This window comes from Pedobacter quisquiliarum (assembly GCF_014642175.1).
GTDB classification, from domain to species: domain Bacteria; phylum Bacteroidota; class Bacteroidia; order Sphingobacteriales; family Sphingobacteriaceae; genus Pedobacter; species Pedobacter quisquiliarum.
Genome location: NZ_BMIL01000002.1, coordinates 115,343 through 173,013 on the forward strand (window position 1 = coordinate 115,343; position 57,671 = coordinate 173,013).

51 protein-coding genes and 1 tRNA gene (2 of these 52 running past the window's edge) are annotated in these 57,671 nt (G+C 44.8%); 18 read left to right on the forward strand and 34 right to left on the reverse strand.

All coding sequences use genetic code 11. The annotated features are described in order from the left end of the window. Positions 1-706, reverse strand: partial view of an MBOAT family O-acyltransferase gene (locus tag IEW69_RS02940; RefSeq protein ID WP_188625338.1) — the 5' portion only. Its footprint begins 725 nt before the window's first position; 706 of the gene's 1,431 nt are visible here — the first part of the coding sequence; its start codon is at positions 704-706; the stop codon falls past the left edge of the window. A 331-nt stretch (positions 707-1,037) separates the two neighbouring features. On the opposite strand from IEW69_RS02940, the gene IEW69_RS02945 reads away from it, so the two are divergent. Genes IEW69_RS02945 through IEW69_RS02960 form a run of 4 tightly spaced genes read left to right on the forward strand, consistent with a single transcriptional unit; the run spans position 1,038 to position 4,508 of the window. Then, positions 1,038-1,310 carry a YtxH domain-containing protein gene (locus IEW69_RS02945; RefSeq protein ID WP_188625339.1) on the forward strand — a complete coding sequence of 91 codons (273 nt, stop codon included), beginning with the start codon at positions 1,038-1,040 and terminating at the stop codon, positions 1,308-1,310. A gap of 7 nt (positions 1,311-1,317) precedes the next feature. Then, entirely contained in the window at positions 1,318-2,715 is a 1,398-nt protein-coding gene (locus IEW69_RS02950) for an MBL fold metallo-hydrolase RNA specificity domain-containing protein (RefSeq protein ID WP_188625340.1), read from the forward strand. A 5-nt stretch (positions 2,716-2,720) separates the two neighbouring features. Then, positions 2,721-3,788, forward strand: coding sequence for a mechanosensitive ion channel family protein (locus tag IEW69_RS02955; protein ID WP_188625341.1), 1,068 nt, complete (start codon positions 2,721-2,723; stop codon positions 3,786-3,788). Between the two features lie 18 nt (positions 3,789-3,806). After that, positions 3,807-4,508 carry a class I SAM-dependent methyltransferase gene (locus IEW69_RS02960; RefSeq protein ID WP_188625342.1) on the forward strand — a complete coding sequence of 234 codons (702 nt, stop codon included), beginning with the start codon at positions 3,807-3,809 and terminating at the stop codon, positions 4,506-4,508. On the opposite strand, the gene pepT is transcribed toward IEW69_RS02960, so the two are convergent. Continuing rightward, a complete protein-coding gene (gene pepT / locus IEW69_RS02965; RefSeq protein ID WP_188625343.1) occupies positions 4,474-5,727 on the reverse strand; it encodes a peptidase T in 1,254 nt (417 codons plus the stop codon). The genes IEW69_RS02960 and pepT overlap by 35 nt on opposite strands. A 58-nt stretch (positions 5,728-5,785) precedes the next feature. On the opposite strand from pepT, the gene IEW69_RS02970 reads away from it, so the two are divergent. The 3 genes from IEW69_RS02970 to IEW69_RS02980 are packed head-to-tail and all read left to right on the forward strand — an operon-like array spanning position 5,786 to position 8,836. After that, positions 5,786-6,478, forward strand: coding sequence for a hypothetical protein (locus tag IEW69_RS02970; RefSeq protein WP_188625344.1), 693 nt, complete (start codon positions 5,786-5,788; stop codon positions 6,476-6,478). Between the two features lie 6 nt (positions 6,479-6,484). Then, positions 6,485-8,224 (forward strand): M14 family metallopeptidase, encoded by a 1,740-nt coding sequence (locus IEW69_RS02975; RefSeq protein ID WP_188625345.1) that lies wholly within the window; start codon positions 6,485-6,487, stop codon positions 8,222-8,224. A gap of 3 nt (positions 8,225-8,227) precedes the next feature. Further along, a complete protein-coding gene (locus IEW69_RS02980) occupies positions 8,228-8,836 on the forward strand; it encodes a rhomboid family intramembrane serine protease (protein WP_188625346.1) in 609 nt (202 codons plus the stop codon). 5 nt (positions 8,837-8,841) lie between these two features. On the opposite strand, the gene IEW69_RS02985 is transcribed toward IEW69_RS02980, so the two are convergent. Next, positions 8,842-9,810 carry a hypothetical protein gene (locus IEW69_RS02985; RefSeq protein WP_188625347.1) on the reverse strand — a complete coding sequence of 323 codons (969 nt, stop codon included), beginning with the start codon at positions 9,808-9,810 and terminating at the stop codon, positions 8,842-8,844. A gap of 86 nt (positions 9,811-9,896) precedes the next feature. Between IEW69_RS02985 and IEW69_RS02990 the strand changes: the two genes are divergently transcribed. Continuing rightward, a complete protein-coding gene (locus IEW69_RS02990; RefSeq protein WP_188625348.1) occupies positions 9,897-10,931 on the forward strand; it encodes a dipeptide epimerase in 1,035 nt (344 codons plus the stop codon). On the opposite strand, the gene IEW69_RS02995 is transcribed toward IEW69_RS02990, so the two are convergent. Further along, positions 10,906-11,106 carry a DUF6358 family protein gene (locus IEW69_RS02995; protein WP_188625349.1) on the reverse strand — a complete coding sequence of 67 codons (201 nt, stop codon included), beginning with the start codon at positions 11,104-11,106 and terminating at the stop codon, positions 10,906-10,908. The genes IEW69_RS02990 and IEW69_RS02995 overlap by 26 nt on opposite strands. A gap of 1 nt (position 11,107) precedes the next feature. Next, entirely contained in the window at positions 11,108-11,422 is a 315-nt protein-coding gene (locus IEW69_RS03000) for a rhodanese-like domain-containing protein (RefSeq protein WP_188625350.1), read from the reverse strand. A gap of 167 nt (positions 11,423-11,589) precedes the next feature. Between IEW69_RS03000 and IEW69_RS03005 the strand changes: the two genes are divergently transcribed. Both IEW69_RS03005 and IEW69_RS03010 read left to right on the forward strand, forming a co-directional pair. Further along, positions 11,590-12,681 carry a DUF4407 domain-containing protein gene (locus IEW69_RS03005; protein ID WP_188625351.1) on the forward strand — a complete coding sequence of 364 codons (1,092 nt, stop codon included), beginning with the start codon at positions 11,590-11,592 and terminating at the stop codon, positions 12,679-12,681. Positions 12,682-12,701: 20 nt separating this feature from the next. Next, positions 12,702-14,018 (forward strand): M20/M25/M40 family metallo-hydrolase, encoded by a 1,317-nt coding sequence (locus IEW69_RS03010; protein ID WP_188625352.1) that lies wholly within the window; start codon positions 12,702-12,704, stop codon positions 14,016-14,018. Here IEW69_RS03010 and IEW69_RS03015 read toward each other — a convergent pair. Further along, positions 14,008-14,499: a GNAT family N-acetyltransferase gene (locus tag IEW69_RS03015; RefSeq protein WP_188625353.1), complete on the reverse strand. Its 492-nt coding sequence runs from the start codon at positions 14,497-14,499 to the stop codon at positions 14,008-14,010. The genes IEW69_RS03010 and IEW69_RS03015 overlap by 11 nt on opposite strands. Next, on the reverse strand, positions 14,486-15,058 hold the full coding sequence (locus tag IEW69_RS03020; RefSeq protein ID WP_188625354.1) for a thiamine pyrophosphokinase: 573 nt from the start codon (positions 15,056-15,058) through the stop codon (positions 14,486-14,488). Before IEW69_RS03020 ends, IEW69_RS03015 begins: the two co-directional genes overlap by 14 nt. A gap of 201 nt (positions 15,059-15,259) precedes the next feature. Between IEW69_RS03020 and IEW69_RS03025 the strand changes: the two genes are divergently transcribed. Beyond that, positions 15,260-15,793 (forward strand): OmpA family protein, encoded by a 534-nt coding sequence (locus IEW69_RS03025; protein WP_188625355.1) that lies wholly within the window; start codon positions 15,260-15,262, stop codon positions 15,791-15,793. Positions 15,794-15,883: 90 nt separating this feature from the next. Here IEW69_RS03025 and IEW69_RS03030 read toward each other — a convergent pair whose 3' ends face one another. Beyond that, a complete protein-coding gene (locus IEW69_RS03030) occupies positions 15,884-16,828 on the reverse strand; it encodes an SPFH domain-containing protein (RefSeq protein WP_188625356.1) in 945 nt (314 codons plus the stop codon). Beyond that, on the reverse strand, positions 16,825-17,274 hold the full coding sequence (locus IEW69_RS03035) for an NfeD family protein (RefSeq protein WP_188625357.1): 450 nt from the start codon (positions 17,272-17,274) through the stop codon (positions 16,825-16,827). The genes IEW69_RS03030 and IEW69_RS03035 overlap by 4 nt, the downstream gene beginning before the upstream one ends. A 149-nt stretch (positions 17,275-17,423) precedes the next feature. Here IEW69_RS03035 and IEW69_RS03040 point away from each other — a divergent pair, with 149 nt between their 5' ends. Then, positions 17,424-18,284 (forward strand): ion transporter, encoded by an 861-nt coding sequence (locus IEW69_RS03040; RefSeq protein WP_188625358.1) that lies wholly within the window; start codon positions 17,424-17,426, stop codon positions 18,282-18,284. Here IEW69_RS03040 and IEW69_RS03045 read toward each other — a convergent pair. Next, a complete protein-coding gene (locus tag IEW69_RS03045; RefSeq protein ID WP_188625359.1) occupies positions 18,281-19,024 on the reverse strand; it encodes an SDR family oxidoreductase in 744 nt (247 codons plus the stop codon). The genes IEW69_RS03040 and IEW69_RS03045 overlap by 4 nt on opposite strands. Before the next feature lie 112 nt (positions 19,025-19,136). Continuing rightward, positions 19,137-19,550, reverse strand: coding sequence for a VOC family protein (locus tag IEW69_RS03050; protein ID WP_188625360.1), 414 nt, complete (start codon positions 19,548-19,550; stop codon positions 19,137-19,139). Positions 19,551-19,715: 165 nt separating this feature from the next. On the opposite strand from IEW69_RS03050, the gene IEW69_RS03055 reads away from it, so the two are divergent. Next, complete coding sequence (locus IEW69_RS03055; protein ID WP_188625361.1) at positions 19,716-20,507, forward strand: NIPSNAP family protein; 792 nt, start codon at positions 19,716-19,718, stop codon at positions 20,505-20,507. A 103-nt stretch (positions 20,508-20,610) separates the two neighbouring features. On the opposite strand, the gene IEW69_RS03060 is transcribed toward IEW69_RS03055, so the two are convergent. Beyond that, a complete protein-coding gene (locus tag IEW69_RS03060) occupies positions 20,611-21,744 on the reverse strand; it encodes a glycoside hydrolase family 26 protein (protein WP_188625362.1) in 1,134 nt (377 codons plus the stop codon). A 39-nt stretch (positions 21,745-21,783) separates the two neighbouring features. After that, the gene (locus tag IEW69_RS03065; RefSeq protein ID WP_229663491.1) at positions 21,784-23,007 is read right to left on the reverse strand and encodes a chloride channel protein; all 1,224 of its coding nucleotides are present in this window, start codon (positions 23,005-23,007) and stop codon (positions 21,784-21,786) included. Between the two features lie 403 nt (positions 23,008-23,410). On the opposite strand from IEW69_RS03065, the gene IEW69_RS03070 reads away from it, so the two are divergent. Beyond that, the gene (locus IEW69_RS03070; RefSeq protein ID WP_188625363.1) at positions 23,411-24,247 is read left to right on the forward strand and encodes an ice-binding family protein; all 837 of its coding nucleotides are present in this window, start codon (positions 23,411-23,413) and stop codon (positions 24,245-24,247) included. Positions 24,248-24,381: 134 nt separating this feature from the next. After that, complete coding sequence (locus tag IEW69_RS03075) at positions 24,382-25,470, forward strand: DUF922 domain-containing protein (protein WP_188625364.1); 1,089 nt, start codon at positions 24,382-24,384, stop codon at positions 25,468-25,470. A gap of 35 nt (positions 25,471-25,505) precedes the next feature. Here IEW69_RS03075 and IEW69_RS03080 read toward each other — a convergent pair whose 3' ends face one another. The 5 genes from IEW69_RS03080 to IEW69_RS03100 are packed head-to-tail and all read right to left on the reverse strand — an operon-like array spanning position 25,506 to position 33,591. Continuing rightward, the gene (locus IEW69_RS03080) at positions 25,506-26,606 is read right to left on the reverse strand and encodes a family 16 glycosylhydrolase (RefSeq protein WP_188625365.1); all 1,101 of its coding nucleotides are present in this window, start codon (positions 26,604-26,606) and stop codon (positions 25,506-25,508) included. 27 nt (positions 26,607-26,633) lie between these two features. Beyond that, positions 26,634-27,917 (reverse strand): glycoside hydrolase family 2 TIM barrel-domain containing protein, encoded by a 1,284-nt coding sequence (locus IEW69_RS03085; RefSeq protein ID WP_188625366.1) that lies wholly within the window; start codon positions 27,915-27,917, stop codon positions 26,634-26,636. A 50-nt stretch (positions 27,918-27,967) separates the two neighbouring features. Continuing rightward, positions 27,968-29,632 (reverse strand): RagB/SusD family nutrient uptake outer membrane protein, encoded by a 1,665-nt coding sequence (locus tag IEW69_RS03090; RefSeq protein ID WP_188625367.1) that lies wholly within the window; start codon positions 29,630-29,632, stop codon positions 27,968-27,970. Between the two features lie 38 nt (positions 29,633-29,670). Continuing rightward, complete coding sequence (locus tag IEW69_RS03095; RefSeq protein WP_188625368.1) at positions 29,671-32,727, reverse strand: SusC/RagA family TonB-linked outer membrane protein; 3,057 nt, start codon at positions 32,725-32,727, stop codon at positions 29,671-29,673. A 27-nt stretch (positions 32,728-32,754) separates the two neighbouring features. Beyond that, the gene (locus IEW69_RS03100) at positions 32,755-33,591 is read right to left on the reverse strand and encodes a PKD domain-containing protein (RefSeq protein WP_188625369.1); all 837 of its coding nucleotides are present in this window, start codon (positions 33,589-33,591) and stop codon (positions 32,755-32,757) included. 170 nt (positions 33,592-33,761) lie between these two features. On the opposite strand from IEW69_RS03100, the gene IEW69_RS03105 reads away from it, so the two are divergent. Next, positions 33,762-36,659 (forward strand): triple tyrosine motif-containing protein, encoded by a 2,898-nt coding sequence (locus tag IEW69_RS03105; RefSeq protein ID WP_188625370.1) that lies wholly within the window; start codon positions 33,762-33,764, stop codon positions 36,657-36,659. A gap of 43 nt (positions 36,660-36,702) precedes the next feature. Here the strand turns inward: IEW69_RS03105 and IEW69_RS03110 are convergent, their stop codons facing one another. Beyond that, the gene (locus tag IEW69_RS03110; protein WP_188625371.1) at positions 36,703-37,470 is read right to left on the reverse strand and encodes an MBL fold metallo-hydrolase; all 768 of its coding nucleotides are present in this window, start codon (positions 37,468-37,470) and stop codon (positions 36,703-36,705) included. A gap of 91 nt (positions 37,471-37,561) precedes the next feature. Further along, complete coding sequence (locus IEW69_RS03115; RefSeq protein ID WP_229663492.1) at positions 37,562-38,377, reverse strand: endonuclease/exonuclease/phosphatase family protein; 816 nt, start codon at positions 38,375-38,377, stop codon at positions 37,562-37,564. 1,274 nt (positions 38,378-39,651) lie between these two features. Here IEW69_RS03115 and IEW69_RS03120 point away from each other — a divergent pair. Then, positions 39,652-40,665 (forward strand): FRG domain-containing protein, encoded by a 1,014-nt coding sequence (locus tag IEW69_RS03120; protein WP_188625372.1) that lies wholly within the window; start codon positions 39,652-39,654, stop codon positions 40,663-40,665. A gap of 419 nt (positions 40,666-41,084) precedes the next feature. On the opposite strand, the gene IEW69_RS03125 is transcribed toward IEW69_RS03120, so the two are convergent. The 7 genes from IEW69_RS03125 to metG all read right to left on the reverse strand — a co-directional run bounded on the left by IEW69_RS03125 (position 41,085) and on the right by metG (position 46,716). Beyond that, complete coding sequence (locus IEW69_RS03125; RefSeq protein ID WP_229663493.1) at positions 41,085-42,497, reverse strand: hypothetical protein; 1,413 nt, start codon at positions 42,495-42,497, stop codon at positions 41,085-41,087. A gap of 74 nt (positions 42,498-42,571) precedes the next feature. Further along, entirely contained in the window at positions 42,572-43,006 is a 435-nt protein-coding gene (locus IEW69_RS16880) for an AAA family ATPase (protein ID WP_229663494.1), read from the reverse strand. After that, a complete protein-coding gene (locus IEW69_RS03130) occupies positions 42,996-43,517 on the reverse strand; it encodes an ABC-three component system middle component 5 (protein ID WP_229663495.1) in 522 nt (173 codons plus the stop codon). Before IEW69_RS03130 ends, IEW69_RS16880 begins: the two co-directional genes overlap by 11 nt. Then, positions 43,514-44,092, reverse strand: coding sequence for an ABC-three component system protein (locus IEW69_RS03135; protein ID WP_188625374.1), 579 nt, complete (start codon positions 44,090-44,092; stop codon positions 43,514-43,516). Before IEW69_RS03135 ends, IEW69_RS03130 begins: the two co-directional genes overlap by 4 nt. Beyond that, positions 44,092-44,277, reverse strand: a complete 186-nt coding sequence (locus tag IEW69_RS03140; protein ID WP_188625375.1) for a hypothetical protein — start codon at positions 44,275-44,277, stop codon at positions 44,092-44,094. Before IEW69_RS03140 ends, IEW69_RS03135 begins: the two co-directional genes overlap by 1 nt. 254 nt (positions 44,278-44,531) lie before the next feature. Further along, positions 44,532-44,603 (reverse strand) — tRNA-Arg (locus IEW69_RS03145). 4 nt (positions 44,604-44,607) lie between these two features. Then, positions 44,608-46,716 carry a methionine--tRNA ligase gene (metG, locus tag IEW69_RS03150; RefSeq protein WP_229663496.1) on the reverse strand — a complete coding sequence of 703 codons (2,109 nt, stop codon included), beginning with the start codon at positions 46,714-46,716 and terminating at the stop codon, positions 44,608-44,610. Positions 46,717-46,756: 40 nt separating this feature from the next. Here metG and IEW69_RS03155 point away from each other — a divergent pair, with 40 nt between their 5' ends. Then, positions 46,757-47,656, forward strand: a complete 900-nt coding sequence (locus IEW69_RS03155) for a S66 peptidase family protein (protein ID WP_188625377.1) — start codon at positions 46,757-46,759, stop codon at positions 47,654-47,656. A 23-nt stretch (positions 47,657-47,679) separates the two neighbouring features. Here IEW69_RS03155 and IEW69_RS03160 read toward each other — a convergent pair whose 3' ends face one another. The 7 genes from IEW69_RS03160 to IEW69_RS03190 all read right to left on the reverse strand — a co-directional run. Further along, positions 47,680-48,345 (reverse strand): hypothetical protein, encoded by a 666-nt coding sequence (locus IEW69_RS03160; protein WP_188625378.1) that lies wholly within the window; start codon positions 48,343-48,345, stop codon positions 47,680-47,682. Positions 48,346-48,426: 81 nt separating this feature from the next. Next, positions 48,427-49,836 carry a RagB/SusD family nutrient uptake outer membrane protein gene (locus IEW69_RS03165; protein WP_188625379.1) on the reverse strand — a complete coding sequence of 470 codons (1,410 nt, stop codon included), beginning with the start codon at positions 49,834-49,836 and terminating at the stop codon, positions 48,427-48,429. Between the two features lie 11 nt (positions 49,837-49,847). Then, complete coding sequence (locus tag IEW69_RS03170) at positions 49,848-52,898, reverse strand: SusC/RagA family TonB-linked outer membrane protein (protein WP_188625380.1); 3,051 nt, start codon at positions 52,896-52,898, stop codon at positions 49,848-49,850. A 155-nt stretch (positions 52,899-53,053) separates the two neighbouring features. Beyond that, complete coding sequence (locus tag IEW69_RS03175) at positions 53,054-53,743, reverse strand: toxin-antitoxin system YwqK family antitoxin (RefSeq protein ID WP_188625381.1); 690 nt, start codon at positions 53,741-53,743, stop codon at positions 53,054-53,056. Positions 53,744-53,859: 116 nt separating this feature from the next. Beyond that, positions 53,860-54,732: a DUF1735 domain-containing protein gene (locus IEW69_RS03180; protein ID WP_188625382.1), complete on the reverse strand. Its 873-nt coding sequence runs from the start codon at positions 54,730-54,732 to the stop codon at positions 53,860-53,862. A gap of 19 nt (positions 54,733-54,751) precedes the next feature. Further along, complete coding sequence (locus IEW69_RS03185; RefSeq protein WP_188625383.1) at positions 54,752-56,428, reverse strand: SusD/RagB family nutrient-binding outer membrane lipoprotein; 1,677 nt, start codon at positions 56,426-56,428, stop codon at positions 54,752-54,754. Positions 56,429-56,439: 11 nt separating this feature from the next. Further along, positions 56,440-57,671: the end of a SusC/RagA family TonB-linked outer membrane protein gene (locus IEW69_RS03190; protein WP_188625384.1), read on the reverse strand. The gene runs 1,876 nt beyond the window's last position; only the last 1,232 of its 3,108 coding nucleotides appear in the window; its start codon lies beyond the right edge, outside the window; the stop codon is at positions 56,440-56,442.

Consider the following 57,671-nt stretch of genomic DNA (forward strand, 5'->3'; position numbering starts at 1 on the left):
AGAAGAAAAAGCTAGCCAGCAATAAGGAAGCGGCACTATGTTTATCGGAGTTGTTATAGACCGCATCCACATAAGTCGCCAAACGATCCGCAACCACCACCTTCTTAAAGAAGCCCCACAGCATCAGGTGCATACCTGCCCGCAGGTTTTCATAGCTGAAGTACTTCTTCTCGTGAAACTGCGGCAGGATGTTCTGCGGCCGCTCAATGGGGCCTGCAACCAGCTGCGGATAAAACATCACATATAAAGCATAGATCCCGAAATGACGCTCCGGCTTCTGATTGCCACGGTACACTTCTATGGTGTAACTCATGGCCTGAAAGGTGTGAAAGGACAGACCGATGGGCAGGAGAATCGTTAAATAAGGTATATGGTTGCTGTAATTGAAACTCCCGAGCAGCGCAGTGAGGTTATCATTCAGAAAGTTGTAATACTTGAAGAACACCAATACACCGAGGTTTGCGACGAGGCTGAGCACGAGATACAGCTTTCGGGTTTTCCCCTTCGCATTCTCAATTAAGATCCCCGCAAAGTAATCTACAATAATGGTAAAACCCAGGATGAGCAGGTATACCGGAACGAAGGTCATGTAGAAGTAACAGCTTGCCAGCAAGAGCAGCTTCCAACGATGTTTGTCGGCCAGCAAAAAGTACGCAGGCGTAACGATTGCAAAGAAGATTACAAAATGTATTGAATTAAATAACATACGCCGGTGATGTAATTGAGACGCTTTTTGGCGCTACTGAAGCCATAGGTAAATAGGGTAGAATGATAGGGCAAGATGCACAGATTGTTACACTCAAAAAACAACATTATACAAATTTGGCTACACAATTAACTGTGAATCTTTCTCACTCTAATATTTTATAACCTGCGATAATGTTGATTAGTAATAGTTAAATAATTGATAAGGGTTTGCTTAGGTTCAGACCTAACAAACCCCAAAAAACCCTAACAGAAGCATCCTTAAACCGCCTAACAGATTTAAATCGAAACTATTTAAAAGCAACGTTGTTAATTTTGAAAACCCTTATACTATGACAAAAGAAACGAAAATCATCGCGGGAGTACTGGCAGGAGCTGCCTTAGGTGCCGCCATAGCACTTATCTTATCTTCAGATAAAACAGACGATCTTAAAAACGACGTAACAGATTGGTTAACGGACTTACTGGATTCGTCTAAAGACAAGTTTGCAAGTGTATCTGATTCTGTAAAGGATACAGTAGCACATGCAAAAGATTCCATTTCTCATGCAAAAGAATCCGCAACGGATGCTGTTAAAGATTCCATCTCTAAAGTAAAGGGATAGGAATAGAATGAAGATCACATTTCATGGTGCTGCGCGCGCCGTAACCGGCAGCAAGCACCTTATTACGCTCACTAATGGCACACAGGTGTTGTTAGACTGCGGACTATTTCAGGGGATGGGCGAGGTAACGGACAAACTGAACGGCTACTTCGGCTTCAACCCTGAAAAAATAGACTACATGGTGCTCTCACACGCGCACATTGATCACGTTGGATTACTGCCACGACTGGCGAAGGAAGGCTTCGATGGCAATATCTATGCAACCGCAGCCACCATGGATCTGGCCAGAATCCTCTTGATGGATTCTTCCAAAATTCAGGCACAGGATGCTGAATACCTCTCCGCCTCGGGCAAAAGTGACGACGGCGATGATGCGCTCTACAATGAAGATGATGTGATCAAAGCCCTTGGCCAGTTCAAAGTTGTTGATTACAATGAAGAGGTGGAAATTGATCCGAGAATACGGATCATGCTTACCGACGCAGGCCACGTAATCGGTAGTGCCGCAGTACACCTGACCATCATAGACGATGGTAAAGAATACAAAATTACCTTCAGCGGTGATGTGGGCCGCTATTCTGACCTCCTACTGAAAAGCCCGCAAACTTTCCCCCAGGCCGACTACATCATTATGGAGTCTACTTACGGCGATTCGCTGCATAAAGACCTGGAACCAGTTGAGAACCGCCTTTTGGAGATCATCAACAATACCTGCGTCATCAGAGGTGGCAAGGTGGTGATCCCTGCATTCAGCGTGGGTAGAACACAAGAACTTTTATACGCCTTAAACAGCCTTGAACTGAAGCATAAACTGCCGGACGTCGCCTATTACGTAGATAGTCCGCTCTCCCTTCAGGCCACTACCGTAATCAAAAACCACCCTGAAGTTTATAACAATGGAGTGAAAGAGGTTATGAAGGTTGATGAAGATCCTTTCCATTTCAAAGGACTTAAGTTTATTGAAAGCGTGGAGGAATCCAGAGCTTTGGTGGATGATCCTCGGCCCTGCGTAATCATTTCCGCATCCGGTATGGCCGACAGCGGAAGGGTTCGGCACCACATCAGAAACATCATCACCAATCAGAAGAACACCATCCTGATGGTGGGTTATTGTGAACCGAAATCACTTGGCGGCCGACTTATTGCTGGTCAGCCTGTGGTGGAGATTTTCCGTGAAGAGTTTACCGTAGCTGCTGAAGTACTTGCAGTGAAATCCATGAGCGCCCATGGCGATTATGAAGATTTACTGCACTTCCTAAGTTGTCAGGATCCGGCCCAGGTAAAAAAGGTGTTCCTGGTACATGGCGAATACGAAGTACAGCAGGCTTTTGCAAAGAGAATCCAGGAGAAAGGCTTTGCATCGGTTGAAATTCCGGAATACCACCAGGAATTTGAACTTGAATAACCAGAATGGATGAAATAAAAGAAGCTTTAGCATACCAATTTCCAGAGTTTATACACAACCTCATTATTGCAGTGCTTGCATTATTGACGGGCTATATTATAAAAGTTATTTTATGGCAGGTCTTTTATGTAAGCACTAAAATATGGGATAGCTTTGTCGTAAAAGCCATCACAAAAAGGCTAAATAAGCCGTTTACCTTTTTCTTTCCACTGTTCATCCTGAACATTGCCACGGGCTTTATGAATCTGGACCCGGCGGTTAGGTTTGAATTCAAGCGAATTATCGGCATCTGCATTGCAGTGGTTTTTGCCTTCATTCTGATCAACATCATTAAGGTACTCGAGGATTATTTCTACCACCGCTTCGATCTAAGCAAAGAAAACAACCTCAAAGAACGGAAGCTGAAGACGCAGCTGCAGTTCATCCGAAAGTTTGTAATTTCGCTCATTGTTTTCTTTACAGTCGCCATTATCCTGCTGAGTTTTGAAAGCATGCGCCGCATCGGTGCAGGGCTGCTTACTGGCGTTGGTGTAGGTGGTATCATCATCGGTTTTGCTGCGCAGAAATCCCTGGGCAGCCTGCTTGCCGGTTTTCAGATTGCATTTACCCAGCCCATCCGGATAGACGATGTACTCATCGTTGAAGGCGAATGGGGCCGGGTAGAAGAAATTACGCTGACCTATGTTGTGGTCAGCATTTGGGATCAGCGAAGGCTGATCTTACCCATAACCTACTTCATTGAAAAACCTTTTCAGAACTGGACGCGGGTATCTTCGGATCTGTTGGGAACCGTCTTCCTGAACCTCGATTACAGCACCCCCATCCCACCACTGCGTGAAGAATTTACCCGCCTGCTGGAGGAAAACCCTTTATGGGATAAACGCGTCAATGTGGTACAGGTAACGGATAGTAAAGCATCCGTGGTGGAAGTGCGCTTCCTGATGAGCGCCAGGAATTCTTCAGAAGCATTCGATCTGCGCTGCTACATCCGTGAAAACATGATCGCCTTTGTGCGTGACAATTACCCTTCAGGCCTGCCGAAGGCACGTGTAGAGTTTCAGAACACACCGTAAAAGCGTAATTTTGGCAGCATGGACGTATTTGGACAAGCGCTAACCGATCAGTTTAAACATGGCAAAGCGGACACGCTGCATCTTTACACCTCTTTAGGTGACCTGGAAGAAATGCCTTTAGACCTGTTCTTCCGCTCAGAAGCGGACATGCCAGAACTGGAAACCTACGCACTGGAGCTGTGTAAAGGCAAAGTACTGGACATCGGCGCGGGCGTTGGCAGCCATGCCCTGGTACTCCAGGAAAGATCCTTTGACGTAACCGCTTTAGACATCTCCCCTGCAGCCTGCGAAATCATGCGGGAACGTGGCGTTAAGAACATCCTTTGCGGTGCCATCGGCGATTTACAACTGGAAAAATACGACACCCTGCTCCTGCTCATGAACGGCATCGGCGTGTTCGGGAAACTTCATGGCTTTGCCGCATTTCTGGAACGTGCAAAGGGATTGATCAATCCAGGTGGACAGCTTCTTTTTGATTCTTCAGACATTACCTATGCGTACGATGATACCGAGCTTCCCACCACGCATTACTTTGGCGAGGTCTCCTACCAGTACGAGTACAAGGGCGTAAAGGGCGAGTGGTTCAATTGGATGTTCATCGATCAGGCGACGCTGATTTCGACGGCATACCAGGCTGGCTGGACCTGTGAAATCTTGTATGTCGATGAAAATGATCAGTACCTGGCTAGGCTTTTTCTGCCCAGATCATTGCAATATTAATGATCGTCTGAACGGACTTTTCCATATCCTGCACAGAAACCCATTCCTGCTTACCATGAAAAGCATGTTCCCCCGCGAAGATGTTTGGACAAGGCAGCCCCATAAGAGATAACCTCGAACCATCGGTACCACCACGAATGCTCTGGCGCTTCGGCGTTAAACCGGCACGTTCAATAGCCAGAATGCCATATTCCATGACTTGCGGGTGCGCCTCCAGCACCTTCTTCATGTTTCTGTATTGCGCAGAAATGCAAAGTTTATAAGATGCTTCAGGGTAATTGCGCATCACAGCTTTAACTGTAGACTCCAGTGTTGCGCCATGTTCGGCAAGTTTAGCATCATCAAAATCGCGCAGAATAAACTCCACCATGGTTTCTTCCACGTTGCCGGCAATATCCACCGGGTGAATAAAACCTTCCTTATGCGCGGTAGACTCCGGTGAAAGCTGATCTTTCGGTAAAGCGCTGATGATTTCCGCGGCAATCTTCATTGCACTCTGCATCTTGCCCTTCGCAAAGCCGGGGTGTGCACTTACGCCGTAGATGGTCAGCATTGCTCCATCTGCAGAAAAAGTCTCATCTTCAATGGAGCCACAGGTCTCCCCGTCGACAGTATAGGCATATTGTGCCCCAAGTTTCTCCAGATTTACATTATCTACACCACGGCCGATTTCCTCATCAGGGGTAAAAAGGATCTTGATTTCGCCATGCTCAATTTCAGAATGCGCAACCAGGAATGCCGCGGCCTCCATGATCTCTGCTACACCGGCTTTATTATCCGCACCCAGCAAGGTTGTGCCACTGGCAGTAATGATGTCGTTGCCAATCTGGTTCTTCAGGTCCGGATGTTCCATCATCTTAAGCACGACGGTCGGATCATCAGGCAGCACAAGGTCCTGTCCCTGGTACTTTCGATGGATAATTGGCTTCACATCCAGGCCACTACAATCCGGCGAGGTATCCATGTGTGAGCAGAAACAAATCACCGGCACCTGCTTGTTGGTTGTTGCCGGGATGCATGCATAAACGTAGCCAAATTCATCAAGTTCTGCATCGTGAATCCCCATTTCCTGTAGTTCTTCCACGAGTACTTTGGCCAGGTTCTTTTGCTTAGCTGTACTTGGGCTGGTTGTGCTGCGTGGATCAGACTGTGTATCAATCTGTGCATACTTAATGAAGCGATTTGCTAAGGATTCGGATTGATTTTGATAATTTGGCATAATTATATAGAGGGTATAGGATTAAAGCCCTTTACGAACAAAACTAACAATAGATCTCTTGAAAAGAATATATATTTTGCTATTATGTGCCCTGGCAGGATTGCAGGCAAGCGCCCAGTCTAACTTCTATAAATTGTCTGTCGGTGCTGGTGCTGGTGCAACCATTGGCTTCGGTGATTTACGGAAACAGGTGCTTTCACCGGCAGTATATGGTTCTGGCGATTTCTACTTTACGCCATATGTTTCCCTTGGCGTAGAAGGCCAGCTCGGCCGCATTAAAGGTGGCGACACCACCTCCTCATACGCGAATTTCAACAATAAATATAAAGCGGGAATGTTACAGGCTAAGGTATCTGCGGGTGCATTCATGAACCACACTTACAGACACACCACTTTAAAAAAGCTGGTGCGCGGCATTTACGTCGGTACAGGCATCGGATTACTCCGCAACAACATCACAGAGCGTTATCCTGAAGTAAATAGAAATCCAAAGATCGACCAGGGCAAACGGGCATCATGGGATGCTTTCCTCCCGCTAAATGCCGGCATCAACTATGGCATCAGTGAGAAGAACGGATACGAACGCTTTGTCATCAATGCAAACTTCCAGGGCAACTTAACCTTCGGTGAAGGCATGGACGGTTTCGACCAGAATCCATTATTCGTGAAGAATACCCACAGAGACATTTATACTTTCACTTCTATCGGTATAAAGTATAAATTTGGTCCTGTTGGATATTTTAAACGATAAATCTTTATGAAGCCTTTGTATATATTCTTTCTGGTATGCCTGAGCATGCAGAGTTTCGGACAGCAGACACCTTTTGAAAAAAGTCAGAAACAAGCAACAGCCACTTACCCGGAAGTTATTGCATACTACAAGGCATTGGCGGCAGCACATCCTCAGGCCAAATTGATTACTTACGGGCTTACCGACTTCGGCGAACCCCTACACTTACTCGTCCTTTCTAAAGACAAAACCTTTGATCCAGCCTTGATCCGCAAGCAGGATAAACGTGTCCTGTTGATCAACAATGGTATTCACCCTGGGGAACCAGAAGGTATTGATGCCAGCATGATGCTCGCACGGGACCTGCTTAAAGGAAATAAGCTTCCTGCGAACGCCGTAATCTGTATCATTCCTTTGTATAATATCGACGGAAGCCACAACAGAACCAGCACATCCAGGGCTAACCAGAATGGGCCACTTGCTTACGGCTTTCGCGGCAACAGCCGTAACCTGGATCTGAACAGAGATTTCATTAAAACAGACTCTAAGAATTCCGCAAGCTTTCAGCAAATCTTCAATACCTGGAGCCCGGAAGTTTTTGTAGATACCCATACCAGCAATGGCTCAGATTACCAGTATACGATGACCCTGATCCCAACACAGAAAGACAAGCTAAACCAGGTGTTGTCCACTTACCTGACCGGGCAGATGGTGCCATCATTATACAAGGAAATGGCTGCGAAAGGCTATGAGCTCATTCCTTACATCAACAGCGTTGAAGAAACACCGGATGCAGGCATTACGGGCTTTCTGGAACCTGCGAGATTTTCCACCGGCTACGCGGCACTGCATAATTCCATCGGCTTTATGCCGGAAACACACATGCTAAAGGCATTTGACAAACGCGTGGACGCCACTTATAAGCTCCTGCAAACCTATATAGAAGTGGTTTCAAGAGATGCTAAGCAGATTGGATTGAACAAGCAAAAAGCAGATGCGCAGGTTGCTGCACAAACGACATTTCCGCTGGAGTGGAAACTGAAGAAAGATGTGTATGACAGCATTAAATTCAAGGGTTATACCGCGAAGCAGAAAGCAAGTGCGGTGAGTGGAAAGGATCGGCTGTATTATGATCGCAGTGCGCCATATGAGAAATACATTAAACAATGGAACAACTTCGAACCAAGCGTAAGTGTACAGAAGCCCGTAGCTTATGTGATACCAAAGGCCTGGAGCCGCGTGGTTGAACTGCTAAAGCTTAACGGCGTGAAAGTACAGCAGCTTTCGGCAGATTCGAAACTCGATCTGGAGATGTATTACATCAAGGATTATAAAACCGCTCCTGCGCCTTACGAAGGGCACTACATCCACTCGGCAGTGCAGGTAATTCCGGTAAAGCAAAGCATGCAGTTTTACAAGGGCGATTACCTGGTATACGTAAATCAGCCACAGAACCGTTATATTGTCGAAACTTTGGAGCCACAGGGTACCGATTCTTTTTTCAACTGGAACTTCTTTGATTCTATACTGGGACAGAAAGAACATTATTCAGCTTACGTATTCGAGGATACCGCAGCACAGCTGCTGAAAGATGATCCGGGGCTGAAAAAATTACTGGAACAGGAAAAAGCTAAAAATCCGGACCTGGCAAAAAGCGCAGCTGCACAACTTCAGTTTGTGTATAAGAACTCTGCATATTACGAGAAAACACACCTTCGGTACCCGGTAGGCCGACTATTGGAGCCATTGAAGGTAAGCAACAACTAAAGCATGGAATATTTAAATCAGACCCCTGTAGCAAGTCTTATACTACTTTTTACCGTTGTAACCAGCATTTACGCCTTTAACGATCCTACCCTGTATGGTAAGTTTATGCTGCATCCTTATAGTGTGTACCGGAAGAATAAGCTGTATACGCTTATTACAAGTGGCATGATTCACTCCGACTGGATGCACTTGATCTTCAACATGATGACGTTCTTCTTTTTTGCGTTCACGCTGGAAGCACAGATTGGCTCCTTCAAGTTTGGTTTAGTCTATTTTGCAAGCTTAATCCTGAGTGATATACCAACCATCTTCAGGCACAAAGATGATTTCTGGTACAACAGTCTTGGCGCCTCTGGCGCAATCAGCGGGGTGCTATTTAGTTTTATCCTGTTTTATCCACTAACGCCATTGTACATATTCTTTATTCCAATTGGAATTCCGGCAGTACTGTTCGGCGGATTATACCTGCTGTACTGTGTATATGCATCGAAGCAATCCAGAGACAACATCAATCATGATGCACACTTTTTTGGGGCACTTACCGGCATTATCATCACGATCCTGATTATTCCGGGCATTGTGCCACACTTCTTAAGTACTTTGTTCAGATAAAGCGTTTAGTATGCCTGAGGTAGCGCTGGTGGATCGAAATAGCTGATCGGTGCCAGTGGATCTTTGATGATCTCGAATAAGGTATGCCCCCAAGGTTTCCAGAAATTCTCCAGTACCTGCGCATAGGTTTTATGCTGCCAGTTATCGAAAAGCGGCTTACTTGAAGCGCCCTTCAGTGGCATTGGAGAGATGTAAATAGTCCCTTCTACAGGTAGAATCGTGTATTCCGGCAGGCGATTAAAAAGGTATGCAGAATAGAAAAAGCGCGCACATAGCTCTTCAAACTGCTGCTCCAGCAAAGCTTTGCCTGCAATCTGATCCAGAATCTCTTTATGGAAGCGCTTATTGGTGCCATTGTCCTGTAAACACACGATGATGCCAAAATCCTTAAGCTTCAAAGAGAAAGTCATCGTATTGATCTCATCGCGGAAGCTGAAATAATGGTCCTGATCTGCAAGGGGTACCACAACGATAGACCAAGGTTCGAAATCTTCAAAATCCACATTCAGGTAAATGCTCTGAATCATGGTGTGCAGGTTACCGAACTTGTGCATCAAACCCTGAGACATATTCACCCCATCAGAACTTAACTGCTGCAGCTTAATGGCAGCATTCATCTCAATGTAAATCAAGCTGTACATGAACTTGCCTACCCACTTGAAAAGATCCAGCTCGTCTAGCTTTGATACTTCAGCATAACCACCTTCGAAAGCTTTAGCAATCTTTTCTTCCAGTGGCTCCACGAATTGGGTAAGCAGCTCCGTATTTACCGGCACTTTGAGGGTATTGTATGAACGCACACTTTCATCCAGCAGTTTAATCTGTTCCTGTCCGGTGAAATTTGCGAGCGCCAGCAGCCAGTCTGGAAGCACATTAATTTCCGTGATGGGTGTCTTCAGCGTATCGCCGCTGAGGAAACAATTCTTGTACTTAAAATCGAAGTTTTTGAAGGGCTGATAGATGCTGCTGTTCATAGAACAGGCAATATTAGGGATATTATTTTTACATTCACCGGCGCATTCATATTTTAACTTTACGATTACCAATCCGCTTCAGCATCATGCAGGCAACGTATATTCCCTACCAACTCGAACTTAAACATCCCTTCGCCATTGCCAAGTTTACACGTACCAGCACGCCGCTACTGCTGTTAAAGCTCGACTACGAAGGCCATACCGGCTATGGTGAAGCATCAATGGTGCCCTACATGGGTGAGTCTTACGAGTCGGCCGCACGTTTTCTCCAGCAGGTGGATTGGAGCAGGTTTAAGGCACCTTTCGACTTCCCGGCCATCATTGCTTATCTGGACCACCTGGAAAGCGGCAATCCTGCGGTAAAGGCGGCAATCGATATTGCCTTGAATGACCTGCAGGGAAAACTTCTGGATGAACCCTGCTATGTGCGTTATGGTGCAGATCCGGCTAAAATGCCGGTGACGTCCTACACCATCGGGATAGACACACCGGAGGTTCTTCGCGAGAAGATAGCGGATGCGAAGGATTTCAAAGTGTTAAAGATCAAACTTGGGCGCGACAACGATCGCGAGCTGATCAATACCATCCGTAGTGTAACGGACCTCCCTTTATATATAGATGCGAATCAGGGTTGGACAGACCGCAAGGCTGCTATTGACACCATTTACTGGCTACATGAACAGGGTGCTGTGCTGATTGAACAGCCTATGGACAAGAACGACCTGGAGGGTAACGCCTGGATTACAGGAAGAAGTCCGATTCCGATTCTGGCGGATGAAGCGGTACAGCGTCTGGAAGATATCGACAGGATTAAAGGTGCTTACCACGGCATCAATGTGAAACTGATGAAGAGTGGTGGCATGTATGAAGCACATCAGATGATTATGAAGGCGAAAAGCCTGGACATGAAGGTGCTGATTGGCTGTATGAGTGAGACATCATGTGCTACACTGGCCGGCATTGCGCTGGCGCCATTATGCAACTGGGCGGATCTGGATGGTCCCTGGCTAACGAGCAACAATCCTTTTAAGGCCCCACAACTAATTGCAGGGCGCTATAAGCTGGATGCACTGCCAGGACTGGGCCTGGAAGGCGTTAACGCTGGTTTGTTCGATTCTTAATGGTTTGTCGCAGATCTCTGATCAGCTTTATCTTCAGATAGATAAAAAAGATCGTTGAGGCCACGAACAGGCACACTGCAGGCATATTATGAATTTCCCACGCCCATTTCAACCCGATGATCGAAATGAAGATCCCCAGGTAAAAAAAGACATTATAGGCAATTTGCTTCTTCATACTAGTAAACAGGCATATTTGGATCAAACGCTTCCTGCCATGCCAGCATACCACCCTTAAGATTGTACAGGTTGGTAAAGCCCAGTTGCTCCAACTGCATTACAGCAGCAGCACTTCTTTTACCACTTCTGCATTGAATGATTACTGGCTTCTCGGTTGAAATTTTATCAGCTTCTATCAATATGCCGCCTAAAGGGATATTTTCCCCATTCAGATTGGATGTTTCATATTCAAAAGTTTCTCTAACGTCGATTAGCTGGAAATCTTCGTTGTTATCCATTTTCTGTTTAAGCTCTTGTACGGTAACTTCTTTCATCTGTTTAGATTTATATGGTGCTTAACGCATTTTTCTCAAAGATAAGTATTTAAACCAATACGCCCTTGTGCGTAAAGACCAGCGTTCCGTAAAAATAATCGTCTCTTGTGCTGTAACAACCCTGCCCGCCAGGCGTTTAATAGCTAACTACATTAATACCCTGAACTATGAACGCCGTTAACCAATTTTTTTGGTTTTGCTCGGGTGTGCACCTGGATACCCTGAAGAAACATCCCACTGAACAAAATAAGTACGTTGGCATTGGCGCCACCATCTTTTTCACCGGCCTGTTTGCTGCACTATCCGGCGGTTATGCCATGTACTTCGTGTTTAAAGGCGATCCTTTTGCCATCATCTTCGCGATGCTGTTCGGCATTATTTGGGGACTGGCGATCTTCAACATGGACCGGTACATCGTAGCCAGCATCAATAAGAATTCTTCCGCATGGAAGCAAATCCTGCAGGCCACACCCAGGATACTGCTTGCCGTGATGATTGGAATCGTCATTTCGCGCCCGCTGGAGCTGAAAATCTTTGACAAGGAAATTCGTGAACGGCTAAAGGTAAGTTACCTGAATAACCAGCGCGCAAGAATAGATACGCTGAATCAGGCTTTCAACACCAAATACGGGATAGAACTGGCTAAACTTAACGCGACACGTACAGAGCGCGACTCGTTGGCCAGTGCCATCAAGGCTGACCGGCAAAAGCTGAACTTCGAAATATTTGGAAACAAGACAACGGAAACCTCCGGGGTAATGGGCTATGGGCCCTATGCCAAACGGAAGGAAGCAGAGCTGCAGCAGCGGCAGCAGAACCTGGATACGCTGAATGCAAACATCCGCCAGCAGGAGGACTTTGTGTCCAAACGGAAAGAATTTGATGGCATGTTTGCCGAACGCATCTACACGGGTAAGCAGCTGGACAGCCTTGCCAGCATCGCCGGTTTTGCCGACCGGAACTGGGCCCTTGGGCAGTTAAGCTTTAACGCTAACGGCACAAAGGACGACAGCACAGCCATGGCGGTAACCTTCATTGGTTTGCTGTTCATTTTCTTTGAATGCCTTCCTGTTTTCGTGAAAATGATGAGCAGCATCGGCCCTTATGACAAATCTGTCGAGTACCGCGAAACCGCCGAGGTGTATACGGCAGAAAAAGACCGCGATTACGAGGTGGAAGTGGTGGATGGCCTGCATGAAACACGGGTGCAAACCAGCATTGAACAGAAAAAATTAAGGCTTAAAGAAGATAATTACTAATTTAACGCAAAAATCAAATAATGAAGAACAAACTCTTTTACGCCTTTCTATGCCTGCTTCTGGCCGGACAGGTGAATGCCCAGGACATCAATAAGATCATCACCAAAGATTACGTTGACCGTCTGATCAAAACCCTTAGCAGTGACGAGATGGAAGGTCGCGCGACATTCACGCCAGGCATAGACAAAGCAGCCAGCTTTATTGAAAAAGAATTCAAAGCTATTGGGCTTAAGCCACTGACCGCCGGAACCAGCTACAGACAAAGCTTCTTCAAATACCGCGTTACACCATCAAGCGTAGCTTTAAATCTGAACGGAACAACGGTTGCCCCTGAAAACATAATGGTTGCAGGCAGCACGGCTGAAACCTTAAGCTTCGACAATACCGCAGCTCAAAGCTGGATGAGACTTGATCCTTCAAAAGACTTCATTTCGCAATTCCGTGCACTTTCAAGAAGTAAAAAACAGCAATTGATATTGGTTGATCCGAAGATGCAAAAAGACTTCAACCGCGTGAAAGATGCCTTCAAACGTGGCACCATGCTGGATGAAAAAGATCTTAAAGCTGCTGATCCTACTGCCCTGATTTTTGTACTAAGCAGTGATACCACAGCATCGCAGTTTAAAGCAACAGTTAAGAATGAAGTTTCAAAACTGCCTTTGTTTAATGTTGCCGGTATGATCCCTGGCAAATCGAAAGCGAGAGAGCTCGTGGTATTCTCTGGTCACTACGACCACCTGGGTATCATTAAAGCTGTTGAGGGTGATAGCATCGCCAATGGCGCAGATGATGACGCCTCAGGAACCACTGCGATGATCGCTTTGGCTAAATACTACAAGAAACTGAACAACAACGAGCGTACGCTGATCTTCGTTGCCTTTACAGCAGAAGAAATCGGCGGCTTTGGCGCCAAGTACTTCTCCGAGCAATTGAACCCGGATGAAGTTGTGGCCATGTTTAACATTGAAATGATCGGTAAGGAAAGTAAATTCGGAAAGAATGCTGCTTTCATCACTGGTTATGAAAGATCAGACTTCGGCAAGATCTTACAGAAGAACCTTAGCGGCACGGAGTTTACCTTCCACCCGGATCCATATCCACAGCAGAACCTATTCTACCGCAGTGATAATGCTACTTTAGCCGCGCTGGGCGTTCCTGCACATACAATCAGTACCGACCAAATTGATACTGACAAGTTGTATCACTCTGTAAAAGATGAGTACAGCTCGATGGACATTGATAACATCCTGTCGACCATCAAGGCGATTGCAAAAAGTGCAATCACCATTGTAAAAGGTACCGATACACCGAGCAGAATCCCTAAGCTTACCCGATAGTTTTTTCCATGATATAATCATTCATCAGGAATCCGTTGCCAATCTCATTGTCAACGGATTCTTTGATTTTAAAGCCTGCGCTTTCGTAAAAGTCCTTGGCTTTGTTGTAACGATTCACATTCAAACGGAGGTATTTCCCGCCTTCCGCGCGCACCTTGCTCACAACTTCATTCATCAGCAGTTTACCCACACCCTGGCCATGAACCTCCGGCAGCACATATAGCTTGTGCAGGTGAAAAGCATCCCCTTCATCTCTCGAATAGGAAGCAAAACCAACCTTTTTAGTCCCTTGTTCGGCAATCAGGAATTTGTGTCCCTGCGCTATTTGCGCTTGCAGCGCATCTATGTTATACATTTTACCGAGCATGTATTCGACCTGTTCCTCACCGATGATGTCGGTGTAGGTTGGCCCCCAGGTAACTTTCGCAATCTTCTGTATCGTTGGCAGATCTGCCACTGTCGCTTTTTTAAGTTGGATCATAGTATTCCCTCAAAAACAAATAAGTACCAGCAAATGTAAATTCAACGAAGCCATCGTTAATTACCTCGAAACGCTCCTTCTGATTTGGAAGCAGGTTGGATGTCTCGAAGTAGTTTGTTAAAGGAATCTGGAACTCCGTTCCCTTTGGCTTCCATACTTTAAACCCAGTTTGAATCGCATAGTTTTTAGTATAGGTTGTAAAAATGACGATGTTGATCTGCGGAATGTAGTCGATGAGGTCTGGCAACTGCCCATCCTGGTCAATGATATTAACCGCCTGGTAACCTTCTTCAATCAGGAATTCCAAAACCTCCAGTACATCTGCTTTCATCTTTTCGATAAGCCTGGTATTTTCCTGATAGTCTTGTTTTGTAGAGGGATTTAGAACAACATCGACTTTCAGGCCCAGGCTGATAACCTTCTCGTATTCGGAAGAATTGACGATCAGTGTCGGGCTCCACTCGAGCAGTTGTCCGAGGTATTCTTCATTAAAATCACCCAACTGGTGGATATATAAAGCAGGTTCCTGCTTCTCTCTGATGATATGGTGTGATGACATAGCTATAATTTGAAAAGCTGAAGATAATAAAAATGCAAGCTGTCGATACCTTTTTGCGGAATCAGCCTTGCTGTGGTTGATGTTTCGGGTTTAACATACACGTTTACAAGAAATATTGCGTTATTTATTATAATCTTTTACTTTTAAGCCGCAAATGATAACCGCTAAGATGCGTTAGCACTAAAGAACCAATAAAACATTATGAACAAATTAAGAATGTACTTTCTGCCTGTTGTACTAGGCATCTTCACCTTGACGATGTATTCGTGTAAAGCGAAGAAAATGGTGGCAAAAACACCTGCACCGGTAGTTAAAAAAGAAAACACGCAAGTGACCAAAACTGAGCCTGAGCCACAAAGAGCTCCCGAGCCGCAAAAAGAGGAGCCTGTTGCTGCGCCGGATTATAACTTCCAGAGCATCCTGTTTGAGTTTAACTCTGCAGTGCTGAAAACTTCTTCTTTCTCGATCTTAGACAAGGCTGTGTTAGAAATGAAGAAAGATCCATCTGTGAAGTTTGTATTGAATGGCCACTCTTCTGCTGAAGGTTCTCCGGAGCATAACATGTCGCTATCTGTTGACAGAGCAAACTCCGTAAAGTCTTACCTGGTAAATGCTGGCTTCAGTGCAGATAACTTTAGCATCAAAGGATTTGGAGAGTCGCAACCGGTATCATCAAACACCAACGAAGAAGGCAGAGCCTTAAACCGTCGTGTTGAAATCAAAGTAGCACAATAACATAACGTTAGATATAAAAAAAGGGAGATTCACGATAAGTGATCTCCCTTTTTTTATATGCCTATAATCTGCTGTAATGCAGCGCGCTCCTTAGATTTTAAGCGGGTTAACAGGTGGCATTGCCGTCTTGTTAAGCACGGATGTTACGCTGGAAACCACACCTGCAATGTCAGAAAGGTCTGCCGGTACAATCATCGTGTTGTTTGTTTTTGCAAGCTTACCGAACTCGGTTAAGTATTGTTCCGCAATTCGAAGGTTTACGGCGTTCATACCGCCCTCTTCGTTAATGGCATGGGCAATTTCTTTAATCCCGATTGCTGTTGCCACAGCAACCATCTCGATCTCTGCTGCAAGACCACTTGCTTCGTTGATCTTACGCTGTTTTTCACCTTCAGAACGTGCAATCATTTCCTGCTTGTCACCTTCTGCACGATTAATCTTAGCTTGTTTATCACCTTCAGACTCTGCAATCAGGGCGCGTTTTTCACGCTCTGCACGCATCTGTTTTTCCATCGCATCGCGGATACTTTGCGGTGGCGAGATGTTTTTTACTTCGTAGCGGGAAACTTTGATGCCCCATGGATCACTGGCTTTGTCTACCGCGCTTACAATAGCGCCGTTCACCGTTTCACGTTCTTCAAAAGTCTTGTCGAGCTCCATTCTACCGATCACACTTCTCATGGTTGTCTGCGAGATCTGGATCACCGCGAAGCGGTAATTGTCGATACCATAGGAAGCTTTCTGCGGATCTACAACCTGAAGATAAAGCACGCCGTCTACTTCCACGGCAATGTTGTCTTTGGTAATACAAATCTGCGGCGCCACATCTATGGCCTGTTCCTTCAGGTTTTGCTTGTACGCGATCTTATCTATAAAAGGGATCAGGATGTGGAAGCCGGCTTCAAGGGAGCGGCTGTACTTTCCAAGTCGTTCGACAATAAAAACGGAACGTTGCGGCACAACTTTAAAGGTTGACAGAAAAGCGACCAGTACAAAGAGCGTGAGGAAAATTAAAATGATGGTGGATGATGTCATATTGTTCTTGTTGGTTTTACATATAATAAAATACTGTCTATTCGGGTGATGATGACGTTTTCGCCGGGGGAGATGGTGTCGTCTGAACAGGCGTCCCACTCTGTGCCCCTGAACTCCACGCGCCCTTTCTTACCAGGCAGGATCATGGTTTCAGCAACGGCGACCTTCCCTACGAACTCGTCCGGAAGGATCTGCGCGGAAGAACGACCCATGCCAAACCGGCGTTTGATCCAGTTGCGGAACAGCAGGACGGTGAACACAGATGTCGCTACAAAAACGATGATCTGGGTATTGATGGAAACATCGAAGAAGAAAGTCATAATGGCCACAACCCAGGCACCTACGCCAAAAAAGAACAGGATGAAGCCTGGGAGTAGAAATTCAAGTAAAAAAAGGGCGAGGCCTAAGCCAAACCATATTACTGCGTTATTTAGAAAACTTTCCATATTACAATTACCTTATTACGTTTTAAAGGAATCTTTACTTAGGCGGAAGGAAAATAGATACATACCGCTTTCACTTTCTCTAAATATAAGTAAATTAAGCGAAAATACCAATCTCAGGGCCGTTTAATGCTGCCAGAACTTGCTTTAAAATGGAAAACATACCCGAAAGAAAACATGATTTACTGAGAAAGAAAATCTACATTATAATTTTCAGATCTGATACCCCTGCAGGAAGAGGCTTTGATATCGCTTTGCTTATTCTAATCCTGCTGAGCATCTTCTCTGTAGCGCTGGAGAGCGTATCGGAGTTCCGGGAAAACTACCTTGGTTACATCCATTTTGTAGAATGGACCTGCACCATACTATTTACAATAGAGTACCTGCTCAGAATATATGTTATACACAGGCCTAAGCAGTATATATTCAGTTTTTATGGGCTTGTAGACTTGGTCGCCTTCCTGCCAACTTACCTCAGCTTCCTTATGGCAGGTACCCAGTTCCTGGTGGTTGTGCGTGCCTTCAGGTTACTCCGGGTCTTCAGAATCCTTAAACTCAGTCGCTTCCTCTCCGAAGGTAATATCCTTAAGCAGGCACTGCAGAACTCCATGCATAAGATTGTGGTGTTTCTGGCGACCGTGCTTACACTGGTGACCATCATGGGGACCATTATGTACCTGATTGAAGGGCCGGATAACGGCTTTGAAAGTATACCCGTGGCAATTTACTGGGCAATTGTAACCATCACAACGGTGGGTTATGGTGATGTATCCCCGCAAAGCCCATTGGGGCAGTTCTTTGCCAGCATCCTGATGATTATGGGTTACGGCATCATTGCGGTTCCAACGGGGATCGTCTCTGTAGAAATGGCTAAAGCATCAGAGCTCGCAAAAAGAAGGTGCCCTGCATGCAGGGCACCACTATCAGATTCGGAAGCAAAGTTCTGCGCTTACTGCGGTGTTAACCTGTCGGATGCTGAAAAGCATAACGCAGACACCGCTGCTCAAAATTAGCTTGCCTGCGCAGTTGGGCGCAGTATAATCTCGTTTACATCAAATTCTTCCGGTTGCTCAATTACATAAGCAACAGCGCGAGCAATAGAATCCGGCGATATCGCAATGTCCAGCACAGGCTGCATAACTTCTTTGATCTTATCATCTGTAATCGTATCAGGCAGCTCTGTTTTAATGGCACCTGGAGAGATGATCGTTGTGCGAATGTTGTACGGCTTTACTTCTTGTCTTAAACCTTCAGAGATGGCCCGAACAGCAAATTTCGTAGCTGAATACACCGCAGCACCAGGACCTACACGGTGCCCGGCTACTGAAGATACATTGATGACGTGACCGCTTTTCTGCTCCTTAAAGACAGGTAGTACCGCACCAACGCCATAAAGCACACCTTTGATGTTGGTGTCGATCATTCGTTCCCATTCTTCATAGTGCAGGTTCTCCAGACGCGACAAAGGCATCAGGCCAGCGTTGTTGAAGAGCACATCCACTTTTCCGAATGCCTCAATGGTGTTTTTAACCAGCGCATCTACGTCTTCCTTTTTGGTGACGTCGGTAATGAATGCACGCGCTGAACCACCTGCCTGTTCAATGTCCTTTACAATTTGATCTAGTTTCTCTTTACGACGAGCGCCAAGGCTCACTTTCGCACCTAGTGAGGTCAGGTGTTTTGCGACTGCTTCGCCAATACCACTGCTTGCACCAGTGATGATCACGACTTTTCCTTCAATATTATTTCCCATAAGATATTTAATAAACAATAGGGCTGTATGCCCTTGAGTATCTATCTACAATCGGGAAATTCTAATGTTTTACAGCGCACCTGATCTGTAATAAATATGACAATACTGCTGGTTATTTACTTTTATCGTCGTTAACCTCCAGCCAGTGGCCATCAGGGTCCTGAAAGTACACCTGCTTCACGCCGTCTACCCTTACTGTTGGTGCCTTTTCTGTACCTGGCCAGTTGGAGTATTCAATTTTCTGCTTGTTCAGCACCGCAATGAACTGGTCAATGTTGGGCACGCTGAAACAAAGGTGTTCGTTCTTATCGTGTGTGGCCTTCGCATTCGGCCCCTGAATCAAGTGTAAAGCGCCCGCAGGACCCAAGGTAAACCAGACATGTTTTCCATCTTTAAAGGGCTCTTCAATCTTCACCAGATTGAATAAGGTATGGTAGAAATGCTCGCTATTTTCAAGATTGGAGACGTACACGGCGATGTGGTTTAGTCTGGCACTCACCAGCTGTGGTTTTTCCTGAGCTTTCATAGATTTACAAAACAGGGTGCTTATTGCGATTGTTAGAAGGACTGCAAACTTTTTCATCGTTCGGCTATTTGGTTTGCCGGTAAACTTAAACACAAATCATTATTCTCCATAGTTGTTAATGTATTATTTTTATTGCCCGCTGATTAAACAATCAATTAACCAAATATGAAATGTAAATACCTGCTGCTATGCAGCATCACTTTGCTGCTTAGCGCCCTTACAGCTACTGCAATGCCGCCTAAGAAAGCGCCCGCTCGTGAGTTCTACAAACTTTCCGTGTACCACATTAAAGACAAAGCACAGGAAAGCCGGCTGGATAAATTCCTCTCAACCGCCTATCTACCGGCCTTGCACCGCAACGGAATCAAAAATGTTGGTGTATTTAAAACTTTGAACATCGACACCGCAAGCGACAAAAAAGTCTACGTCTTCATCCCCTTTAAGTCCTTAGCAGAATTCCTTAAAATGAGTAAGCTGCTGGAAACAGATAAGGAAATTGGAACTAAAGGTGCCGACTACCTCAATGCTGCATACAATGATGCACCCTACGTCCGGATAGAGACCATATTGATGGAAGCTTTCAGTCAGGCGCCATTGATGAAGAAGCCAAGCTTCGACACCCCGAAAAGCGAGCGTATCTATGAACTGCGCAGCTATGAAAGCGCTACAGAAAAGCTCTACAGAAACAAGGTCGCCATGTTCGACAAAGAAGAAGTAGAGATTTTTGAACGTATCGGAAGTAAGCCAGTGTTCTACGGGGAAGTTATTGCTGGCAGCCGTATGCCAAACCTGATCTACCTGACCACATACCGCAACATGGCTTCCCGCACGGAACAATGGAAGAAATTCAGCGACGACCCAAGGTGGAAACGCGTATCGGAATTACCGGAATACCAGCATAACGTAAGTAAAAACGACACGAAGTTTCTGGTGCCTGCAGATTATTCTGACTTTTAAAACGACTAGGCGAAAGGCCTTTCAAATACAGCCTTGCAGTTAAAAGCAGGCGTTAAAAAAGCTACACAAAGGGGATTTTCCTTTGTTGTGTAGCTTTTTCTGTTTACTTGTAAATCCCGCTCAAGTCTTTTTCGAACAGCGTGAACGGATCCTGGTAAAACTTCAGGAAATTGGGGACACTTGAATGTCCGGGGTAAGGGGCGTAATAGTGCGTAGGGCTTTTACTGTCATTCCGCCAAACCAAGACATACGATAACTCCATTTCATTGCTTTTCATAACCTTCAGTAGTACATCAGTCCACCAGTTCGGGTTGGGAATAGATTCCAGACCAGTTTCAGTAAAAGCAGCAAGCTTTCCGGTCTTCTTTGCGTAGTCTGAAACGATGGTTAGCTTCCGGGTGGCAGCCTCCAGATTGTAGCGGTTATCCCGGCCCATGTCGCCATAATTATCCATTCCTACCATATCTACCCACTCGTCTCCCGGATAGCGCTCCAGGAATTCGGCTTCGGTATTGAACTTGTTATCCGGCGAAAAAGCATAGATGACGTTGTGCACGTTCGATGAATCCCTTAGGTACGACACCGTAAAACGCCAAAGTGTCGTAAACTCTTCGGTTGTACAATGCGGCTTGCCCCACCAGAACCACTCGCCATCAAACTCATGATAAGGGCGGAAAATAACCGGCACCAGCTTACCATCATTACCCTTCAGGTCCTTCAGCAGACTGGCCACATTGTCCAGAATCTCTTTGTACTGGTCATGCGCCTTCCCACCGGGAATGATGTACTTCACCGCCGGTAACGACAGTGAATCCACCCAGTAAAAGCCCCCTTTGGCTACAGGATTGGAGAAGTGCCAGGCCACAGTGGTTACACCGCCACGGTTATACGTATCAATAATGTTTTTCTTAAGGGCCGCTTTATTCTTTTCGATCTCCGCTGGTGGAAGACCCGACAAGCCGGAGAAATCAACTCCGATTACCGCCGGATGAGCGCCCGTTACCGATTTCACATCAGAGCGATTCTCACCGCCAAACCAGCCATGCCCGTATTCTGTAGCATGCTGATGGCCAAACAGCGTATGTTTTTTGGAAAGCTTTTTCAAATTGCTGTATAAAGCTTTGGTTTCGACGGTTGCCTTCTTATCAATGGGGCCATTACCCCTTACGCCATTTTGGGCGAAAGCAGCAAAAAAACACAGCAAAGCAATGGCAGACAGCACAATAGTTTTATTCATCGGGTAGGTATTTTGACTGTAATGATAATAATTTAGCCGCTAATTCTGACTGGTAAAATAGCGAGAGAGCTTTCTACGCAAGTAGGTGCTTCCTTTAGCACTCGCCTGCGGCCCATAGATGCCAATATAGCCGCTGCACAAGTAGGCAATGAAACAGGCCAGGGCAAAGAAAACCAGGTGTTCTGCACCAAACAATTCCGCACCCATGATGGTACAGGCCAAAGGTGTGTTGGTTGCACCCGCAAATACCGCAATGAAGCCAAGCGCCGCAAAAAGGCTTACTGGAGCGTTCATCATTCCCGATAGCGTGTTCCCCAAAGTTGCCCCGATGTAGAACAAGGGGGTAACCTCCCCCCCTTTAAAGCCGGTACCGACAGTTACCGCAGTATAGACGGTTTTCCAGAGCCAGCTCCAGCTATCCGACCCACCCAAGTGGAAAGCGGACTGTAACGTTACTGCTCCAGGATATTCCGGATCCACGCCCAGGCTCAGGTAATCGGGTTTTCCTACAAATTGCGTTAGCGCGATGATTACAAGTCCCCCAACAACGGGAATCATCCATTTATGTTTAAATACACGGTTGGAAAGCCCTTTAATCTCGTTGATCAAACGCGTAAATAGATAGCTGGCCAGGCCGAAAGCCACTGCGGCAAGCATAACTTTCAAGGCCAATGGGAAATCAAAATGTAACATACGGCTGAACTCGTCGGCATAAAGCGGAAGTTCGTCAATGCGGTAATGCTGGTGGCTAACCGTCCAGGCATCTACAGTAGCATCGGCAAGTAGCGCCGCAAAGAGACCGGGCAGGAAAGCATTGTATCTGATTCTACCTTTTGTCAGCACTTCCAATGCAAATACTGCCCCGGTAAGCGGCGTTCCAAATACGGCTCCGAAACCCGCAGCTATGCCAGCGATGAGCATTACCTTGCGGTCCTCGGCTTTTAACTTGAACAGACCGTTGAACATGGAGGCAATGCTGCCACCCATTTGCACTGCAGTACCCTCGCGACCTGCCGAACCTCCAAACACATGCGTCATGAGTGTTGTAATTAGAATCAGGGGTGCCATGCGTGCAGGAACCACACCCCCATCCTCCTGAATTTGCTCCAGGATCAGACTATTGCCTTTCTCAGCCGATTTGCCGATCCATTGATAAATAAAATATATCGCAAGCCCGGCCAGGGGAAGTAAAAACAAAAGCCAGGGATGTTCAAAGCGAAAGTGAATGCTGCGCTGCAAAGCCCAGAGAAAAAACGCTACCATGCTGCCTATCACTATAGCGACAGGGGCAACCAGTGCGCAACGGCGCAGAAGCTGAGGTACTAAAGCAAGTTGTTCTTTAAAGTAATAAGGTTTAAAACGGGAAGACACCATTTCCGGAGCTAAAAATACAGGAATCTTCACCAGATTCCAAAATGCACGAGTCAAGACTATTGGAAAAGCCAAAGATAATTTACCATTGCGCATCATATTGTTACCCAGCACAAATCAAAGGTTTAGCTCCAACAGAAAACACCCTTTCCGGGCTGGAGAGCTACTTTATCTAAAAAGGACACTATAGCTCCTTTACAACTTCGGGACATTCTGATTTCAGAACCACTTTCGGCCGGTACATTGCTTAATACCTGGCCTAGGGATTATTAAACCTGGGATTGAACACACACATATGAATAATTTTATATCAGCAAGCAGCAAAACCGCTGTACGTACAACTTTTTGCTCGCTGCTAATTTTGCTTGCAATTACATCAGGATGCAAGAAAGACAACACTGAAAATACCCCATGGGGTTCAGCAAACGAACCAACAACCGAGGGTCAGGTTACCGGCTCCATCCAATTGGAATTGGGCGATGCAGCAGCTTTTACCATCCTTGCCAAATCCGGAATTACCAACACTGGAAAGACTGCAATACAGGGAAATATTGGCGTTAGTCCAATCGCAGCAACTGCTATCACCGGATTCGCCCTTTCTACTGATCCCAGCAATCAATTTTCTACCAGCCCCTTTGTTACTGGAAAAATCTATGCAGCTGACTATGCAACACCAACACCTGCGGTGTTGACTAAAGCCATTGACAATATGGAAGCTGCCTATACCACAGCTTACGGTTTAACCATACCGACCCCAACTGTAGAATTAAATGATGGCAACATCAGCGGCCGCACCATAGCCCCTGGAATTTACAAATGGTCCACAGGTCTATTGGTATCAGAGGCAGGTGTTACACTTGCAGGCGGCCCGGATGACAAGTGGGTATTCCAAATCGCAGGTGATCTAACCTTAAGCAGTCGCGCGAGGATTAAGTTAACCGGCGGTGCAAAAGCCAAAAATATTACCTGGGTAGTAGCCGGACAGGCTGTACTCGGAACCAACAGTCATCTTTGCGGAAGCATCTTAAGTAAAACCTTGATCTCTCTAAATACAGGTTCATATGTTACTGGGCGATTACTTGCTCAAACAGCGGTAACTTTAAACGCCAATACAGTAGATCTGCCGAAATAGGAAAAAGCTTTCTTTTAGAACTACTTCTAATGATGCCCGGTGTTTAAGCCGGGCATTTTTAGTATTATGAATTTCTGAAATTCTTTTTAGCCCTTATACTAGGGGCTGTTGCAACACGTTATAGGTACCTGAGTATGAGAGAGACAAGCAAAAAACCATTCGCTTGCCGCTTGCACCTTATCTTAATCAGCCTTCTACTTATCGCTTTCAATGCTTCCAGCCAGATTGTTCTGACGGATGAAGCCATTCAACTGAAACCCACCGGTTTTTACATTGCAGCGGTAAAAGACAATCGTGCTGAAAAAAGCAAGCCGGCAGAAATCATTATAAAAAACGCAGCCAATAAACCCGAAGTCCATGCCATGAACCTGCAGGGCGGCACCGCCCTGGCCATTCAGCAATACCTCGGCAAAAACCTGCCTAAGCAAACCAGTGGCAAGGCAGTTGTCATAGGCATTGAACAGCTCAAGATCAGCGAAACCGCGGTAGGCACAAACAGTGTAGATGGACACATCAGTTTGAGGTTATCCTTCGGACTAGATAAAGATTATGGTGTAGAGCCCCTGATCAGCTATCCTGGAAACTTGCGCTACCGCCGTGGACTGGCCAGCACTGCTTCTGTAGAAAGGAACCTGCGACAACTGCTGAACAGCGGATTAAGCTATTTTGACCAATGGATGGACCAGAACCTGGGATGGGACCGCAGGCTTGCAAAGTCGGTTAAGATCAGCTTCAGCGACTATAAAGCGCGAAAAGAAGGCGACACCATCTATTACAATGCGAAACGGCCTTTAACCTGGGCAGACTTCCAATCGAAGATCCGGATCTCCGGAAACTATCAGGCCTCTGTGATGCCGAGCATTGGCTATACGCAGGATTCGAATTTGGAGGATGGCATGCTGGATGTGCAGGTCGCCGTCAAAGCCTTTGTGCCGAAGAGTGCCTGCTGGGCAAATCCCACAGACCGCAACGACTATTACCTGAATCATGAGCAGCGGCACTTTGACATTGCCAAAATCATTGCCGAGCAATTCAAAAATAAGATGCTTGCTAAAAAGCTGACACCAGATAACTATGAAGCCTTATTGAACATGCAATACCTGGATTCTTACCGGGACATGAATAAGATGCAGAAAGCTTATGACGATGAGACGAACCATGGCATCAACCGCTTTGCACAAGAGGCCTGGAATACAAGAATAGACAAGGCGCTAAAAGAATAAAAAAACCGGCAGGTAAGCCTGCCGGTTCTATTCAACTATTTTTGGAACACCCTCACGTAGTCAACCACCATCTTTTGCGGAAAACTGGTTGCTGCATCGGGGCTGCCCGGCCAGCGGCCACCAACAGCAACGTTAAACAACAGGAAAAATGGTTCCTGAAATTCTTTTCTTGCAGCCGAACTGATCTCCTGGGAATGGAATTCAACATCGTCGACAAACCAGGTGATCTTGCTTTCATCCCAAAGTATGGAGAAGACATGGAACTTATCTGAAAAGTCGCCCTTAGGCAGGGTGTATCCCTTGCTGATGTTCGCGTAAGAACCATTATTATCAAAGTGAATGGTTCCATAAACCGTGTTATCCTTACCAGGACCACCGCCCACAAGTTCCATAATGTCAATTTCACCACTGTAAGGCCATTTAACATCATCTATGTTCGTACCCAGCATCCACAACGCAGGCCAGATCCCCTGACCTTTTGGTAGCTTCGCTCTGATGTCGATCCTACCGTACTTAAAGGATTTATTATACTGTGTCTTAATTCTGGAAGAGGTGTATTGATAGCCACCAAACGCCTCTTTCTGTGCGGTGATGGTTAAGAAGCCATCTTTAACGATTGTATTTTCTTTTTTGTAGTACTGTAACTCTGCATTACCCCAGCCATCAACACCGTTCCCGATTTCAAAGGTCCAGTCGGCTGTATTCAGTGCATCACCAGCAAAATCATCTTTCCAGCTCAGCTTCATTCCCGGATAGCTTTCTGCGCTAACATACCCATCGTTTTTTGTAGCAACCACAACATCCACGTCTTTCGTCGCAACAGCGGAACTGTTGTCAGGGCCATACGCTGTCACCTTGATGGTGTATTTGCCGCTGCTGGCATAAGTTACAGAAGCTTTCCCATCCGTAGAACGAACACCTTCTTCAGTGCTGCTTTGGCCGAAAGTAAAGTAATACCGGTCGGCATTGTTTGCTGTTGCCGTCACCTTCACGGTGCCTGAACCGTCGTTGATCACCTCTACCGCAAGTTGCAGATTAAGCGATGCCGGGGCATTTTCAGCCTTGGAGCATGAAAATGTTAAGCTAAGCAGGCATAACAACAAGAGTTTGGAGGTAGCAGATATAATCGATTTCATAGGATTAGATTTAGGTAGAACTTCTTTTTAGTTTACGTAAAATGGAATGTTGGCGGTTGCCACGTTGTTTTTACCGTCTTTTACATACACGAACAAGCGGTATGCGCCTTTTTGAACAGGTGCCTTAATGCGCACCTTTTTTACGTTTTCAAGCTTTAACGGTACGGTAGCAGGCCTGTCTTCATGATCTCCCCCTTCGCCTACATTTGTCGCTTCCGGAAGTAATTCATAGTGATAGCTTAGCGCGTCGTTATCCGAATCAGCGGCATCAACAATGGCCTCGTAGCTTGCGCCAGATTTCAGTTGAACGCTGGCTTGTGCTTTTTTACCATCAAGGCTAAAAGCAAAGATATGCGGCGCTTTATTGTCCGGGTATTTGCCCGTCCAGAGGTATTGCATCACATCCATCACTTCAGATTCCTCGCCAATTTCGGTGAATAAGCCATACCAGGTTGGCGTTCTTTCCTGCTTTTGCCCCCAAAGGAACACATATGAACCCAGGCAATATTGCGTGTCCCGCTCTACCGAAAAGGTGTACCTGCTTTTGTAAACGGCAGCTTTTTCACTGCTGGTCTCCTCAATAGGTGCTTTCCAGGAGGTTTGAAGGCCTTCCCAGTGACCCGTCGGTCCCCATTCCGTTACCATGTAGGCACCATTCCATCCCGCGGCTTTCACCTGCTCCGGTAATACCGCCAATCCACTGTAGGTGTTTATGGAGAGGAAATCTATTGCCGGTGTATTCGTCTTGATGTAGTCAATTTCCCGTTTGTTGATACCGGCCAGTACCGTACTCGCCGGATGGTTCGGATCTTCCTTATGGATCATCGTTGCGATATCATTTACCGCATCCCATACCTTGGGGTTCTTATAGGATAAATTCAGCTCGTTACCGATACCCCAGGCCAGCAATGCCGGATGATCTTTAAACTTCAGCACATCGGCTTTGATACGCTCAAACTGCTTTTTTACGGCCGCCGGGTCATCATAGTTGAAGCCATGCCTTTCTGGTGTTACACCAAGGCCCATCAATACGGTTAAACCGTTCTTCTGTGCCGAGTCCAGGATCTGCGCCGCATTCTGCGTGCCCCAGGTTCTTATGGAATTACCGCCATAAGCAGCAAGCCGGCTGAAGTAACCGGTGCCGCCACCACCTTTAACAAAGTATGGTTTTCCATCACGCAGCAGCTGATAAGCATCGCCATTCCTGCGGACTTCCACCTTTACCGCCGCCTTTGTTTTCGTTTGCTGAGCCTGCATGCCCATCGGCATTGAAAGTGCAACTGCCGCAAACAATATTTTTCTAAACATCATATCTTAAATATAGGGATAAGCGGGCAGCAAATGCCGCCCGCGAGCGCGTGTTAGTATCCTGGGTTCTGAACCAATTTGTTATTTCTTTCCAGCTCCATTTGTGGAATAGGAAGCAAGTTGTAATGCTCTTTGTAACCTCTGTTTTCAATGTTCTCATCGGTATAAGTGAAGCTACCATCTGCATTTTTCAAGATCTTAACGCGTTTTACAGGCTGATTGAAATAGGTTGAACCCAACTTCCACCGGCGTACATCGAAGAAGCGGTGCTCCTCAAATGCCAACTCTACGCGACGCTCATTTCTGATCTTTTCACGCATCTGACTCTGTCCCATTGCTGTTAAAGCAGGTTGACCCGATCTTGCACGCACCCTGTTGATTGCTGCAAGTACACTGCCGTCAGCACCAGCTACTTCGTTCTGTGCTTCCGCATAGATCAATAAAATCTCTGCAAAACGCATGTAAATCCAGTCGTTGTCGCCACCTTGATATACAGCATCAGCAGAAATATACTTCTCATCAATGAATTTCTTCAAGCCATAACCAGTTTTGGTACGGTCACCATTCGTCGGCTTGTTTGCATTACCACCTTCAAAAGTCTCTACGGTCACACCTTTCCAGCTGGAGCCATTTCTAAGTACAGACTTATCTAAACGGCTGTCGCGGTTCACATAAGGATTATTCTTATTATAGCTGCTGGATGGGTCGGTAATGGATTTACCATCCTTCATTTCGTAGGCATCCACGAAGTTCTGTGTTGCGTGGAAAGCACCCCATGCACCGCCAATTACGGAAGGCGCTTCAATGCTCATGGCCAGCTTCCATGCGGTTTCATGGGTTCTGCCTGGCCTTGCATATTTCTTCGCGAAGATCACCTCTCTGTTGCCGGTTTTATCCATAAACAAACGGTAATAATCTGGATGGGTATCGTAAACACCCAGGTCCATCACCGCTTTAGCAGCGCTGGCAGCATCTGCCCAACGTTTGCTGTCGTTCGCCGTATTGTTCAACGGACTGGCATAGTAAAGCAACATACGTGCTTTTAAGCTCATCGCTGCACCCTTTGTTGCGCGACCAAGTTCCGCGTCCGAATAGCTCAACGGCAAATCCGCTGCTGCTGCATCACATTCCGAAACAATGAACTGCATACATTCATCGTAGCTGCTTCTTGGTACAGACAAATCATCCGACACCATCTGCTCGGTGGTAATCAAAGGAACACCGCCGAAAGCCTTTACAAGTTCTGCATAACCAAATGCACGTAGGAAGCGAGCTTCTGCTTTCAACCTTGCTTTTAGCGCTGCATCGGTTGTTTCTACCGCATCAATTCTGGCCAGCAATGTATTTGCTTTCCGGATAAGCACATAGTTTGCCTGCCACATCTCTATGCCGAAGTTAAAGTTGGTTGGGTTTAAGTCACCAGCCTGAACCAGGTTGACATTCAAAGAAGCATGTGCTTCAATGTCGTCGGTGGCCATGTCTAGTAATCCGAAACCAACGGACCAATCCTGCCCTAAGCCTGCATCTCTGCGGTCGAAACCGCTAAGTAAGCTGGAGTAGATATTGGTTACAAACTGCGAGGTTAAAGTAATATCCTTGAAAACGGCTTCATCAGACACAAAGTTTGTGGGCTTTACGTCTAGTACTTTTTTACAGGAATAGGCTGTTGAGGCAAGAAAAGCGATGCCTAAGACCCATGTTATTTTTTTGGTAATCATGATATGCTGATTTTAGATGAGTAAATGATTATACGGGCTTAAAATTGAACGCTAAGACCGAAGTTGAAGGTTTTCTGCTGCGGGTAGTACCAGCCAATAGCACTTGTATTCTCCGGGTCAACGTTCAGGATGTCGGTTAGCGTAAACAGGTTCTGACCGTTTGCATATACGCGCACGCCGGTAAGTTTCAGTTTCGCCAGGAACTCTGTTTTGAAGGTATAGGCAACTTCTACGTTTTTAAGGCGTAAATACGTTGCATCTTTAAGCCAGAAGCTACTGGTAGCATAGTTGTTTCCGTTGGAGTTTAGTGATAACCTTGGCAAGGATGCATCCGCATTGTCCGGCGTCCAGCGATCCAACCATTCTTCGGTTACACGGCCACCGTTGTAGAACGCCCATGCTGCATTTTGTGTAAGGTACTGCTGTGATCTTGTCGCGCCCTGGAAAAGGAAGCTCGCCTCGAAACCTTTGTAGTTGATACCACCACTGATACCGTAGATGATCTCTGGCAAGGCGCCACCACCAAGGTAAGTAACATCGAAATCATCAATCACACCATCTGGTGTACCGTTCGGACCACTTAAATCTTCGTATTTGATATCGCCTGGTCCGCTGGTCGCAAGGAAAGCTGTTGTTTTTGGTGAATTATTGAAGTCGGCCGCATCTTTGAAAATGCCAATTGCTTTGTAACCGTAATAGCCACCATTCGGACGACCGGTAATTCGCTTGCCTGCAGGTACGTTGATCGCTTCTGCCGCCTCAAGGATCTTGTTTTTGGCATAGGTGAAGTTACCACTCACATAATAAGACAGGTCGTTAGAGATCCGGTTGTTGTGGCTCAATACCACCTCAATACCTTTATTGGTTACCCGGCCAATGTTTTCTGTTGGCAGGTTTGCGCCAAAGGATAGTGGTACAGACAGGCTGCGGTTTGCAAGAATGTCTTTACGATCTTCCTTAAAGTAGGTGAAATCTACGCCAATCAGGTTTTTAAACATTCTGGTTTCAAAGCCCACATCGGTCTTGGTTGAAGTCTCCCAGGTCACATTTGGATTTGCAATGGCGCCCGGAACCAGTCCGTTAGACAAGGTGCCACCAAAAGGATAGTTGTTCGGTACCAGGTCATACCTGTTGTAATATCCGAAGCGACTTGGAATCCTGTCGCTACCCAGTTTACCGTAAGATCCTTTGATCTTCAGGTAATCTACTGCACTTACGCTTTTCATGAAGTCCTCACCGGTTACCAACCAACCCGCAGATACCGCAGGGAAATAGCCGGTACGCTTGTTTGGGGCAAAGTTTTCGGACTCATCGCGTCTTAAACTACCTTGAACAAAATACTTGTTATCGAAATCATAGTTAAGTCGCACCGCAGCACTTCTTAAACCTGTCTTATCTTCATTATCCGAAAGCACCTCGTTTTCTGCAGGACCGAAGTTGATCAGTTCCAATGCAGAACTCTCATAAGAGTTTCTCGACCCAAAGAGGCCGCTGTTCTGATTTTCCTTTTGCAGGATCAGTGCTAAAGCAGAGAAACCGTGTTTACCAAAGCGGTTCTCATAGTTCAACTGGCCCTGGAATTCTAAGCCCTGCGCTTCACCGAAGTTCTTGGATAGCGATGATTTAGATGGTGCAGTGGTGGCATAAGTGCCATCTGCGTTTTTCACATAAAGTGGCACCCAGGTATTCCAGGTCTTGTTATAGGTAAAACTTCTATCGAAAGCCATTACACCTTTTACAGACAAGCCTTTTACACCAGGGATGTCCTGCGTCAATTGGAAGTTGGTTAAGATGTAGTTACCGGAAGTTCTGTTGTAACCACTCTCCGGGCTAACCAGTGCCAGTGGATTCGGGTAAGAACCCGGACTAGCCAAACGTCCATCTTCATATTGACCAAGGAAGATCGGCGGATTACGTAGCGTATGCTCGAATATGCCGCCTGAAGGTGGAGCAGTCTTGTTCTCCAACCTGCCGGATAAATCAACCGAGAAACGGGTGGTATTGGTCACCTGTACATCCAGGTTGGTACGTACGTTATAGCGTTTATAGTTTAGCGACTTATATAGTCCGTCTTCATTCAGGTAACCTAATGAAGTAAAGTATTTGGTTTTCTCTGAACCACCGCTCAGGGAAACATTATGTTGCATTCTTGGTGCTGTTCCACCCAGCACAAGGTCCATCCAGTCTGTATTTGGATAAAGCTCGCGATCGGAACCACTTCTGAAACCATCAAGGCGCTCCTGAGAGAATTCAGGTGCTGCATTCGGGTTGTCATTCAACTTTGCTTCATTAAAAAGTACCGCATACTCATATGAACCCAGGTTCTTAGGCAATCTGGTTACCTGTGATAATCCATAGTTGAAAGTATAACTTGCGGTCAGTTTACCAACTTTACCACGTTTGGTGGTGACCAATACAACACCATTCGCACCTTTAACCCCGAAAATTGCTGCAGAAGAGGCATCTTTCAGGATGTTCACAGATTCGATCTCATTCGGATCCATCTGCGAGAAATCGCGGAAACCACGTACAATACCATCGACTACAAACAGCGGTTCCATGGTGGAGTTACCGAAGGTTGAATTACCCCTGATGTAAATTTGAGCGGCATCAGATCCGGGCTCACCTGCAGGTTGCTTGGTTATCACACCGGCAACACGACCTGCCAGGGTGTTACTTAAATCACCCACCGGACTTTGAAGCATTTCCTTACTGTTGATCGTGCTGATTGATCCGGTAACGCTTGCTTTTCGCTGCGTACCATAACCAACAACCACAACATCGTTCAACACGTTCTCCGTGTCTTCCAGTACTACATTGATGGTTCTGTTCGTTCCAACAACGATCTCCTGTCTGTTGGTACCCACATAACTGAATACCAGCACCGAGCCCTTTTCAGGAATGCTGATGCGGTAATTACCATCTGCATCAGATGATGTAGCGGTTGTTGTGCCTTTTAGCACTACAGATGCACCCGCAATTGCAGTACCTGTCTTGTCTGTGATTTTTCCATTTACCGCGATGTTCTGCGCAACCGCCTGCTGTAAGAAACAGGACGTGATCAGGAAAACAATTATTTGTATAGTTCTTCTCATGTTGTTATCAATTAAATCTTATGAATGTTATTGGGCTATAAACCGGAACTGGTGTACAGTTTCATTTGCTTTACCGCTTCTTAGTACCATTTCCTTGTCTGTGATGGAAATAATCCTGTAGTTATTTGAACTTACATCGGTTACGCCAATGAACATCGTGGGCGGTGCACCTGGAAGGGTAATGCTTGCGATACCTGCACCAGAAACTACTGTTGAGTAGGTAAAGGAAACATTGTTGTAAGAGCGATCTGATCCACAAGCATAGTTCGGCTGCACGTTACCTGCATTGAAGGTTGATCCGTTAGCGTTGTATGTAAGCTTGAAATCGTTGTTCACGAAAGCAAAGGTGTAAACGTCATCCATTTGGCAATCTGCAAGGGAACCACCGCCGAAGTATTCTGCAGGATTGTTCTCCGTACCAACGATTATCGGTGCTGTAGAAGCTGGATCAAGCTTCCAGCCGTGTGCGGTAAGAAGCTTGAATTCCTTGCTGTTTAAGATTGGGGAAAGGTCGTCTTCAGTCACCACAACTTTCTGAGTAGCGATGTCGTAGCCACCATTGCCGTGCGCATAGAGTTTCACGTCGTATTCACCTTTTTTAAGGAAGTAAGCTTCCTTCTGCGCATCGCCAGCAAGCAGGCCTTGTCCATCGCCAAGATCCCACTGATAGCGGTACGCATTTTCAGAGGTGCTTTCTAGTAAAAAGGTGTTGACTTTTCCGGATACCGGGGAAACTTTAAAAGATGCTGTTGCCGCCTGGCCGAGTTCAGCGACATTTTTCTTACAGCCAAGAATTAAAAAGCAGGCCAGAAAAACTGGCAGGTACAGACTCTTGAGCCTGTACGAAGATTTTAGAAAATTCATACTTGTTTACATTTGGTTAAACAGCTACAAATGTATTCACAGCTTCCTGAAAGACACTTTTTAGGGGTACATCAATACTACATCATACCGCCTAAAAACATGTTTAAACGCCGGTTTTATGTACATTCATGAAATCTTGGATGTTTTTGGCTACTTTTATCCAAATTGCTATGCGCGGACCGCTTCTCCTGATCACCATCCTTTTTACCCTGATCTGCAACCTTGCATTTGGACAGAATCCGATCGGTTTGCCGGACATCATCAACTTTGAGAAAACTACTTATGGTGCAGGCACGCAGAACTGGGGCATCCAGCAGGACCGCAACGGCATTTTGTACTTCGCCAATAATGAAGGCCTGCTCACGTTCGACGGCACCTTCTGGAAAACCTACCCCATTGCGAATAAAACCATTGTAAGATCCCTTGTTATTGCGCCGGATCATAAGATCTATGTGGGCGCACAGGGTGACTTCGGCTATTTCTCTCCCGCGGCTAATGGAAAGCTGCAGTACCACAGCCTGCTCGACAAAGTTCCGGCAAAGGATAAGCTTTTTGCCGACATCTGGAATATTGTGGCTAATGATAAGGCGGTGTTTTTCCGTGCGGAAAAGAAGCTTTTCAAGTTGGAAGATGGCGTGATCACCGTTTACAACAGCAACTCCGGATGGCGCTTTATGGGTATGGCAAACAACCAGATCATTGCCCAGGATAAACGTGGATTGCTGAAGTACGAGCAGAACAGCTGGAAACCCTTTCTAGAGCAACCTATCCCTGATGCGTCTGTCGCTACTTCCTTATCAGCCTTTAATGGCGATACTTTGCTGCTCGCCACCTGGCAGCATGGCTTGTACACGATCATCAATAACAAAATCGACAAGCTGGAAGACTACAATACCCAGCAATACAGCAACGATCAGATCTCTGAAGCTTTCAGGCTCAATGCAGATATGCTGGTCGTGGCCACAAATATCAATGGCTGCTACATCGTTAATCGCCAGGGGTCCATTGTCTACAACTTCTCCAGAAAGCTGGGCCTCCAGAATAATGCGGTCCTAAGCATGTTTAAAGACAACCACAACAACATCTGGCTGGGGTTGAACAATGGGATTGACTTCATTGCCAACAACGATGCGATCCGGCACTTAAACCCGGAGATTTTCACTGAGGGTGTGGGCCATAGCTCTGTTCTATATGATCAAGCGCTTTATTTCGGACTATCTGGTGCCGTATTCAGGATGCCCGTTGCTGCTGCCGGGGATTTCAGCCTGCTTCAGAACAGCCTGACCTTTGTAAATCATAGTGAAGGGCAAGCCTGGGGGATGAACATTGTAAATGGCAAGCTGCTGCTCGGGAAACATGAAGGCGCATTTAGCGTGACTGGCGGAGACGCGCTGCAGCACTTTGGGGGTAAAGGCTACTGGAACTTTATACCATACCTTTTGAAAAACGAGCCAGTTGTTTTAGCGGGAAACTATGAGGGTATTGACATCCTTGGCTACAAGGATGGAAGTCTGTCACGCATTGGGAAGATCAAGGGCTTTGATGAATCGGCACGCTTTACGGCGGTAGACAAAGACCAGGTGATCTGGACTTCCCATCCCTATCAGGGCGTCTACAAAATCAAGCTCAACAATACGGAGACGCCGGAAATTAAGCTTTATACAAAGGCAGACAACCTGCCTTCTACGTACAACAACCACGTTTACAAGATCAAAGGTCGCATTGTCATCACAACAGAACGTGGCGTTTACGAGTACAATGCTAGGACCGACAAGTTTGAAGCTTCGAAGCTATTTGGTAAGTTGTTCGACGGCTTGTACATCCGCTACCTGAAAGAAGATAAGGAAGGCAACATTTGGTTTGTGCAGGAAAAGAATCTGGGTGTATGTGATTTTTCCGGGGGGAAGATGAAGCTTATTTACATCCCTGAATTGAATGGAAAGCTGGTTAGTGGGTTTGAACACATCAACCCCATCAATAAGAACAACATCATCGTGGGTGCGCAGAAGGGCTTTTACCACATCAATTATGAGAAGTACCTGCAGGGGTTAAATGATCCGCAAATCCGGATCAATGTGGTAAAAGCGATCGGCAAGTCGGATAGTTTGCTCTTCGCAGGGTATCATGCGGAGGTGAATGATGTTAAAATTCAGCAGCAGGTACCAAGCATCGGCTACAACTGGAACTCCTTCCATTTCGAGTTTACTGCAGTATTGCCACAGAACCAGGCGAACCTTGAATACAGCTATTTCCTTGAAGGCTTCGACACGCAATGGTCGGCCTACAGCAAGAAAACGGAAAAGGATTACACGAACCTGCCGCATGGCAGTTACACTTTCCGCGTTAAAGCGAAAAATAACTTCGGACAGGAATCTGCCGCAGCGGTTTACCAGTTTGTAATTCTTCCACCCTGGTATCAAACCATATTTGCATACCTGGCTTATTCGATGCTGGTGCTTTGCCTCTTGTTTTTGATCTACAAGCGCCAGCAACGCAAGTTCCGTAAGCAGCGCGAGGCTTTTGAAAAGGAACAGGAACGGATGCGCTATCTACATCAGCTGGAAATCGATAAGTCGGAACAGGAGATCATCAAGCTTAAAAACGAAAGACTGATTAGTGAGATTGAAATCAAGAATACGGCGCTGGCATCTACATCCATGCATCTGGTGCAGAAGGAGGAACTGCTGACCAAGATTAAGCACGATCTAAGCAAGCTGAACACGAATATTCCTTCAGATGAGAACCTTTACAACCTGAGGAAGATCATCAGGCTGCTTTCCTCGGAGGAGAAATCCGGAGAAGGTTGGGAACAGTTCTCTATTTACTTCAATAAAGTACATGCGAACTTCCTGGAAGACCTTAAATCTGTTTACGGCAACATTACTTCGAACGATATGAAACTCGCGGCATACCTCAAGCTGGGGCTTTCTACCAAGGAAATTGCGGAGCTCATGAAGATCTCGCCAAGAGGCGTAGAGATCAGTAGGTACCGGTTAAGGAAGAAGCTGCAAATTCCAGCAGAAGTAAGCCTATTCGATTTCTTGTCGGATTTTAAAGTTGAGCAGTAATAGGTTATTTCTTGCAGGATTTTTGCCTGGCTTAATTGCAGGTTTACTTACCAGGGTACCACTGCAGAAGTTTTACTTCTATGCTTTTGTCGCCGTCGTTTACAAGTTTTTTGAAGGCTTCTACATCTTGTCCGCGGTAGTGGTATGGATACACAACTTTAGGTTTGAAAGCTAGCACACCTGAAGCCGCTCCATTTACGTCCATGGTGTATGGAAGGTTCATGCATACAAAAGCAAGGTCGATGTTCTTCATAGCGCGCATGTCTGGGGTATCGGCGGTATCACCGGAGATGTACACCCTTTTGCCTCCAATTTCCAGGATGTATCCGTTACCCCTGCCTTTCGGGTGGAACTTGGCGTTTTCCGCATCGGGCATGTTGTACATCGGTACGGCATGGATGGTTACGCCTGCTTGGGTAGTTTTTGCACCATTGCTAAGCACCACAAGTTTCTTCTTATTGATTGTGGCAGGCAAGGAATCCGCTACCGCTTGCGGCACCACAAGCACGGCATCTGATTTATTAATTGCTGCAATGGTTTTCTTGTCGAAGTGGTCGCCATGGATATCTGTAACCAGGATTACGTGCGGTGTTCCAAGTCCAGTGAAGGCTTCAGCACCGCCCGTTGGGTCCACGTAGATGTTTTTGTTTTGGTAGTTCAGGACCAGGGTCGCATGCGTTATGGGCTGAATGGTCAGCTCGCCGCCTTTAACGTTCACACGTTCCGGGATTGGCAGCGTTGGTTGCTGGTCCTGGGCATATAGATTGGCTGTAGTGAGCATTAATGCTGCGAGTGCAATTTTCAGTTTCATGGTGATCTGGTTTTATAGTTAAACGCTATTTGAGATGGTTTGTTTGGGGTGTGTAGCCATGACCAGCATTAGCCGGATTTTGAGCGCTAATCTAGTTCAATTTAAACACGGATACGATCGGCAGGTGGTCTGATGCATAGCGCTCCGGGATGATTTGGTGACTTACAACCTCAAAAGCGCTGCCTATGCGGTAAGCGATGAAATCAATGGTTTTGGTTGGATTGATCACCGGGATGGTAAACGCACAATCCTGGCAGGTTCGGGTAAACTGTTCATCAAACTGTTTGATGACGGCACTTTCAGGCGTGGCGTTAAGGTCACCGGCAATGATTAAAGGTAATTGCTCCTGCTGTGCGATTTTATTGATCTCCGCGATTTGAAGAAGCCTGTTCATATCGCTCTGCTGTGCATCCAGGTGCGTGCTTGCGAAGCGGATTTTCTTACCTCCGGGCAGATTGACTTGTACGGTCGCCAGTACCCTGGGTTCTCCTTTTGTGCCTTCTTTTGTTGGCAGTCTATGGATCTGCTGTTCCGAGATCGGATATTTCGAGAGTATAGCGACGCCGTATTCGCCACCGTCATGATCTATTGCTTTGGCGAAAAACAAACCTTTCATGCCTAGTTTCATGGCCAGCATGCTGGCTTCGTTGATCTTTCCGGAGCGTTGGGTGTTTACATCTACTTCTTGGAGGGCCACCAGATCTGGTTTCTGATCCGCGATGGTTTTGGCGATGGCATCCAGGTCTATTTTCCCGGGCACAGATGGCGGGTTTGCATGGTGAATGTTATAGGACATCACTTTGAGCGTGCCAACAGCTGGAGTATCTGTTTTATAGACCCTCTCTGAACAGCTAAGCATTAGCATCATGCTGCTTAGAATGAGGAATTGCCTGAATAATCTTTTCATTTCTGCGCTTGTTTTACCTTGAAGATCGCTGGTTCTAATTTAAGATATACAAGGCTTGTTTCAAATTTCAAAGTTCCTGGTGGTCAATGTGTCTAATTTCTATGATTATGGGCTTCTGCAGAAATCCACCCGAATGCAAGGAAAAGTGGGCATTGTTAGCAGGTTAACCCGGGATTAATCCGGCCTGGCACTAGGGTGCAAGCGGCCTACGGCCGGATTGACCCCGGACAGACCCCGCATGGAGGCCGTATTGACACCGCGTTGATTACCTACCTGCTCCCTATTTGGTGGTTCAATTTTCCGTCAATTTTACATTTCTGAAAAGATGTTATGGCGCTCTACGGTTTCCCGTAAAAACCTGCCTGGGGATTGCTATACATTTGTTCAACAGCTGATGAGGCTGCTATTAAATTCAGGCACTAATTAAAAGATATAATAAGCGGAATGGCCGTACCGGCCAAAAGCGACAGACACAAAGCAGATCAAATAGCATTCAGGCGGAAATGATTACTGGGAAGCTGGGGATTATGGAAGTCTAACTTAAAGGAGAAGATGTCGAACGACATTTTGGGGAGTTTAGAATGGTTTGGAGTGCGTTGCTCTCAGGGAAATGTGGGGATTGTATTTGGTTCGGTTTTAAAATCGGGCTGGAACAGTCCTCCGTTTTCAATTTATAATAAGGTCACAAAACAGCAGCGTGCCTGATTACCCTTCCAGAAAAACCCCCTAGCCAAGCAAAAACTTCAGGGACTTACCAGGATTAGTTGTTATCGGAATATGCGTAGTATTATGTTCAAGGGGTAATATGTGCTCCTGGTTTTGTACACTCCTGGTTTCACTTTCAATTTTCTTTAGTCATAATGAGAGCACTTGGCTACATGCTTTATCAAAAGCAGCGGTTGTCTATTTATATTGGTTCAATGGCGTAAGCAATTACCAAATAGATCTCAAACGAAAGGATGGAGTGTGGGGAGTAGCAAAAAGGCCCGAAGACGCATGTAAATCGATGCTATCAGCGGGACCTTCAGCCGGCTGCCAAATGGATCAGATACAATTTTACAAGAACGGTACGCTCCGGGGAATCAGTCAGGAATACAGGATTTGGTCTAGGTGCTTAGAATATTTAATCTGAATAGCCGAGTGAGTGAATTCAATGTTACAGACCGGTAAAGCCCTTTTCAACACCCGTTTTAGACTGTTACCCCATCGCTAAAAAGCCTTTTTTTGTTTTTGGAAGCTTCGTCATCGTATCTTTGCAAAAATTTTTTGACGACATGGAGCTACCAGAATACCAGAACTTCAAGGAAAAAGGAGCATTTTTCCAATTAAACATTATAAATACCGAAAAAAAGTTCGATGAATTCTACGCGAAGGTGACTAGCGAACCGTCACTATTACGCGGCATTAGCAATGCCAAATACAAGATTTTCAATTCCCTTCAGCGTTTTTGGTTTAAGGATGATTTGAGGAACAAGTTTGCATACGAGAGCTTCGTAAAAGCCTATTTGGCGGAACACAGCTCGACAATTTTACCTGCTTATTTCAGGGGATTGAATATTACACCTTCATTTCTGTCACTGTTTAGCTTTTTGCAGCATTATGGCGCGCCATCAGCCCTTATTGATTTTACTCCGAGCATCGATGTAGCACTATATTTCGCCACTGAATGTATCACGGATACTGGCCCATCTGATCGTATTGAAGACTATTTCAGTATTTTCCAGATCACAGAGAGCGATTTTGAACTGCTTTCTGACAATACTGCAATCAGCAGTGTTGGAAAAATGGTTGATTTCTGGGCTGATTATAAAGATGATGATGGAAATAATCCATTTTTTGGCCAGCACCTGGATCGTATGATCGAAATGCACACCGAAAAAGTATTCCTTGTTCCTAACGATGAAAAAAACAGGTCTGTGTACAACTTGTTAAGTAGTCTTAATATTATTGCGCAGAATGGCCTATTCATCTACAATGGGTATGAGGAGAAGCCCTTAGAAGAGGCCCTGCATAATTTCTTCGAAAGAGCGGCTAAATTTCAGTCTAGCATCCACGATGACCTTGATACTCCCGAATCACAAGAAATTAATAGGGAATATTTTGAGGAAACACTTCCTAGGAACAGAGAATACCTCAAGCGCTTAAAGGGCAACATCATTCAGAGTTATGAGATCAGCAAATCCCTGGGCCCGTATATTAAGGGAAAGCTTACCCTCTCAGAGGATGTTATCTATCCTGATCCGAAACAAATTGGCTGGAAGATGTTCGATGTGGTAAAAAACAGATAACAGCGTTCACGTAAATTCGACATTGGCAGTCGTTTCTGTACTCGCATTTTAGCTCTCGGGTAAAAGGCCGCCAAGCATTCTGTCGGTAAGGGTTGTGAAAGTTTATCAGATTAAGCTCGATGCTTACAAATTATGCCTAATATAACCCTGAGCATCAACGCTTCCGCATTCGACGAAATAGATAATACAGATCCCATGGAGGGATCGGTGAGTAGAATTAAAATATTCGGAACACGTACAGTTAAGGTTTAATTCTTATCTATACAACTGATTATATCATTTTTTGTATTTGCTACCCATCATTATTTATAATAACCTATTTATTCAAACTGATCTCAGACCTTCCAGAAGTGCCCTCACTAAACTAGAATCGTCATCCACTACAAAAGAACACTTAAACCAAAATTGGCAATAAGCATTTAGCCGACATTTTTTAAGCTCGGGTTCTGCTTGGTATAATAGTCTCCAACAATGTATTCACTACCCTTCAGTTCCGCAGGGAGTAAAGACGTGGTATATATTAATTGGTAACTATTCTTGTCCGATTTAGAAGCTTCACTAATAATTATTTTCTGAAAATTATGTGCCCTCAACGGCTCAATCCCTTTATCTTCCATGTTATCGCAAAGTATAAATCTAGGATACCGCATTTTGTCAATTGAAAGAGAAGCAAGAAACAATGCAAACCTCGCCGCTGTCTTTAAATAAAAATTAGAACTCGCTGAATATTTAGCATCCTTGTCTGCAATGAATGCTATATTATTCCTATAATCAATATTAAACTGTTTAGCGGCTTTAAAATCTTCCTGCCTCTCTAAGTCATTGTTTAACAAATATAATCCTTTGGTTTCTACGGCCTTATTTATAGAAGCCTTTAACTTCTCTTGATCAGACTGCATTTTATCAATGGCAGCCTTTAAGTAGCTAAGCTCTTGATCAAGGTCGTCACGCTTTTTTATTAACTTTTGGTAAAGCTCAGCATTTTCAAGTAATGTTCTGAGTTGTAAAATTTCACCCTCAACAAAGCCTTTATCTACATATAACTTGTCAATTTTTTCATCTCTAATTGACTTCACGTCCTTTAAAGATGCGTTAACTTTAGTTTGGATTTGTTTAAGTTTAATTTTTTCTGAATCCATTCTAGAAGTGAGTTCAATTAATTCCCTATTACGCTTAACCATCAAAACTTTAGACTCTCTAATTTGAAAACTTAGTTCCTGTTCAATTTTTCTTGCTTGGGTAATGCCGAAACTCTGGTCTATGGGTTGTTTGCATAGCTTGCAGGCAGATTCCACTTCTGGTTTCTTTAGGTCAGACAAACATTCGGGGCAATAATCCAAAGGAAATTCACCCAAAAACTCTCTTGTCAACATTGAATTTCTTACAGCCTTTATTTTAGCTTCCAAAGTGTCGATGAAATACCGTGAATCGTCGATTTCGTATTTCAAAAAAGCAATTTTCGAATCCAGTTCGCTAACAACGCTTCTTTGAACAATCGACTCCTGAGTTAAACGCTCAAATTCAAGTCTCGTATTTGCAGTATATTTAACCAACTTGTTCTTTTCCCGTAGCAGAATGAGCTGTTCTTCTATATTAAATATCTCTGCCTCTTTACTTGTTATTTGCTGGAGTATGTGGACAGGAAAAAGATTAAGTTCGTTATGAATAAATTGTCTTATGACTTTTATCTCCCTTTTTACATCGTCATATTCTTTATCTGCTTCAACCTTTCTCGTCTTCGCACCATAAAGGTCTTGATTATAAACACCTAAAAGTAAATCTGCAACAGTTTCTCGGGTAAGGGTGGTATCAAACTGCTCATACAGAAACAAAGAACTTGTCGGAGACTCCTGATCAACATATAAAAGTCTTAAAATCTGGTGAAACGTGATGTTACTGTCACCTTTTACAATTGGCAGATCAAGTTTTTCAAGAATACATTTGAAAAGCTCTTTCTCTCAGCGGTAGTATTATAGTTGAATTTTTGCCAGTCGTGTGCAGGAACAAGAAGCGCTTCAGCCATTGGCCCCCAATATATGTAGATGGACTCCGTGGGATTACCCTTCCCTGTTTCTACATTGATATTTATTCCTCTACGCAGAGTGAATACATTACGATTCATTTCAACTTCAGCTAAGACCTCTCGACATCTTTTAGCCTCCTTCACCCAATCATTGAAGTAACCCCCTAAAACATAGAATATGAAATGTGAAATCGTTGATTTCCCGCTGCTATTATCGCCATTAATAATGTTTATTCCACGCATGAATTTTTCGTCATAAGCAACTTTATGGTCATTTGTATTGATAAGCAGCCTATTTAGGAAAAGATTATTGTGCATCGTACTTGCTTTCTAGTAATTGAGTTCTATCTTTTAATCCGCCTTCACCATATAACGACATCAAATAAAAATGGGATGTCAATAAACTTATTGCATTGTTTTCCTTTGAACTTAATGCTTCGAATTTTGACGAATAGGTTGACAATATCTCTTTTGAAATGATCGTAATTCTATTTGTATTCAGGTAATCCTTATCAATAATTCCATAGGATGCCAAACATTTCAGCGCGCCTAACTGATACGGTTTAATCCTTTCGAAAACTTTTCTATTATCAAGTAGAAGCTCATACGGATTATCACTTTTTTTAATGAATGTTTTAATTAGTTCTTTAATATCCTTTTCGTTATTTTTTAATTTAATAGTGCTAATCTTATCCGGAAACAACAAATAAAAATCCCATATTCTTAGCCTTTCCGTCTCAACATAATCGTTTCTATTAAAATGGGTTAATATTTGCAACATCCGGTAAACAGAATGGTATAAATCAAATGCAGGATGATATACTATCATATATTCCATTTTATGTGGCATCTGCCTGTAAGAAAAAAGACCATACCATCGACATCTGTTGCAGTCAAACCCATGATATCATTGCAACCTTCCTCACGAATTATATTTAGCAGGGGAGTATTTATATGTTCTGATACTACCTTCATGATTTCAGATTCAAGTTTCCCCTCTCTTAAAAGAGGGTATATCAAATTTCGAAACTTTTCGATTATTATCGCCAGAAGATAGGCATGTATTTGTTGAGCCGGCTCAAAGAAAACAAATTTGGTTAGCTTTTTCGAGTATTCTTCCTTTAACCACATTGCATCTTCATACAGATGCTCAATATTCCCATCAATAAGCTTTTGTTCCAGGCCTACTACATCCCGTTCCAACATGTATCGTTTTAAGTCATGATTTATGTCATCAATTCTGTTATCGGCATTGTATTCCTGATTAAGTCGTTCAAACAAACTGGATAACTTTGTTGGCCTGGAATAGTTGTGGTAATGTTGAGTAGAGGAAAGATCGTCACCCCCTACTACCTTACTGTTGTCACCCCCAATTTCAATGCCTCTCTGAGTCGGGCCGAACATTAATTCGTTGACTTGTCATCTCCACCAACAATTTTCCCTGTGCCAGTAATCGTTATATTTTCCTGGCGCACAGTGTTATTCCGCTTTCGAATTTTTCTGATCGTAATTAGGGAACTACCTAAAGCAACGACAACTACCCCTATAACAGCAAGGATAATTTTAGTGGTATTTTCATCAAAGGTCATAAAGCGTTAACAAGTTTATAATTGTGAATATAGAAGTAAAGTTATGCAACATTAACAAGTTTAACCACAATGTCAATATTTTCTTTGCGTAAAAAATTCTTTGTCAAAATATGGATTACGTAATTACCCAAATGCTACTAAACAGCCAAAGGTCAAAGCAAACACAAATCATATTTCTCCAAAATCGTTCGCCCCTTTTCTAGCCCCTTGTAGCAAAAAAGCCAGCAGTTAGGTATAACTGCTGGCTAAATCGGTGGTCCCGACGAGAATCGAACTCATATCTAAAGTTTAGGAAACTTCTATTCTATCCGTTGAACTACGGGACCAATATTATTTGATAACGCTGCCGTTGTTGTGCTTATCAACAGGCGCCACAAAAGTAAGTTTTCCATCGGAATTTTCAGACATTAAAATCATGCCTTGTGATAATATCCCTTTGATCTCCCTTGGCGCAAGATTTACAAGTAAACTCACCTGCTGACCAATGATTTCCTCTGGTTTATAATGCTCCGCAATGCCCGATACCACAGTCCTTTGATCAAGGCCAGTATCTAACGTTAACTTAAGCAGCTTCTTCGTCTTTTCAACCTTCTCTGCTGCGATGATCGTTGCAACGCGAATATCCACCGCACTGAAGTCGTCAAAGTTGATGTTCTCCTTCGCTGGTGCCGCAACAGCATTTGCAAGCGTATTTTCGTCTTTACTCTTCGTCAGTTTATCAATTTGAAACTGCACCTGCTCATCTTCAATCTTTTCGAACAACAACACTGGCTGATTCAACTGGTGCCCCCTAGGCAGTAAATTCATCTGCCCTGCATGTGCCCATAGATGCCCACCGTAGTTCAGCATCTTCATCAGCTTGTCTGCAGTAAAAGGCAGGAAAGGCTCGATCAGGATCTCCAGGCTGGCAACGATTTGCAGACTCACGTTCAGGATGGTCCTTACACGATCCTCATCAGTTTTAATCACCTTCCATGGCTCCATATCCGCCAGGTACTTGTTACCCAATCGCGCAACATTCATCACCTCCATTAAAGCCTCTCTGAAGCGATAATTCTCAATGGAAGCACTGATCTTCGCCGGGTATTGTGCCAGTTCATCAATTACGGCCTGATCCTCTGGCTTGATGTCCATGATCATTGGCACCTTACCATCAAAGTATTTGTGGGTAAGCACCACCACGCGGTTGATGAAGTTGCCCAATACCGCAACCAGTTCGTTGTTATTTCTAGCCTGGAAGTCTTTCCAGGTAAAGTCGTTGTCTTTGGTTTCCGGCGCAGTCGCGGTTAGCACATAGCGAAGCACATCCTGTTTATCAGGGAACTCCAGCAGGTACTCGTTCAGCCATACCGCCCAGTTTTTAGAAGTTGAGATTTTCTGTCCTTCCAGGTTCAGGAACTCATTTGCAGGAACATTGTCCGCAAGAATATAGTCGCCATGCGCCATCAGCATCGCAGGGAAAATGATGCAGTGGAAGACGATGTTATCTTTTCCGATGAAATGAACAAGCTTCGTGCTGTCGTCCTTCCAGTATTGCTCCCAGTTGCCCTTCTCTACAGTGTTCTGATTGATGTAGTATTTCTCCGCTTTCGGGTTCCATACGTCAAGCTTTGCATAATTGAAAAACTCTTTAGTTGCGGAGATGTAACCGATAGGCGCATCAAACCACACATAAAGCACTTTTCCCGCAGCATCTTTCAAAGGCACCTCAACACCCCAGTCCAGATCCCTGGTCATCGCACGTGGCTGCAAACCAGCATTCAGCCAGCTTTGACACTGACCGTACACGTTCGGCTTCCACTCCTTATGGCTTTCGATGTATGCTCTTAATTTATCTTCATATTTATCCAATGGCAGGAACCAGTTCTTGGTTTCCTTGCGCACAGGGGGCTCACCAGATAAGGTAGATTTTGGATTGATCAGATCAGTCGCATTTAAAGTACTGCCGCAGTTTTCGCACTGGTCGCCATAGGCATGCTCAAATCCGCAGCGCGGACAAGTACCGGTGATGTAACGATCGGCCAGGAACTGCTGTGCTTTTTCATCATAGTACTGCTCGGTAACTTCCTCCGTAAACACCCCTTTGTTGTACAGGTTTTCAAAGAAGCCTGAAGCAGTCTGATGGTGTGTCAACGACGATGTACGGTGATAGATATCGAAGGAGATGCCAAATTCCTGGAAAGAATCACCGATGATTTTATGGTATTTATCCACCACCTGTTGTGGTGTAATGCCTTCTTTTTTTGCTTTTAAAGTAATGGGAACACCATTCTCATCCGAGCCGCAAACAAACTTTACATCACGCTTATTGGAGCGGAGGAAACGTACATAAGTATCTGCTGGCAGGTAAACACCCGCAAGGTGCCCAATGTGCACCGGACCGTTCGTATATGGCAATGCAGCCGTTACTGTATATCTCTTGATTTTACTGTTATCCAAAACTATTTTTATTAATTTGTCAAAGATAAGTGTTTTACCAATGATTAAACAGCCGCCATATTTAAAAAAAGGTGACAAGATTGCAATAGTAAGTCCAGCGAAATTCCTGCCCCGGAAGATCGATGAGGGCATAAAGATTCTAGAAAGCTGGGGACTTGAAGTCGTAACAGGAAAAGGGGTCTATGCCACGGCACATCAGTTTGCAGGCAATGACGAGCTGCGCGCGGCTGATTTGCAGCAGTACCTCGACGATCCGGAAATAAAAGCAATTATTGCTGCACGGGGTGGATACGGGACCATCCGGATCATAGATATGTTGGATTTCACCGCATTTTCTGCAAGCCCAAAGTGGATTGTGGGCTTCAGTGACATCACCGTACTACTATCGCACCTGCTGGCGGCGGAAAACACCATGAGCATCCACGCGCAGATGCCATACACCTTCCCTGACGCTACGCCCGATTCCCTCGAATCACTAAGGACGTCCTTATTTGGTGAACCCTTAACTTATACCTACAATAGCGCACAGCCGAACATACCCGGCAAAGCGGAAGGCGTGCTCATCGGAGGCAACCTCATGATACTTGTCATGCTGAGTGGCTCCGTTTCGGAGATGGATTATACAGATAAAATCCTGTTTTTGGAAGATGTAGCTGAGCAGGAATATTCCATAGACCGCATGATGCGGATGCTGAAGCGCAGCGGAAAGCTTGCCAAACTAAAGGGCTTGATCGTAGGCGCACTTAACGAAATTGAGGAAGAAGCAGTGCCATTCGGCCAAAGCCCGGAAGAGATCATCTATGATCTGGTAAAGGAATATAATTACCCGGTATGTTTTAACTTCCCCACAGGGCACATAAACGACAACAAAGCACTGACACTTGGCAAACAGGTGAAATTAGATGTTGCTACAAATCAAGTGGTATTAACGCAGGTTTAAACCTGCTGCAACACTCAGGCGACTTACAATCCATTGTAGAAAGTGAACAATGCCATTAGATCCTGATCTTCATCAAAGTTTACGCTGTTGTTTTTTAAGTATTGCTGAACTTCCGTGGATTTGTCAGCCATCACAGCAAGTACATTCTTTTTAGAGGGCTTCAATTGGGTTAGCTTTTTAGAACTTGGATCCTGCAGGTAATAAGCGGCTTTCTCGAGTACATTCTTCGTGATGGTTGCGGAATTGTAGGGTTTATCCTCCCACACAATCTTCCATAACTTCTTCATCAACGTAAGTTTGCCGGTAGAAAGCACCTTATAACAGGATGGTGTCACGTCATTATCCAGAAATATATACTGAACTGTCGTTACACCATTACTTGATGTATCCTGCACTGAAAAGGCGGCAACCGGATCTATAAAGGCCAATGGTGGACTACCAGCCTTGCCAAAAAGAGGTGTGTTGGAAATCAAATCAAAGTTTAAGGGAACGTCCTTAATGCTTTTTCCATTCTTCAGCTGGACAACGCCTACCTTAAAGTGCTTAAACAGCAATGGACTACCGATTACGTCAGATTTTACACTCCCTAATATTGGGCGACCGTTTGCTTCTTTGAGATAAGTCTGGTTTTGGCTCCTGCTAACTTGACTGATGAACAACAGGAAAAAGATGGTAATTAAACTTTTCATGATTATTGCAAATTGAAACAAGGACCAGTTCAACGATGAACCTGGTCCTTGTAAGTGAATATTGAGCAGAATTAAACCAGCTTATTGCCAGCCTGGGTTCTGGGTGATTGGGTTTCTGTCTAACTCAGAAAGTGGGATTGGAGCAACCCTGCGGAAATCGGTATAAGGTATGTTTTTCACACTTCCACCACGATCGGTGATGTCACGCTTCAAACGGTTTAAAGTATGGAAACGGTCACCCTCAAAGGCAAGTTCTTTTCTTCTTTCCGTTATGATCCGCTCGAATAAAGCAGGGCCAGTTTCATTTACCGTTGCAGCTGGGTCACGTTGCGCAACCAAAGTTTGCAGGTAAGTCGTCGCTTCAGCGGTACGGCCCAGGTTATAAGCGGCCTCCGCAGCGATCAGATAAACATCTGATAAACGAAGCACCTTCTTAGTGCCGTAGTTCACAAGATCAGGGTATTTACGAACCACATACGCAGGATTCTCTGCACGGGTTCTTGCTGTAACCTGAATCAGGCTCTTACGGATATCCGTGTCTGCGTAAGCAGCATACAGTAATGGATTTGCCAGCGCGTCACCATAACCCTGCTGCCCGTAGAAATAGGCAAGCTCATCAAAGCCGGCGTTGTCAATCTGGTCAGATACCACTTCGAATAAGGTTTCATTGCTTGCTGCAGCAGTTTGCGCAATGCTTGAAGACCAATAGGTCGCGTAGTTGGTTCTGGTCAGCAATGAAGTGTTGGAACTGGTGATGACCTCTACTGCTTGGTCATAAGCCAGCTGGTTGCTGGCAGGTGTGCCTTTAAACAAGTTCACCTTTGCGGCAAGGCCGCGCGCAGCATATTTGTTTAATCTAGCTGTTGTAGGCTTTAGCGTCATTAACTCATAAGCCTTGTCAAGATCAGCAAGGATCTGCGCGTAGGTTTCCTCTACGGTCGCTCTCGCTGGTTTTCCTTCAATATTGAAGTCGAGCACCAGTGGAACACCTAGTCCGGCAGGATTCTCCGTGTATGGCCTTGAAAATGTCTTCACCAGCTCGAAGTACATGAGCGCACGGATTGCATAGGCCTCACCCTGATACTGATTTACGTTTGCCTGACTGGTAATGGTTGGTTTTGCATTGATGATGTTGTTCGCCCTTAAAATTACCCGGTAAGCATTCTCCCAGATGCCCAGAACATCCGCATTATTCACGACGAAGTTGTTCAGGTTGTGTCCAGTGAAACGACCAGAGTTTCTGGTTGAAATAAACACGTTGTCTGCCTGCAAATCGCCAAGCAGCGGCAATGAACGGCCATATAGGTTGGTGTTTCGCATGCCGGCATAAGTACCGTTAAGTGCAGTCAGAATGTCTGCGTCTGTGGCTAATGCTGTTGTCGCATCTACAGAGGTATAAGGTGGTTGGTCCAGGAAGTCCTTGCTACAAGCGCTTAGCAAAGTCCCAAACACCAATCCACTATATATGATGTATTTGAAATTTCTTTTCATTTTAGCTTAAATTAAAATCCTACGTTCACTCCAAAAGTTATTGTTTTCGGGATAAACAACTCAAAGTTGTTCGTTCCATTCGTTCCACCCGCTTCAGGGTCAAACGCTAACTTGTCATCCTTCACCCATGTCCAGATGTTAGATCCTCTTGCATAAACCCTGATGCTACCAACCTTTGCTCTGTCTAAAATGGTCTTTGGTAAACTGTAGCTTAAAGTCACATCGCGAAGACGGATAAAATCGCCCTTGTTTAACAAGCGGTCTGAAGCTGCAAAAGAGTTTGTTCCACCATATACCAATTTAGGTACGTCGGTAACATCTCCTGGATTCTGCCATCTGTTTAACTCGTTCGCACTCTGGTTGTAAGAGCCTACATAAGCACCACCACTGTTTTGGTACTGGTAGAAGCCATTATAGATGTAGTTACCAAAGTTATAGTAGAACATCGCGTCTAAGCCAATGCCTTTGTAGTTCAACGTAGTACCGAAGCTACCGAACGCTTTAGGTGCAGCAGTTTTGTCTAACAACACACGTTGCGCCTGATTATAACTGGTTACAACTTCCGTTCTGCTCGCATCCTTATACCACTGTGGCAAACCAGTATCGGTGTTTACACCAGCATATTGCGGTAGATAGTAGCTCTGGTAGTTTTCACCAACCTGGCGGATGAAAGGGTTTGCTACTGATTTGTCGATCACAAGATTTGTAATCTTGTTTTTATTTAACGAAATGTTGAAGTTTAAGGTCCACTGGAAATCTTCCGTACGAATCGGTGTTCCTGCTAATGAGAACTCCCATCCTTTGTTTTCCATTCCCCCGAAGTTGTTTACATAACTTGGGAAACCTGTGGTATAAGATACCGGCACTGACAACAATAGATCGTCAGACTGTCGGCGATAGTACTCGATGGTAGATGTTAAGCGGTTATCGAATAAACCGAAATCCACACCGATGTCATAGCTGTTTGTCTTCTCCCAGGTTAAGGTATTCACACCATACTGGCTCGGACCGCTACCAATTGCACCATTGTACACAAAGTTATATCCGGTTCTGGTATAGCCATAAAGGTTTCTCCAGGCATTGTTACCGATGTTGGCGTTACCATTCACACCGTAGGAAGCACGTACTTTCAATTGGCTGATCCATTGGATGTCGCTGATGTACTCCTCACGGTCAGCATTCCAGCTTCCACCTAATGACCAGAAATTACCATATTGTTTTTCAGATCCGAAACGGGATGAACCATCTCTACGGAAACTTCCAGACAACACATATTTGTTCTGGTAAGAGATATCTCCGATAGCTAGTAGCGATGCGAAGCTATACCCATCCTGGTTACCACCAGAAGTAATTGGCGTTGCACCCACACTAGGTACATTAAAGTTCGTGTTCAAAGGAACATTGTACGCTGCAACAGAAGAGTTGTAGTTTTGTGAACGTTGTGCCTCGTAACCTGCTTTAATGTTTGCAACTAGCTTATCATCCTTAGTGATATCCCAACGGTAGTCAACTAAGTTTGTCCATACCCAGTTGAAATACCTGGTGTAATCGCGGTAAGTTCTACCACCAACATTTCGTCCGTCACCGTAGGAAGGGTTGTTGTAGCTATCCTCTTCAAGGTTGTTATAGTCAATACCGTACTTTGAAGAGAATTTCAGGTTTGGCAATAACTTGTATTCAGCAAACACGGAAGTGATCGCTTTCTGCGTATTGTTATTTTGCTTATCCATTTCCAGGATCGCCAGTGGGTTGTAAAGGCCTGCGCCTGGCGCAAGTGCTCCGCTCATGTTTAAGCTACCATCCGCATTGCGGGCTGCTAAATCTGGCATTAAGAACAAGGAGCCCAAAACTGGGTTGGCGAATGCACCAGCGTTTGCTAAGCCTTTAGTATTCGTGCTGGAAAGTAAGATGTTGGTTCCGATAGAAAGCTTGTCTGTTAAGCTGTGCTTCAGGTTCAGATTCCCTGAATAACGCTTGAATGCAGAACGTGGCACCGTTGCTTCCTGTGTGAAGTAACCACCACCAATGTGGAATTGCGTTTTCTCATTACCACCGTCGATGGAAAGGTTGTACTGCTGTTGTGCACCTGTTCGGGTCACTTCATCATACCAGTTCGTGTTTACATCAGGATTGATGCCGAAGCCATCTTCACCGATAACGAATTCTCTGATGTTTGCTGCGGTAAGTCCATACTGGCTTACATAAGAAGGGTTGTTTAATAGCGATTCTCCGATAATCAGGATGTTCTCTTCCGTAGTTAATGGGCGCGTTGCGTCGTTGAAAACACCTGGTTTAACCACACCATATTCTGCATCAACACGAACTTTCGTTTTCCCGGCTTTACCAGATTTGGTGGTAATTAAAACTACACCGTTTGAACCCCTGGAACCATAGATAGCGGTTGAAGAAGCATCTTTTAGTACTGTTAAGCTTTCAATGTCATTCGGGTTAATACCTGCCAATGCGTTTGCAGAGGTTGTATTACGGGATAAGTCGCCCGAGTTAACCGGAATACCATCGATTACGAATAATGGCTCAGAAGAACCTGAAATTGACCCCAGACCACGAATCCTGATCTGCTGCATCGCACCTGGCTGGCCTGATGCGCCGGTCGATTGAAGTCCGGTTACACGACCTTGAAGCGCTTTATCTACAGATGTGAATGGCGTGGCTTCAATGTCTTTCGCAGCAACCGTACCCACAGAACCTGTTTGTCTGGCCCGGGTGGTTGTACCGTAACCGGTAACGATAACTTCTGTCAGCGCTTGTGCATCACCGGACAGGACAATGTTCATCACGGTAGAAGTTGCTGGGACACTCTTTGTGGCATAGCCGATGTAAGAGAAATCGAGCACACTCGATGCGGAAGGTACGGCAATACTGAACTTGCCGTCCGAGTTGGTTTGGGTTCCAAGGTTCGCACCCCGCACCCGTACACTTACCCCAGGCAACGGTTGCCCATCATCCTGGCCGGTAACTGTTCCTGTGACTGTTCTGGTCTGTGCCATACCATAGAGGCTGGTAAGCAGCAGCAGAAACATGCTTAGTAGTAGTTTTTTCATAACGTAAATTGATTGATAGATAGTCCAATATACACTTTTTTACAGCCCAAAACAGCTAAATTGAAGCAAATGGGGCGTTTAAAAACAAAAAGCGGCAATGTGCCGCTTTTATAAACTTATACTTAAAATATTCTTTTCTTCAGGAGCACTTTTTACTATTTATGCCAGTAAAAACGCTTCACTTCATCCTGATTTTTTTCATAACTCAGGGTTGTTTCGATGGAGAACTCGGCAGGGTACCCTTTTCCATTGAGCATGGATGGGATCCATTCTACCTGAAACTCCGGATTGTCAATGGAGAACGCCACTTTTTCTGACGCACCTTTAGAACTGAAGTTCACAGAGTAGGTTGCATTTCCCGTAGGATCAACGCTCGCAACAAGCACGGCTTGAATTGGGTTACCTGGAACTTGCAGCGCCTCTGGAATAGCTTTCTTCGCCGCTTCTAAAGCCATCGAATAATATTGGGATAAAGAAGCAATAGGCAAAGCAATAGAAGCTTTGTTTTTTACTTCTGCATCATCAGAAAGCACACGGATGTTGGCTACCGTAAGCACCTTATCATCCACAAACAGCAACTTGCGCTGGTCATAGTTATAGCGCATATACAAACTGTTATCTGGATTGAAGAAATACCAGTTACCCACGCGCTTACCGTTTACATAGTTCCCACGTAGTAGCGTCACGCCGTCGTTCTTAACGGAAAACAAGCCATTTTTTGAACCATTTAAAATTTGATAGGTAAGCTTGGAGCCATCATTGAGGTCTACACTTTGTTCGCGTATGTTTTGGGCCTGCGTTGCGACGCTGAAACACAGTGAAAGAGTTAAAAACAGATATTTCATGTTGATGTGGTTTACATGCTAAGAACACTAATTTAAAAAAAGGATTGAACAAAAATTGTTCATTACATAAAAAGAGCCACCTTATCGGGTGGCTCTTTCATTAAAGTTACTGAAGATTATCTTGGACCTGTGTAGGTGTAAGTCTCTTCAAATGAACGTGAACCAGCACTCCATTTTACATAGAGAATCTTCTTAACTGGATCCCAGTTACTAGAAGGATCTACAACTGGATCACCAATACCGCCATTCAATACTTTCACTTTGTTGGTTGCTGGGTCGATTTCGTAAGTCAACTCATTCGCCGCCGCAGTGTAGTAATTAACCAATGGTGTAGTTACTGTATTCGCACCGCTGGTAACCAATCTTGCAGTTTCGTTCAAGTTTGGTCTTAATGCAGTTGTTGCACTGGTTTTGTAGTTATAAACCCCGTCCCAAGCATTTTTCGCACTAAGGTTGATCAGGATGGTTCCAAAGTTACCACTTACAGTAGCTGCGCTAGTTGAAGTGATTGCTAAAGGAAACGCATACTTTTTCTTAAAATCGAACTTGTCAGATTTGTAAGAAACAACGATGTCTACACTTCTCTGACCCGCTTTAATCACGTATGAAGTCTGTGGAAATGTGTAAGTACTTGCATCTGGCAAATCGTAACCTACGAAAGTAGGGTTCTTGATACGCTGATCTGCATTGAACTTACGTACTGCAGCAGTATCCACACCAACGGTAACCGTGATGTCCTGACCAGCAGGGTTAGGGCCTGTTAATTGAACCGTATAGGTCGCATCAACGCTAGCCTGAGCTGGGAAAGATTGTGGATACATAGAGTACAATGCGCCAGCTGGAGATACAGATGATATGGTACCCGGGTTTTTGAATTCAACTACACTTGGACTGTTGTCAGGGCCTAGGGCATTATATTTATCTTTCAAACAAGATGAAAGACCTGTTGCGACAAGCGCAAGCAGAAGTATGTTTGAGATTTTTTTCATTTTTTTCATTTTCTATTACCTATTTAGCGTAGAACAATTTAGTTTTTGTTGTAACGTCTGTAGGAACGTTCTCCGCGTTAACCTGGAATTCTGTTGCTGGATAAAGCACACGTGCAGGTAAATCATTTGGCGCTTTCAACGATGCAAAAGTTTCAGTTGCTACAGTAGAACCCTGAACAATTCTAGGATAACCTGTTCTTCTGAACTCATTGTAACCTTCCTCACTGTTGATAAAGTTTACTGCAATGTACTTTTGCGTAATGATTGCTTCTAACTTCTGCTCATCAGTAGTTGCCAGATCAAAGTTCGCTAAATAATTGGTATTATTCGCTGCTACATAAGTATCCTTTAACGTTGCCGCAGGTGTAGGATTGATGTAACTGTTAGCAGAGTTTTTGTACAAGTAAGTTATCGAAGCAGTAATACCGCTTTCGAAAAGTGACTTCGTTGCACCCGGTACGAGGTTTACAGATGGCATAGAAGCCTCTGCTTGTAACAGATATGACTCAGCAGCTAACATAAGTACCTGCCCCATTGTAGCACTTTTCAAGATACCAACGTTGTTTTGGTTTTTGTTCGCGTTTGTACCAGTTACACGGGTTGCAGCTGGAATTTGCAGACCGCTGTACCAGTATGAACCGCTTACTGATCTTTTAACCGGATCAACATCATAACCCAATTGGTTTGTTGCTGGACCTACAAAAGTGATGGTTGTTAAACCGATTGTTTGCGTCACATTTGCGCCAAAACTAGCGTAAGAAGCTTTTCCTCTATCCAGGTCGGTAAGTTTAACACCATTATAAAAAGATAAGATCCAAGGTGTTGGCATTCTTGATAAACCAGTACCAGAAGCAGTACCGTTCACATCCCAGGCATTTGTACTCCATTTTGGATTGAACTGAGAAGCTGTATTCGCATTGAAACCAGGGTTTACAATTGCATCATCTGTAAGGTATCCAGCTGAAGTTGTTGGCAAAGTTGCTTTAGCTGTAGTTACCCAAGAAGCTAATTCTGTTGCTTTTCTAGCACGTACCAACATCTTTAATTTGATGGTATTTGCCAATTGAACCCATTTGGTTTTACCAGCAGCAGTACTACCACCGTAAAGTGGATCCTGACCGTCAGTAACGTTAACCGTTACGTTGGTTTCAGCTGGTGAATTTAAGATTGCAATTGCAGAATCTAAATCTGCATATACTGCTTTGTAAACCGCATCATACTTATCGTATTTAGGGCTTAGTTTAGCAATACCCTGACCAGCATCACTGTAAGGTACATCTCCGTATTGGTCAACCAAACGTTGATAGTTGTAGTCCTTCATGATACGAGCCATTGCATTGTAATACTTCAATGGACCGTCAGAAGATGTATTGCTAAGTACAAAGTTAGCTTGGTTGATGGCGTTGAATGCCCCAGACCACATGCCTGTATAGTTAGCAGTAGTGTATTGGTAAGTCCACTCTGTACCAAATCCACCGTAACCACCAGCATTCGCTTTGTAACCTGCAACCCATCCACCGAAATCATCAAAAGCGGTTGTAGAGTTAGCAGTTAATAGGATAGCTTGAGGTAATACAATATTTGGTGTAGAAGATGTCGGGTTATTTGGATTTTCGTTAACGTCCAGGTACTTCTTACAAGACGAGCTTGCAATAACTAAAGCGCCCAGAACAGCTACTTTTAAAATATTTCTCATTTTATAGGTTATTAAAATGTTAATGTTACTGTACCTCCGAAGAAACGGGTTGGAGGCGTTTGGCTTAATGTGTTAATACCGATCGCGTTGTTTCCTAATGTATAGTCAGGGTCGGTATATAAGTTTTCTTTCGGTACGAATAGGAACAAGTTTCTGCCTTGCGCACTAATGTTAACACCTTTTACATATTTAAGATCACCTAACAATCGTGCAGGCAGTTGGTAAGATAAGCTAATCTCTCTGATCTTCCAGTATGCACCATTGGTAACATAGTTTTCCGCAATTGCACGGTTTGGAGAAGATTGAGACCAGAAACCAGCACCACCATCTCTAACGGTAATGTTTGTGTTCGCAACGTAAGTGTTTGTAGCTGGATCTAAGTAAGAAGAGTTTGGCACAACAAAACGCTCTCTGTTGTACATTACTGTTCTTTCTCCAGAACCAGAGAATTCGAATCCTTCAGCACCAGAGTTGAAGATTGCATAGCCACCTCTGTATTCTGCTACTGCAGCTAAACGAAGACCTTTGAAGTTAACTGAGGTATTCAAACCTAAGATGTGTTTAGGGCTGGTATTACCTAAGTATTGGATAGATTGTGTAGCACTTGGATATCCTGTACGTGCGTCAACAATAATACGTCCTTCTGGATCTCTTTGGAAAGCACTACCAAGCAATACTGGATAAAGCATACCCGCTTGCGCATAGGTTTGTGCAGTACCACCACTTGATAAAGCTAAACGGCTAATGTCATTACTGATTGAAACAACTTTGTTGGTGTTAAAAGTATAGTTACCACCTACGTTGATTTCCCAGTTTCTGTTTCTGAAAGCAACAATGTTTAAAGTATTCTCTAAACCTTCGTTGGTTACTTCACCTGTATTGGTGTAGTAAGTTGAGAAGCCAGATGCAGCTGAAATGTTAACTGGAACAATTTGATCAACTGTTCTGGTGTTAAAGTAAGTTACACTTGCAGTAATACGGTTGTTCCATAATTCTGCGTCAAAACCACCTTCAAATCCGTTGGTTTTCTCTGGTTTCAAGTTTGGATTGTAAATGGTGCTGCTGATCGCATAACCAGGGTTGTTGTTGTATGGGTAACCACCTGATTGACCGAAAGTAGTCAATAGAGAGTAAGCACCTAAGTTTACGTTACCTACGGTTGAATAACCTGCACGTAATTTCAAGGTATTTAAAACATTGTTGTTTTTCAATGCTTCAACCGCGTTTGTTACGATGAAGGAAG

Coding starts and splice junctions, on each gene's coding strand:
- IEW69_RS02945 (WP_188625339.1), top strand. CDS start 1,038: ATGACAAAAGAAACGAAAATCATCGCGGGAGTACTGGCAGGAGCTGCC.
- IEW69_RS02950 (WP_188625340.1), top strand. CDS start 1,318: ATGAAGATCACATTTCATGGTGCTGCGCGCGCCGTAACCGGCAGCAAG.
- IEW69_RS02955 (WP_188625341.1), top strand. CDS start 2,721: ATGGATGAAATAAAAGAAGCTTTAGCATACCAATTTCCAGAGTTTATA.
- IEW69_RS02960 (WP_188625342.1), top strand. CDS start 3,807: ATGGACGTATTTGGACAAGCGCTAACCGATCAGTTTAAACATGGCAAA.
- pepT (WP_188625343.1), bottom strand. CDS start 5,727: ATGCCAAATTATCAAAATCAATCCGAATCCTTAGCAAATCGCTTCATT.
- IEW69_RS02975 (WP_188625345.1), top strand. CDS start 6,485: ATGAAGCCTTTGTATATATTCTTTCTGGTATGCCTGAGCATGCAGAGT.
- IEW69_RS02980 (WP_188625346.1), top strand. CDS start 8,228: ATGGAATATTTAAATCAGACCCCTGTAGCAAGTCTTATACTACTTTTT.
- IEW69_RS02985 (WP_188625347.1), bottom strand. CDS start 9,810: ATGAACAGCAGCATCTATCAGCCCTTCAAAAACTTCGATTTTAAGTAC.
- IEW69_RS02990 (WP_188625348.1), top strand. CDS start 9,897: ATGCAGGCAACGTATATTCCCTACCAACTCGAACTTAAACATCCCTTC.
- IEW69_RS02995 (WP_188625349.1), bottom strand. CDS start 11,106: ATGAAGAAGCAAATTGCCTATAATGTCTTTTTTTACCTGGGGATCTTC.
- IEW69_RS03000 (WP_188625350.1), bottom strand. CDS start 11,422: ATGAAAGAAGTTACCGTACAAGAGCTTAAACAGAAAATGGATAACAAC.
- IEW69_RS03005 (WP_188625351.1), top strand. CDS start 11,590: ATGAACGCCGTTAACCAATTTTTTTGGTTTTGCTCGGGTGTGCACCTG.
- IEW69_RS03010 (WP_188625352.1), top strand. CDS start 12,702: ATGAAGAACAAACTCTTTTACGCCTTTCTATGCCTGCTTCTGGCCGGA.
- IEW69_RS03015 (WP_188625353.1), bottom strand. CDS start 14,499: ATGATCCAACTTAAAAAAGCGACAGTGGCAGATCTGCCAACGATACAG.
- IEW69_RS03020 (WP_188625354.1), bottom strand. CDS start 15,058: ATGTCATCACACCATATCATCAGAGAGAAGCAGGAACCTGCTTTATAT.
- IEW69_RS03025 (WP_188625355.1), top strand. CDS start 15,260: ATGAACAAATTAAGAATGTACTTTCTGCCTGTTGTACTAGGCATCTTC.
- IEW69_RS03030 (WP_188625356.1), bottom strand. CDS start 16,828: ATGACATCATCCACCATCATTTTAATTTTCCTCACGCTCTTTGTACTG.
- IEW69_RS03035 (WP_188625357.1), bottom strand. CDS start 17,274: ATGGAAAGTTTTCTAAATAACGCAGTAATATGGTTTGGCTTAGGCCTC.
- IEW69_RS03040 (WP_188625358.1), top strand. CDS start 17,424: ATGGAAAACATACCCGAAAGAAAACATGATTTACTGAGAAAGAAAATC.
- IEW69_RS03045 (WP_188625359.1), bottom strand. CDS start 19,024: ATGGGAAATAATATTGAAGGAAAAGTCGTGATCATCACTGGTGCAAGC.
- IEW69_RS03050 (WP_188625360.1), bottom strand. CDS start 19,550: ATGAAAGCTCAGGAAAAACCACAGCTGGTGAGTGCCAGACTAAACCAC.
- IEW69_RS03055 (WP_188625361.1), top strand. CDS start 19,716: ATGAAATGTAAATACCTGCTGCTATGCAGCATCACTTTGCTGCTTAGC.
- IEW69_RS03060 (WP_188625362.1), bottom strand. CDS start 21,744: ATGAATAAAACTATTGTGCTGTCTGCCATTGCTTTGCTGTGTTTTTTT.
- IEW69_RS03065 (WP_229663491.1), bottom strand. CDS start 23,007: ATGGTAGCGTTTTTTCTCTGGGCTTTGCAGCGCAGCATTCACTTTCGC.
- IEW69_RS03070 (WP_188625363.1), top strand. CDS start 23,411: ATGAATAATTTTATATCAGCAAGCAGCAAAACCGCTGTACGTACAACT.
- IEW69_RS03075 (WP_188625364.1), top strand. CDS start 24,382: ATGAGAGAGACAAGCAAAAAACCATTCGCTTGCCGCTTGCACCTTATC.
- IEW69_RS03080 (WP_188625365.1), bottom strand. CDS start 26,606: ATGAAATCGATTATATCTGCTACCTCCAAACTCTTGTTGTTATGCCTG.
- IEW69_RS03085 (WP_188625366.1), bottom strand. CDS start 27,917: ATGATGTTTAGAAAAATATTGTTTGCGGCAGTTGCACTTTCAATGCCG.
- IEW69_RS03090 (WP_188625367.1), bottom strand. CDS start 29,632: ATGATTACCAAAAAAATAACATGGGTCTTAGGCATCGCTTTTCTTGCC.
- IEW69_RS03095 (WP_188625368.1), bottom strand. CDS start 32,727: ATGAGAAGAACTATACAAATAATTGTTTTCCTGATCACGTCCTGTTTC.
- IEW69_RS03100 (WP_188625369.1), bottom strand. CDS start 33,591: ATGAATTTTCTAAAATCTTCGTACAGGCTCAAGAGTCTGTACCTGCCA.
- IEW69_RS03105 (WP_188625370.1), top strand. CDS start 33,762: ATGCGCGGACCGCTTCTCCTGATCACCATCCTTTTTACCCTGATCTGC.
- IEW69_RS03110 (WP_188625371.1), bottom strand. CDS start 37,470: ATGAAACTGAAAATTGCACTCGCAGCATTAATGCTCACTACAGCCAAT.
- IEW69_RS03115 (WP_229663492.1), bottom strand. CDS start 38,377: ATGAAAAGATTATTCAGGCAATTCCTCATTCTAAGCAGCATGATGCTA.
- IEW69_RS03120 (WP_188625372.1), top strand. CDS start 39,652: ATGGAGCTACCAGAATACCAGAACTTCAAGGAAAAAGGAGCATTTTTC.
- IEW69_RS16880 (WP_229663494.1), bottom strand. CDS start 43,006: ATGCACAATAATCTTTTCCTAAATAGGCTGCTTATCAATACAAATGAC.
- IEW69_RS03130 (WP_229663495.1), bottom strand. CDS start 43,517: ATGATAGTATATCATCCTGCATTTGATTTATACCATTCTGTTTACCGG.
- IEW69_RS03135 (WP_188625374.1), bottom strand. CDS start 44,092: ATGTTCGGCCCGACTCAGAGAGGCATTGAAATTGGGGGTGACAACAGT.
- IEW69_RS03140 (WP_188625375.1), bottom strand. CDS start 44,277: ATGACCTTTGATGAAAATACCACTAAAATTATCCTTGCTGTTATAGGG.
- IEW69_RS03155 (WP_188625377.1), top strand. CDS start 46,757: ATGATTAAACAGCCGCCATATTTAAAAAAAGGTGACAAGATTGCAATA.
- IEW69_RS03160 (WP_188625378.1), bottom strand. CDS start 48,345: ATGAAAAGTTTAATTACCATCTTTTTCCTGTTGTTCATCAGTCAAGTT.
- IEW69_RS03165 (WP_188625379.1), bottom strand. CDS start 49,836: ATGAAAAGAAATTTCAAATACATCATATATAGTGGATTGGTGTTTGGG.
- IEW69_RS03170 (WP_188625380.1), bottom strand. CDS start 52,898: ATGAAAAAACTACTACTAAGCATGTTTCTGCTGCTGCTTACCAGCCTC.
- IEW69_RS03175 (WP_188625381.1), bottom strand. CDS start 53,743: ATGAAATATCTGTTTTTAACTCTTTCACTGTGTTTCAGCGTCGCAACG.
- IEW69_RS03180 (WP_188625382.1), bottom strand. CDS start 54,732: ATGAAAAAAATCTCAAACATACTTCTGCTTGCGCTTGTCGCAACAGGT.
- IEW69_RS03185 (WP_188625383.1), bottom strand. CDS start 56,428: ATGAGAAATATTTTAAAAGTAGCTGTTCTGGGCGCTTTAGTTATTGCA.